Below are 55750 nucleotides of genomic sequence, written 5' to 3'. Positions count from 1 at the left end.
CGCGACGACTTCACCACCAGCCCCGCGCCCCCGGCCGCCACGACCCTGGCCGCCACCGACACGGTCGCCTCCCCGGTCAGCACCAGGACCCGCGTCTTGGGCGCGGCGGCGGCCAGCCGCTCGATGGCCGCGATCCCGTCGCCGTCGGGCAGCCGCCTGTCGAGCACGACGACATCGGGCTGGCACCTGCCGGCATCGGCCAGCGCCCCGGCGATGGTGCCCGCCTGGGCCACCACTTCGATGCCGGGAGCCCTTCCGAGCGCCAGGCCGATGGCTTCGGCGACCATCGCATGATCTTCCACGAGAACCAACCGGATCGAGGGGGCGGTCGGCATGGTGCATTGCCCCTTTGAAGTTGCTGCCGCTGGCGGTGCACGTCGTCATCGACCTCGGGGCCCTTCGTGACCCTCCGGTCCAGCAGCAGTCTCCCACGACGAACGGTTTCCTCACAGGGAGACCTCGCCACCGCCCGCAGAGCCACCCCTCACCTCCGCACCCAAACGACCACCAACCAGCACACCCAGCGCCGGCCGTTCCGCGCTTCTTCCAAGGGGCCGGGCATTTAGAAGGACCTCAGCCTGGACGGCGGCCGGCTGGCGAGCGGTCAGCGGGTCTCGGTGAGGGTCCGGGCCGGAGCGGGCGGCCGAAAGGGTGGAAAGGGTGGCGGAGTGGTCAGGTGTGGCGGATTGGTGAAGGGTATGCCGTTGGTAGGGTTGTCCGGAAATATGTAGATCTGGACGGGTGGGATTAGGTGGAGGTCGAACAAACAGCACTGCCGGGAATCGGATTGAAACACGATTTCACCACCCGTAAAGGACAACGGGTTGGCGTCGTGTCGCACCGTACCGGCCGCCGGGATCTTGTCATCTACGACAAGGACGACCCGGACGCGGTCTGCCAGATGGTCAAGCTCAACGACGAGGAGGCCGACGCCCTGGCCGAGCTCCTGGGCGCCCCTCGTATCGTGCAACGACTCAACCAGTTGCACCAGCAGGTCGAAGGCCTGGTCAGCGTGCAGCTTCCCATTCCGGCCGACTCCCCTTACGCGGGCCGTCCCATGGGAGACGCTCGCGTGCGGACCCGTACCAGCGCCTCCATCGTCGCGGTCGTCCGGGGCGGGCAAGTGTTCGCCAGCCCGGGACCTGACTTCATCTTCGGCGTCGGAGACGTCGTGGTCGTCGTGGGCAGTGAAGACAGTACGGCCGAGGTCGCCGGCATCCTGGCAGAAGGGTAGGGCCGCGGGTGCACGATACCGCGGTCATCTTTCTCGAGTTCGGTGCTGTCGTACTTGGTCTGGGGGTTCTTGGCGCGCTGGCGTTGCGCGGCGGAATCTCTCCCATCCCGCTCTACCTGATCGCCGGTCTGGCGTTCGGTACCGGCGGCGTGCTGCCGCTGGCCACCAGTGAGGAGTTCATCTCGGTCGGCGCGGAGCTGGGCGTGGTCCTGCTCCTGCTCACGCTCGGCCTCGAATACAACGCCGACGAACTGGTCACGAGCCTGACCAGCAACGCGCGGGCGGGCATCGTGGACCTGGTGCTCAACGCCGCCCCCGGCGCCATCTGCGCGTTGCTGCTGGGCTGGGGCCCGGTGGCGGCGGTCGCCATGGCCGGCGTCACCTACGCCACCTCTTCGGGGATCACCGCCAAGGTGCTGTCCGACCTGGGGTGGATCGGTAACAGGGAAACGCCGACAGTCCTGTCGCTGCTGGTGTTCGAGGACCTGACGATGGCGATCTATCTGCCGGTCCTCACCACCATGCTCGCGGGGCTGAGCCTGCTCAGCGGGGCGATCTCGGTGGGCATCGCGTTGCTGACCGTGAGCGTGGTGCTGGTGGTGGCGCTGCGGTTCGGGCGCTTCATCGAGGCGTTCGTGTCCAGCCCCAACAACGAGGTGCTGCTGCTCAAGGTGGTCGGCCTGGCCCTGCTGGTGGCGGGGCTGGCCCAGCAGCTGCAGGTCTCCGCGGCCGTCGGCGCGTTCCTGGTGGGCATCGCGCTGTCCGGCCAGCTCGCCGAGGACGCGCAGGCGCTGCTGGCGCCGCTGCGCGACCTGTTCGCGGCGGTGTTCTTCGTCTTCTTCGGCTTCCAGACCGATCCGGCGAAAATCCTGCCGGTGGCGGGCCTGGCCGCGCTGCTGGCCCTGGTCAGCATGATCACCAAGCTCCTCACCGGCGCGTACGCGGCCAGACGCGCGGGCATCGCCAAGGCCGGCCAGGCGCGGGCGGGCATCGCGCTCATCCCGCGCGGCGAGTTCAACATCGTCATCGCCGGTCTGGCGGTGGGCGCGGGCGCGCATCCCGACCTGGGCGCCCTGGCCGCGGCGTACGTGCTCATCCTGGCGGCCTTCGGCCCCCTGGCGGCCAAGCTGGTGCAGCCTCTCATCACCGCCATAGCGAAACGGGCCTAGCCCGGACCCGCTAGTTTGTTCGCATGGCTGAGCAAATGGAGAGGACTATCAGGTCCGCGGACTGGGACAGCCTGGAGATCTCCGGTGAGAACCACCACCGGGTGCTGTTCCAGGACGTGGACATGACCGAGCTGCTCGATCACGGCTCCTCCTTCGAGGAGTGCCAGTTCAGGAACGTGCGGTTCAACGTGTCGGTGCACGAGGACGCACGCTTCCTGAACTGTGAGTTCTCACGGTGCTCGTTCTTCGACGCCACGTTCAGGAACTGCAAGCTGACCGGCAGCAGGTTCTCCGCCAGCACGTACGGGCTGCTGAAGGTCGAGGGCGGCGACTGGTCCTACGTCGGGCTGCCCGGCGCGGACCTGCGCGGCAGCGCCTTGTACGGCGTGCGGCTGCGCGAGGCCGACCTGACCGGGGTCCGGCTGCAGGGCGCCGAGCTGCGGCGCTGCGACCTGTCGGGGGCGTGGCTGCGCGAGGCCGACCTCACGAAGTGCGATCTGCGGGGCAGCGATCTGAGCACGCTCGATCCGCGCGAGGTCACGCTCAAGGACGCGGTCATCGACACGTTCCAGGCGACGGTGGTGGCCTCCGCCCTGGGGTTCGACGTACGCGAATAGGACGTGCTCCGGCGCCGGCGCAGGCCAGGATGTTCTTGTGCGAAACGCCGAACTCACGCAGTCCGAGCAGGCCGTGGCCGCCGCCCTCCCCCGCGGCCACGAAGTCGAATTACGCTCCGGGGAGCAGGACCGCGACATCCGGGCGGAGGTGCTGGCGGACCTGCTGCTCGCCGAATACGCCGATCCGGCCGACAAACCGGGCCTGCGCCTGACCGGGGCGCGGATCACGGGGCTGCTGCACCTGGCGTTCGGCGAGATCGACTTCCCGGTCACCTTCCAGGACTGCGTGTTCGACCGGACCCCCGACCTGTACCAGGCCCGTACCCGTTTCCTCAGTTTCGCCGGCTCCAGCCTGCCCGGCCTGATCGCCTCCAACATCCAGGTCGAGGGCAACCTGCGGCTGACCGGCTGCCACGTCACCGGCGAGCTGCGCCTGCCCAGCGCCCGTATCAACGGCAACCTCGTACTCAACGGCGCCCACCTGGACAATCCGGACGGCGCCGCCATCAGCGCCGAGCACCTCGACGTCGGCAGCAACCTGCGCGCCCAGGACGGGTTCCGCTGCGAGGGCGAGATCCTCCTGACCGCGGCCAGGATCGGCGCGGCCGTGAACATCGACGGCGCCCGCCTGCGGGCCCCTGGCGGGCTGGCGTTCGGGGGGTCCAACATGGTCGTGCAGGTGGGCATGTTCGCCAGGGACATGGAGGTGGAAGGGGAGATCAGCCTGCGGTTCGCGCGGGTCGGCGGGCCGCTCACGCTGCGCGGCTCGCGCCTGCGCAACCCCGGCGGCCTCGCGGTGCGGGGTGGCGGGCTGAACGCCGAGAACGGCCTGTTCATGTCGCTGGTCGAGACCGAGGGCATCATCTGGCTGGAGTCGGCCACCATCGGCCGCTCGCTCAACCTGCAGGGGGCGCACCTGAGCAACCCGGGCGGCCTGGTGCTGGCGGGCGACGGCATCGTCGTGGACGGCGCCCTGCTGGCGCACGATGGGCTGTCGGCGGAGGGCGAGATAAGCCTGCTCGACGCCTCCGTCAGCGGCCCCGCGCACTTCGAGGGCGCGCGGCTGGTCAACCCCGGCGGCGCGGCGCTGTCGGCCAACGGCATCACGGTCGGCAAGGTGCTCAACCTGTGCGACGGCTTCTCCGCCCAGGGCCGGATCCGGCTGACCAACGCCCAGGTCGGCAGCATGGTGTGCTTCAACCACGCCACGCTGGAGGCGCCCGGTGACGTGGCGCTCAAATGCTGGCGGCTGGAGACGCGGGAGCTGGCGCTGCGCACCGCCGAGCCGGTACGGGGCACGGTCGAGCTGCGGCACGCGCGCATCGGGGTGCTGCGTGACAGCCCCGACGTGTGGCCGGACGAGCTGCGCATGGACGGGCTGTCGTACGAGGTGATCGACCCCATGCTGCCGGCCGCCGAGCGGCTGGACTGGTTGTGCCGCGACCCCGACGGCTACCTGCCGAACGCCTACGAGCAGCTCGCCGCGATGTACCGGAGGCTGGGCAGCGACGTCGACGCCCGCGACACGCTCCTGGCCAGCCAGCGGCAGCGCCGCGCCGGCCTGCCGTGGTACGCCCGCTCCTGGGGCCACCTCCAGGACGTCACCGTCGGGTACGGCTTCCGCCCACTGCGCGCGGCCGGCTGGCTGCTGGCGCTGCTGGCCCTGGGCACCCTGGTGTTCTCCCTGGTCACGCCGCCGCCGTTGAAGCAAGGGGAGGCGCCGGAGTTCAGCCCGGTGGTGTACACGCTGGACCTGCTGCTGCCGATCATCGAGTTCGGTCAGGAGAGGGCGTTCAACCCGGGAGGGGCGACGCAGTGGCTGGCGTACGGACTGATCGTGGCGGGCTGGGTGCTGGCCACGACCATCGCCACCGGCCTGACCCGCTCCCTGCGCCGCACCTGAACGAGGTCGCCGCGCCCTCCGGACGACAGCCGTCAGGCGGTCAGCGCTCGCAGGGCGCCGGGGTGGCGGCCGGCCAGGCGGTCGAGGGCGTCGGCGGTGCCGGGGTCGGCGGGGAGGTAGACGACGATGCGCTGCTCGCCCCCGGCCACGTCGAGCGGCTCCCTGGTCAGCCGCAGCTCCCCCGCCTCCGGGTGCGCCATGCGCTGCACCGGCGCCATCAGGGGCGGCACCGGCGGGCCGGACAGGCGGCCGGTGAAGCTCTCGCCTGCCGCGAAGGAGAGCTCCTCGATCAGCTCGCCCGCGTAGGGGTCGTCGGTCCCTGCCTCGTACTTGAGCGCGGCGGCCTGCTCGTCGGCGACCTTGTCCCAGTCGGGGAAGGCGATCCTGGCCCGCACGTCGGCGAACACGTAGCGGTTCAGGTTGGGCTCCTCCCCCTCCAGCAGCCCGATGGGGCCGAAGAGGCGCTCGAACCCCATGGTGTGCGCGATCACCTCGCCGAGCCGGTTGACCAGCGCGGCGGGCGCCGGTTCGAGCTGGTCGAGCAGCGCGCGCACGGTGGGCCGCACGGTGCGCGAGGGCGCGAACCCGGCGGACGGGCACAGGTCGATGCCGCCGTTGCTCAGCTTGGCCAGATGGCGCAGGTGCATGCGCTCCTCGGGCGCCAGGCGCAGGGCCTCGGCGAGCGACACGAGCACCTGGATCGACGGATTGCGGTCACGGCCCTGCTCCAGCCGGGTCAGGTATTCGACGCTCACCCCGGCCACGGTGGCCAGCTCCGACCTGCGCAGGCCGGGCGTGCGCCGCCGGCTGCCGTCGGGCAGGCCGACGTCGGCGGGCTTGAGTGCCTCGCGGCGGGCGCGCAGGTAGGCGCCCAACTCGTTGTCGCTCACCGTCCCGAGTGTACGGGCCGCGCCAGGACCTTATCGTGGCCCTCCCAAGGCCAGTCTCCGCCCGGCCTTCCTATCGCGGCCGAGGCCCGGCAGGTTGGCATCCATGACGAACATGAGATTGGCAGTGATCACAGCCAGCGTCCGCGAAGGACGGTACGGCCCCGCCATCACCCGGTGGTTCACGGAGCAGGCCACCATGCACGGCGCGTTCGACCTGGACGTCATCGACCTGGCGGACACGCCCCTGCCGACCGCGTTGCCCTCCGGGCTGACGGCGTTGCTCGACGTGGACGGGCGCTCCGAGGAGCAGCGGCGGCTGGCCGGGCGGCTGGCGGAGGCGGACGCGTTCGTGGTGGTGACGCCCGAGTACAACCACAGCTTCCCCGCCTCGCTCAAGCACGCCATCGACTGGCACGCGACGCAGTGGCAGGCCAAGCCGGTGGCGTTCGTCTCCTACGGCGGCTACGGCGGCGGGGTGCGCGCGATCGAGCACCTGCGGCCGGTGTTCGCCGAGCTGCACGCGGTGACGATCCGCAACTGGATCAGCTTCGACCAGCACTGGACCCGGTTCGACGCCGACGGCCGGCTGCTGGAGGACGCGACGGGTCCCGAGGCGGCGGCCAAGGCGCTGCTGGACCAGCTCGGCTGGTGGAGCGGCGCCTTGGCGGCGGCCAGGCTCACGACTCCCTACCAGGCTTGAGGGGTGAGCTGATGCGTTACCGTCTGCTGGGCCGTACCGGGCTGAGGGTCTCCGAGCTGTTCCTGGGCACGATGGGCTACGGCGAGGCGTCGCCGGAGGTGCGGCGCGTCCTCGACCTGTACGCCGAGGCCGGGGGCAACGTGGTGGACACCGCCTCCATGTACGGCGAGAGCGAGAGCGTGGTCGGCGAGCTCCTCCAGGGCCGCCGTGACCGTTTCGTCCTGGGCACGAAGTACACCCCCACCCGCGACCGCACCGACCTGAACGCGGCGGGCAACCACCGCAAGAACCTCACCCTGTCGCTGGAGCAGAGCCTGCGCCGGTTGCGTACCGACTACATCGACCTGTTCTGGGTGCACGTCTGGGACCGGCACACGCCGATCGAGGAGACGATGCGGGCGCTGGACGACGCGGTGCGCTCGGGGAAGGTGCTCTACGTGGGCCTGTCCGACGCGCCCGCGTGGGTGGCGAGCCGGGCCAACACGCTGGCCGAGTGGCGGGAGTGGACGCCGTTCGCGGGGTTGCAGGTGCCCTACAGCCTGCTCCAGCGGGACGTGGAGCGGGAGCTGCTGCCGATGGCGCGGGCGCTCGGGATGAGCGTGGCGGCGTGGAGCGTGCTCGGGCACGGCGTGCTCGCCGGGCCCGGGGCGAGGCGGGTGCGGGCCGACTCGCTCGGCGAGCGGGAGCGCGCGATGGTGCTGGCCCTGGCGGAGGTGGCCGGCGAGCTGGGCGCCACGGCCGCGCAGGTCGCGATCGCGTGGGCGCTGCGAGGCGGCGTGCACCCCCTCGTCGGTGCGAGCACCACCGGGCAGCTCAAGGAGAACCTGGCGGCCACGGATCTGGAGCTGCCCGAGGAGGCGGTGCGGCGGCTGGAGTCGGCCGTGGAGTTCGAGCTGGGCTTCCCGCGTGACTTCGTCGACGCGGTGGACGCCAGCCCGGACATCTACGGCGACGACCTGCCCCGCCTCGACGGCCGCTGAGGGTCCCGGCCGAGCGGCCCCGGCAAAGGTGTGCCCAACAGGGCAGGCCAGACAGGGCGGACCAGACAGCGCGGACCAGACGTCGCGGGCCAGACATCGCGGGTTCAGGCGAGAGGGCTCAGCACAGCGCCATGGCCGTCTGCCACAGCCCCGGCAGCGCCGCCAGGACCCGGTCCCCGCGGCGCCGCCGCTCGGTGAACGTCTCGGCCCCCAGGTCCGCCAGCAGTTCGCGGAAGCCGCTCTCGTAACCGCGATGGCCTGCCATCGCACGCTTGCTCAGGCACCGGGCGTAGGTGGCGACCATCCAGAAGACGGCCTCCCTGTGCAGCCCCTGGGCGATGAGCTCCCTGCTCCCGTCGATGGCGGACGGCCGGGCCACGGCGCTGATGTCGGAGTCGAACCGGTAGGAGGGCACCGTCTCCGTGGCGGCCGCGTCGAACGCCTTCTCCAGCGCGGCCAGGTGCCGTTCGACCCGGGCGACGGTGAGGTCGCCGCAGCCGAGCAGGTCGAGCAGGCCCTCGTGGAACTCCAGCCGCCCGTGCACGGCGAGCACCTCGCGGACGTCGGCGTACCGGCGGCGGACCGTGGGGTTGCGCAGGGCGGCCACCAGCAGCACGTGCGTCATCACCCCCGTGCCGAACAACCACGAGGTGACCTGGTCGGGCAGCGGCGCGGTCTCGTCCATGCCGTTGATCCAGCCGCGCACCCGGTCCATGGCGTTGGTGCAGCGGGCCAGGATCCAGGGCCGTTCCGCGAAGTCGCGGGCGACCACCCGCTGAAGTTCGGTCAGCCGCCCCGACGGGTCGGCGAGCACGCAGGGGAGGTGGAAGCTGCCGGCCAGGTGGTAGTCGCTCAGCACCTCGTGGGTGGAGCCGAACCCGGTCATGGAGGAGACCTCCAGCAGCACCTCTTTATAGCGAAATTTCCCGATATGGCCGAGCTGGGCGGCGGGCTCCGCGACGATCATGACGTCCACGTCCGACGCCGGGGACAGCTCGGCACCCGAGTCGGCCCACAACGCCGACCCGGTCAGGAACGCCCCGCCGAACCCCGGCAGCGCGGTGCCCTCCTCGCGCACCCACTGCCGCGCGACCCGCCTGGCCTGCTCAATCCGCATCCGCTTCTCCCCGATCCGGGCGGCGACGCCCGGTCCTCAACAGGACGAAAGCCCCCACTACGACAAGCACCGCCAGCCCGCCCCAGATCCACGCCGGCACACCCGGCGCCGCCGCCTGGGCCTCACCGGCCGCCGCGGAAGGCTCCGCGGCGAGCGTGGCCACATCGACCGCCCCGCCGGTGGGCGAGGGCGCCGGAGATGATCCTTTCACGCTGAACGGAATCTCGCCCTCGATCGGGTGCCCGTCGGAGGAGACGACACGCCAGGCGATCACGTACGCGCCTGGCGCGAGCGGCTGGGGCACCTCGGCGGCGACCAGGGGCCCGTCGAGCTCGGGCTTGCCCAGCGCGACCTCTTTCCCGGCCGTGTCGTGGAGCACGACGAACGGGAACTTGACGCCCGCGCTGTATTCGAGCTCGACCTCCTTGAGCGAGGAGAGCTCGGCGTTCTTCGCAGGCGAGCTGCGCTTGAGCGCGTCATGGGCAAAGGCCGGCGAAGCGGGAAATGTCAGGAAAAGGGCGCAGGAGAGCGCGGCCAGCGCCGTCGTACGAAGGTGTCGCGGCAGGAATCTCATGATGGGTCTCCAGAATGATCTTCCGGACGACCGCGCCCAGGGCGCCGGCGTCCGGAGACAGGCAAGGGCGGCGGAGGCGGCGTCAGTGACGCGCCATCGCCGGCGGCCCTCTCCTGCTGATCGTGCCGGGGACGGTCCTGCCTGAGCGCGGGGGCGGACCGGGCGTCGCGGGCCGCCGGAGCGGCGGTTCCACTCCGGCGACCGGCCCCATGGGGAGGAGCAGCCGTGGCACGGGGGTGGCGTACAGGCGGATCATCAACCACAACGCGCACTCACCGCGATGCAGCCACCACGCCGTCAGCACCGCCACCGTGAGGTGGACCAGCACCATCCCGGAGGCCGGATGCCCGTGCGCGGGCCCGGCCCCCTCGCCGGGGGCCAGGCGCTCGAAGAGCTGGTGCAACACCGTCTGGGTGCTCACGGTCGCGGCCAGCACGGCCATGAGGCCGCGCTCCCGCCCGTCGATCAGGTACGCCAGCCCGAACGCGGCCAGCACCCCGGCCAGAAAGACCGGGAAGGGCACCAGCCCGCCGCCCGCCAGCGCGTGCCCACCGGCCGAAACCGCGCCGCAGACCGTCGCGAACACGACGGCCCTTGACAGACGCAGCACCGATGAGGCAGCGGACACAGCAGACATCTTTCCACACAGTTCGCGGGCTTCCGGAGGTTCGGAACGCGTGTGTGGGGGCAGCGGACTCTGATGGACATCGTCATGAGCACTGGCGAGGACCTTGAGCAGCTGGTCCGCCGGGAGCTGACGAACGCCGGCTTCATCATCGAGCCGACGCCCATGTCCGCCGACGGCGGGCTGGGCGTGTGGCACGATCCCACGCGCGGGGTGGTCATCACCTGGGGCGCCTCGGCCGAGCGGCTGGTCAAATACTCGACCATCCGCGACGCGGTCCAGCTCGCGCTCCGCACGATCCTGGCCGACGCCGGGCATCAGGTCAGGGAGGACTTCAACGGCTTGGAACTGGTCGTCACGTCCTGACCTGGCGCAGCGGCCGGCCCACCTCGTGCAGGTGGCGCAGCGCCTGCCCCCATGACTCCAGCAGGCCGCATTCGACGTAGTCGACGCCGAGCGAGGCGCAGTAGTCCCGCACGATGGGCTGTGCCCTGCGCAGGTTCGCGGTGGGCATGCTGGGGAACAGGTGGTGCTCGATCTGGAAGTTCAGGCCGCCGAGCGCGGTGTTGACGAAGTGCCCGCCGCGCACGTTGCGGGAGGTCAGGACCTGGCGGCGCAGGTAGTCCAGCTCGTCCTCGGAGGTCAGCACGGGCATGCCCTTGTGGTTCGGGGCGAAGGTGCAGCCGAGGTAGATGCCGTAGCAGGCCTGGTGCACGACGAGGAACAGCAGCGCCTTGGGCAGCGGCAGCACCAGGAACACCGCCCCCATATACGCCAGCACGTGCGCCGACAGCAGCAGGCCCTCGGTCTTCCTGCCCTTGAGCGACGTCCTGCGCAGCGCCCGGAAGCTGGACACCTTCAGGTTCAGCCCTTCGAGCGTGAGCATGGGGAAGAACAGGAACGCCTGCCAGCGCCCGATGAAGCGGGGAATCCCCCGGCTGACCTCGACCTGCCGCTCCGACCAGAGCAGGACGTCGGGAGCGACGTCAGGGTCGTGCTCCTCGTGGTTGGGGTTGGCGTGGTGACGGGTGTGCTTGTCCATCCACCAGCCGTAGCTGAGCCCGACGGCCAGGTTGCCCGCGAACAGCCCGGCGATCCTGCTGGTGCGCCGCGACCGGAAGATCTGCCCGTGCGCCAGGTCGTGGGCCAGCAGCGTGACCTGCGCGAAGGCCACCGCCAGCAGCACCGCGACAGGCAGTTGCCACCAGGAGTCCCCGATGGCGGCGAACAACGCCCAGGTGCCCGCGAACAGGGCGGCCACCAGGCCGATCCTGACGACGTAGTAGCCGGGCCGCTTGTCGAGCAGCCCCTCCTGGGCGATGCGCCGCGACAGCTTCGCGAAGTCACTCCCCCGCTGTACCGAGGCCGGGTGGGAGGTCTCTGCCACAGTCACATTCGTCTCCGATGCCGAGGGGCGAATTTCCTACGCTCATCAGCATCGCGAGAATCGGCCGTCGCCCGGACCCCCGCTGTCACCCGGCTTCTTGGTAGTGCCAGCCCCACCCCCCCGTGGACGCCCCCGCCGCCTGGTGATCGGGCCGCCATCGCACTCAGCGTGGCACTGGAGGACCTCACCTGGTGGGGAATGGCGGGCGGCGGGGGCGCCGGCTCAGGTCCGTTCGGCGGCGGTCTCCCCGTAGACGTGCAGGTCGGGGCGGAAGGCGGCCAGGTACGCCGCCCGGTCGCGGAAGCTCGAGGCCAGCGCGTCGCCGTAGTCGATGAGCTGGCGGTGGACGTCCTTGCGGGGCTCGTAGCGGGCCTGGAGCAGCCGGTCCAGCAGTCCGGGGTCGCCATCGGCGGCGCAGATGACGTCGGCCAGGATCTCGGCGTCGTGCATCGTGTAGCTCATGCCCATGCCGGTCATCGGGTGGCAGGCGAACGCGGCCGAGCCGAGCAGCGCGGCGTTCCCCTTGTGGTAGGCCTCCACCCGCAGCGAGGAGACCTTGATCCGCTGCCAGGTGGCGCCCTGCAGGGAGTTGAAGGCGTCGGAGCTGTCGGTGACGAACTTCTTCAGCTCGTCGATCAGCGTCGGGATGCCGTCCTGGAAGACCTCCCTGTCGTCCTCGGGGGGCAGGCCGACGAACACCCTGGCCTGGTCCCTGTTGATCGGGTAGAGGTAGGTGAGCCAGCCGTCGGAGCTGAAGTAGAGCCGGTTGAGCCGGGCGATGCTGGCGCTCAGCGGCACGGTGGCCACCCGCATGAGCAGCCTTTCGTACGGCATGGTGCGTTGTTCGATGCCGAGTGCCTGGCGGATCGCCGACTTGGTGCCGTCGGCGCCGATGACGACGCCGGCCTTCAGCCGCCGCCCGTCGGAGAGCGTCAGCTCCTCCACCTGTCCATCTGCTTCCCCGTCCCCCATGGCGATGTCGGCGATGCTGGCGTCGAACCAGAACTCGACGCCCTCCATCCCGCAGGAGGTGTAGATGAGCTCGACCAGTTCCCGGTAGGGACGGATGACGAAGCCGCCGTCGGGGAAGCGGCATTCCTGGATGGGGTCGCCGTCGTGGTAGTAGCGGATGGTGTCGCGCCTGAGGCCATGGCGTCCGACGAGGTCCGCCAGTCCGTGACGGGCCAGCACCCGCAGCCCAGGGGGCTTGAGGAAGTCGGCGCCCGCACTGGGGACTGACGCTCCCTGCTCGATGACGACGACGTGACGGCCGCGGCGGCCCAGGAGTAAGGCCAGGAAACATCCGCCGAGCCCGGCGCCGACGATGGCTACGTCGCAGGATGTGGTTGCCATGACGAGAGCCCTTTCGAAAGGTTGAACTAGTTCGTAGGCCCGCGGGTGCCGGCGAGCGGACCGGGTTCGGCCGCCCGCTGCCGCGGGATGTGGTCCGTGGGGGGTGTGCGGGTCTCGACTGGCAGCAGCGCGTCGGCCTCGGCTGCCACGGTGGCGAGGGTCATGCGCAGCTCGAGCAGCATCCGGCGCGGTACTTTGATCATCACGTCACCCGGGTCCGGCCGTAGCCGGGTGATCTTGGTCAGGGCCAGTGCTCCGATCAGCACCGAGATGGCCACGCACATCGCGAGCGCTCCGGCCAGGCCCGCGAAGGGCCCGGTCATGAACGGGTGGTCGATCACGACCGACACGACGGCGACGCCGACCGCCCCGCCGACCATGCGGGCCATGGTGGCCGCGCCGACGGCGGAGGCGTACTGGTGGGGGCGGGCGGCCAGGGTGGTGGCGACGGAGGTGCCGGGAGCGAGCGCGCCGACCCCGACTCCGACCACGACACTGGCGATCAGGCCCCACACGGTGGGTCCCGCTTGGGTGAGGACGAGCACGCAGGCGCCGCCGCAGAGCAGGGAGCCGGCGTAGATGAGGCCGTACGCGCCGACCCGCTTCACGATGCGCCCGGCCAGGAAGCTCGTGACGACGACGGCCACCGACGTGGGGGTCAGCCACATCGCCACTTCGAGCATGGGGTAGCCGAGGTGCAGCAGATACAGCGGCTGCACGGTCAGCAGCCCGTACGACAGCGCGCCGAAGCCCCAGGTGGCCAGCCAGCCCCAGACGAATCTGGGCCGCCGCCACAGGGCCAGGTCGATGGCCGGCAGGCGGTGGTGCCTGGCCTGCGCGAGCGCGCCGCCCAGCAGGGCCAGCGCCGCCAGGGCCAGCCACACCACGTCCATGCCCCAGGCCATGGCCTTGGAGATGGCCAGCACGATCACCGCGATCCCGGCGGCCAGCAGCCAGGCGCCGAGCACGTCCGGCACGCCCTTGGCGGGGGCGCGCTTGCCCGAGGGCAGCCCGACACAGGCGATCAGCAGCGCTATCCCGATGACCACGTCGGGGACGAACAGCGAGCGCCAGCCGACGGTGGCGGCCAGCCAGCCGCCGCCCGCCTGCATGAGCAGGCAGCCGAGCCCGGAGGCGGAGCTCCACATCGCGATGGCGCCGCGCCGCTGCGACTCCGGCAACTCCCCGAGCAGCAGCCCGAGGCTGGCCGGGATCATCGCCGCGGCACCCGCGCCCTGGACCGCGCGTGCGGCCAGCACGTACGACCAGGGTTCGACGGTGACGGTGGCGATGCCGCCGAGCACGAACACCACGAGCCCGACCGCCAGCACGCGGCGGCGGCCGAACAGGTCGGCCCAGCGGCCCGCGGTGGCCAGCAGGGCCGCGATGGGGATGAACGCCGCGCTGGTCAGCCAGACCAGGTCACCCAGCGGCATGCCGGCGCCGGCGGGCGTGTAGCGCATCACTCCCACTGCCAGGGTGGTGGCCGTGGTGTCGGCCATCACCGTCAACATGACACCGGCACCGACCAGGCGCAGCATCACTCCGTGACGCCGGCCCGCGCCGGTCGTCCTGACGACCGCTGGTGACGAACGCACGTGGTCCCTCCAAGTAAAGCGTCGGTCCGTTCCCGCCCCGGGCACGCTCCGGCTGTGCGCGCGGCGGTGGTCGAGGGGTTCAGGCGCCGTACCGGCCGGGCGAGAGCAGGCCGTCCGGGTCGAGCGCCGTCTTGAGCCGGTGCAACATGCCGAGGCCGGCGGTGCTGGTCTCCGACCAGACGTCGGCGGCGGCGTGATCGATGTCGGATCGGTAGATGGCGCAGCCGTTCCCGCGCAGCAGGCAGTTGCCGTCGTTGCGGAGCTGGTGCGCGCGGTGGGCCGCGTCGGGTGTGCCGCGGTCGAAGAAGATCTGGATGACGCCGTTGGCCAGGTGCTTGCCGACGAGGTTCCACTCGACCATCAGGGCGGTGCTGTGGGCGTCCACGGCCGTCTGGAGGGCGGCCAGGAGCTGGTCGGTCTTGCGGGCGTGCATCGGCATCAGCGGCAGCAGCGCCAGGAACCCCATCGCGCCCTCGTCGATCTGGGCGCAGGAGGTCACGCCGAGCGCGTTGTGCACGCCGCGGCAGGTGGGGATGCCCTGCGCCATGAGCGCCCTGGAGTAGAGCGGGTCGTCGGGGCCGACCTCGGCCGCGTCCATCACGCGCAGCGCCTCGGCGCCCTCGACCTCGATGAGGGCCTTGCGCAGCAGTTCCTCGGCCAGTTCCACGGTGGCGTCGCTGCCCATGAGCGGGCCGAGGATGGTGAACAGGCTCGGGTCGACGCCGGCCGGCAACATCCAGTCCCCACCGCTGGGGGCCAGTGAAAGCTCGCGTACGCGCAGCAGCCCGTCGGCCGGGTTGCCGCCGCGCAGGAAGCCGCTGACCGCGCCGAGCGCCACGCCGACCTGGTCGCGCGGCATCCGGCCGTGCACGAGCCCGATGGTCTGCGGCCGCGGCACCAGCGACACCGCCATGGCGGTGACGATGCCCAGGTTGTGCTGGACGAACGCGGGCGTCAGGTCGGGTCCGGCGACCCGGCCGTGGTAGCGGCCCGCCGGGTCGAGCCCGCCGGTGGTGACCACGCTGCCGTCGGCCAGCACGGCTTCGAGCCCGGCCAGGTCGTGGACGCGGGAGCGGATGCAGCCGTCGCCGCGGTCGAGGGCGTTGCCGACCACGGAGGTGTCGGCGCACGAGGCGGTGACGTTGAGCATCCACGGGGTGTCCCGCAGCACGGCGGCGAGCTGGCGCTGGGTGACGCCCGGCTCGATGACGGCGAACCCGGCCTCCAGGTCGAGGCTGCGTACGCGGTTCATGCCGCCGAGGTCGACGACCAGGTTGTCGTCGGTGATCGGCATGGCCGAGCCCATGCCCCAGTTCCTGCCGGTGCTGATCGGGTACAGGCGGAGCTTGGCGGCCATGGCCTGCCGTACGAGTGCGCGTACCTCGTCGAGGGTGCGCGGCGTTTCGATGCCCGCCACGGTGCGCGGCTGGTGGCCCCCGACATCACGCGACCTCAGCTCCGGTCGCGATAGGTCCTGCATGGCTCTCCTCATTCGGTGCGATTCGCTCTTCCGGCTCCGTCGGTCAGGGGAGCCGCTGGGGGGACACGTCACACGGTGTGCTGGAGCAGGTCGTCGATGGAGCCGATGGCCTGGTTGGACATCTCCCTGATGCCGAGCAGCCGCTGCTCGACGAACTCGTCGGCCTCCTCCGGCTCCGCGAGCGGGGCCGTGCCGGGGAAGTCGAGCGTGCCGCGCGGCGCGGTCTGCGCGGGGACGTCGTGAATGCCGTACGGGTGGCGCCGGGCCTGCCCGGAGTGGGAGTCGGTGCGCTCGTGCCTGGAGCGGGCGGGCAGGTGCGGGGGGGTTCGCATGACGGGAGCTCTCCTACCGGATTCGGATGGGGTTTTCCGGGCGACCGCTCGCCGTTGAGCGGATCGAGATCAGCGCGCGCCCTCCTCTAGGTCGCGGTGCGCGACCCGGGGAGTGACGGCCGCGGGGGTCGCCCGCGGCACGCCGTGGTTGATGACGCTCGCGGCGATGCGGCGCTCCGCCAGCCCCATGTGGGGGCGGCCGGCACCGGCGGGGCTCGGCCGTGCGGCGGCCGAACCTCGGATCATGGAACTGGCGTGCACCCATCGGCGCGACTCCGCCAGGACCTCGCGCCGTGCGCGGGCGAGGTCCGCGTGCCGCGCGTAGTGCTCGCAGACGGCCCGGGCCAGCACTCGAGCCATGACGAGGTGTTCTTCGCAGGCCCTGGCGACCTTCGCCTCCAGGCCGGCGACCTGGGCGAGGAGCAGTTGCAGGTGCGGCAGGGCCGAGCCGCGCTCGAAGCCGGCGAGCTCGGCCAGCCGCTCGGGCCAGCGCAGCCGCCGCTCGATCGAGGCGCACACGTCCGCCACCAGTTTCGCGGCGGACCCGTCGTCCGGCTCGCGGCCGTCGAGCTGCACCGCCCGCTGGGCGGTCGGCTCGAAGTCCGTGAGCCTGCGCAGCCCGCTCTGCAGCAGGCGTACGCGGTTGTGCAGGCACGCGGCGCTCCAGCCCAGCACCAGCAGGCGGTCGGTGTCCGCCTCGCAGTGCCAGCCGACCAGCGCCACCTCGCGGGCCATGCGGTGGTGGATCACCCAAGACTCCGGCTCGGCCACCGGCACCGGGGTGTCGATCCACACTTGCAGGCCGCCGGGAGGCAACTCGGCGACGCCGATGTCCATGCCGCCGGGCGCGACCCTGGTGCAGATCCGCTGAACGACCCGCTGTTGCGCGGCTGTCTCCGGTGCCATGGGCACCGGTCCTGGCAGCACGCGCTCCGGGGCCACTCTCGCCCTCGGTTCGATGCTCATCTGGGCCACCTCCCGACCCGCGAGGTCTGTCGGTTCGTAAATTGACACTTAATAGTGCCGGTCCGATCGTCGTAAGACGGGGGATTTCTGTCAACTGTCACTTTACGCATCTAGCATGATTGCCAGGCGGCCACGGCGGGCAGGGCCGTGAACCCGCGACTTCCCGCAGGTAAATACCGTGTTACGGACAGTCGATGATCTAAAGTCCGAACGGTGCGGCGGATGGTGGACGACAGCCGAGGAGCGAGCCCGTGCACGTGCACAGAGCCGTGGTCGCGGCCATGTCGGTGGCCGCGGGACTGCCTTCGCCCCCCGGTCCGGCGCAGGCCGGCGCCGGTTACTGCGTGTTGCCGGATCACTCCCAGCAGTCCACGCGGAACGGGGCTTACCTGATCGATACTGCTTCCTCACTAGACTGGATTCATCCCAATCCGCCGCCCGTTTCGCGGGAGCCGACGCCCTCGGAGCGCCTCGACTTTGCCGGGTTCCCGAACGTGTCGGCGCTCGACGTGAGCGGCCCCGCACAGAAGGTGATCGTCACTTTCACCACGAACGTCGACAAGGTGGTCACCCTCACCAACGAAGAGGCGGTCTCGGAGGACGGCGGGCTCACCTTCGGCCCCTCGGGCGCGACGCCACTGCGTGAGTCCCCGATCGAGCTGCTCGACGGCCGCTTCTTCGCCACGGAGTACTACCCGGCCAGGACCGGGCCGCACACGGCGACGCTCGGGGTGCTCCTCTCCTCGGCGCTGGAGGACGGGGAGAGCTGGCTGCGCTCGGTGGCGACCCTGTTCACCCCCGGCGATCTGCTGCCCGGCGGGGCCGCGCACGGGGCGCCGGTCCAGCTCGCCGACGGGACGATCCTGATCACGGTGTACGCGCGCTACGCCGGGACGGGGGCGTACCAGGCCGAGGTGTACGCCAGCGCCGACGGCGGCGTCACCTTCGAGCGGCGCGGAGTGATCGCCGAGCCCGAGCCCGGGTTCGCCTACAACGAGAGCGCGATCGCGCAGGCGATGGACGGCACCCTGGTGGCGGTGGTGCGGCGCGACGGAGGGCAGTACTCGACGCTGCACCAGAGCCGCTCGGCCGACGGCGGGCGCACCTGGTCGCCGGTGCGCGAGCTGCGCTTCGCGGGGCAGGACTGCGTGGTGCGCGGGGTGGCGCCGCGGCTGCTGCTGACCCCGGGCGGGGCGCTCGTGCTGAGCTCGGGGCGGCCCGACAACTGGCTGACCGTCTCGCCCGACGGGCTCGGGGAGGAGTGGCTGGAGCCGCGGGTGACCTACCACAACCGCGACGGCGTGTGGGACACGCACGGCTCGTCCGGCTACACGGGCCTGGCCGCCGTCGGGGCGCACCGGCTGATCCAGGTGTTCGACAACTGCAAGCTGCCGGGGGTGCGGCCGGACGGGATGCTCGACGAGACGGCGTGCCCGGCGCACGGGCGGTTCGCGAACGGCGGCTGGTACGCGGTCAAGCGCCTGCTGTTCGACGTCGCCACCCCCGGCACCCGGCTGGAGCCCGCCCGCACCTCCACCACGATGCGGTGGTCGAGCCGATACCGGCCCAGGACCGGCCCGGATGGCGCCCAGGACGGCAGCACCGGCTACTGGTCGAGCGCCGTCGCCAAGGGCCGGGGCCGCTACGTGCTGCACCTGGGCCGGGCGCACCCGCTCAGCCGGATCGGGCTCAGCCTGCGCCCCGGCCATCCGGCGGGGGCGCGGGTGTACCTCTCCATGGACGGGCGTTCCTGGGGTGAGCCGGTGCTCACGATCAAGGACAGGACCGACCACGCCCTGCGCTACGACCCCATCGGCCGCACCGCCAGGCACGTCAAGATCGTGGTCGATCCCTCGGCGGACTGCGAGCGGGAAATCGGCCGCAGATGCAGCATGCTGAACGAGGTCGAGCTCTATTCCTGAATCCCCGGCGACTGGAAACGATAAAGTTTTCCGCCGGTCGGGGACTACGGTCAGATCCGGGAAATCGGCAGGCGCCCGCAGGGGCCGTGCGGACGGTCCCCGCGGGCGCCTCTCCTTTGCGGCGCGGGCGTCACCGCCCGGGCGGCATCTCCTCGCCGCGGCCGAACTTCCTGTCCTCGTCGCCGGCCGCGCTCTCCTCGTCGATCTCCACCCGCTCCTTGCGGACCTGGCCTTCGACGGTCTCCTCGTGCTGCACGGCCTGCTTGTGTACGTGGACGCGCTCGACGGGCTTGGTCTCCTTGCCGACGACCGCACGCTCCTCGTGCAGGATCATCTGCCGCTCTTCCTCGCCTATCTCGTGCGCTCCTGTCATGTCGCCGTCACGGATCGGCTCGCGCTCGATGACGACTTCCTCGTGCGAGAGCGGGACGCTTTCCCGTACGCTCTCGGTCTCGACGTACTTGTGCAGGCGTACGCGGCCGGTCTCCCTGCTCTCCTTTCCGATGTGGAGCTGCTCCTCCGACCGGGTCATGTCGATGTCACCCTCGTCGGCGAGCCCACCGCGCGCGTCCCCGGCCAGGCCGGCCCGCTGTCCCGGCCGTCCCTCCGTCACCGGGCCCCGCGTACGCGTCTCGCCGGCGCGCTGCCGCGGTATGTCCGTCGGCTGCATGCCGTAGTAGCGGTAGAGGTCGGCCTCCTCGTTCAGGGACAGGCGGCCGTCCACGTCGATGTTGGGCGCTTCCTTGATCATCTCCTTGTCGAAGGGGACCCGGATCTCCTCACCCGAGCGGCGGGCGTTGGCCAGAGGCACGAAGGTCTGCTTCATCCCGAAGAACCCCGTGCGTACGGTCACCCACTCCGGCTCGCCCGTACGATCGTTGAGGTAGACCTGCCCCACCTTTCCGATCGACTGTCCGTCCGACCCCACCACATGGCAGTCGAGCAGGTTACGGATCTCTGTTTGCATAGCCACGACGATCCCCCCGTTGCGTTCGTCCTGGTTCAAAAGGGACAAATACCCTAAATCGCCATATCCCCACACACGGGTTGGGAAGGTTTCGCCCTAATTCACGGAACGATCTCTTCACCCCGATGGGGTGCCGGTGGCTCCCTGGGCCTCGTGCACGGCCTTCATGTGCTTGCGCAACGACGGCACCGCCGCGGCGGCCAGCGCCTTGACCGCCTGCGAGGTGCCGCCGGAGATCTCCTTCTTGGTGGCGGCCAGCGCCTGCCTGTGCGCCTTGGCCATGCCGGCCAGGAAGTCCTGGTCGAAGTCCTGGCCCGTCACGTTCTGCAACCGGATCAACTCGTCGCGCTGATCGACGTTCATGGAGGTCGGGAGCTGGACGCCCAGTTGCTGGGCCGTCCGGGTGACCTGGGTGTCGAGTTTGGTGTGGTCCTTGACGAGCATCTGGCCGAGGGACTTGATCTGCTTGGTGGTGCCCTTGCCCTGCGCCAGCCGTCCCGCCTCGACCTCGGCCAGGTTGCCCTGGTGGATGGTCCGCATCCAGGCCCTGTCCTGTTCGGAGGGCTGCGTGTCGGTCCGCTCGGCCACCGCGGCGGTCTTCGGCGCCACGTCATCGGAACAACCCGGCAGGACTGCCAGGGCGGCTATGGCCAGGGACAGGGTCAGACTGGTGCGCATGAGGTTTCCTATGACATGGTGACACGATTCCGATACAGAGCGTAACCATCAGGGGAATCGCTCCCCGGCATTCCCGCCGGTACGGGCGCGGCGATGAGGCGGCTACGCGGGCCCGCGATACCCCGGCGGAGGCCCGTCGCCCTCGTATCCGTCCACCGGACGATCGGTGAGGAACGCCCGCAGCGCCTTGAACTGAGCGGTGGCGTCGGCGGCGTAGGTGAGGCGGGAGTTCGGGAGCGCGCGCCGGTAGCCGGCGGCCTCCGACCAGCTCTGGGCGTCGCAGGCGCCCTTCACGATCAGCACGGGCACGCTCACCCCGGCCAGCTCCCGCCGGAGCGCCGCCGGGGCGGACCGCCCGGCCAGCGCGACGTATCCGCCGTAGCCGCCCGGCACGGCCTCGGCACCGGCACGGGCCGCTACGGAGCCCGTGGTCGCGGCGCCCTTGCCACCGGAAGAGGCCGAGTGCGGGCATGACGGTGGGGTGCGGCGGCGGAGCAGGGCGAGGTGGGTGCTCAGCTCCGCCTCGCCCGCGAACGCGTGTGCCGTCGCCGGATCCACCTGCAGCAGGGTGGAGACGGCGAGCGTGCGCGGATCGGGCACCCCGCCTGACCCGGTCAGGAGCGCGGCGACGCCGGGGCGGACCGGGGAGAGGCCGGCCGGGGAGGACAGGACCGCCCTGGCCACCCGGTCCGGATGGTCGGCCAGGTACGCGGCGGCGAGTTGCGCCCCTTGATCCCGGGCGACGAGGTTCAGCCGCTCAGCGTGTACGGCGAGCCGGATCGCCTCCAGATCGGCCACGTCCCTGGCCAGCCCGTACCCCCGGGGATCGGCCAGCCGCGCCGACCGGCCTGCGCCGAGCTGGTCGTAGACGTAGACCTGGAAGCCGTCGGCCGCCAGCCGGCCGTAGAGGGCAGAGTCCCCCGCCAGGTCCCCCACTCCCGGCCCGCCGTGCAGGAACACCACCGGCTCCGGCCGCGTGACCCGCTTGGGCGAGACCCGCACGTACGCCAGCTCCGACCCCGTCGGCAGCCGCCACTCCCGCTGCCCGGCCACCGGGGCGGGGGCGGAAGGGGCGGGCGGCGGGCGGAGGGTGGCCGCGGAGACCTGCCAGACGACCGCCGCCTCCACGCCGAGCACGATCAGGGCCCGTAACCAGCGCCCCCACACCACCCGGGGCCGCGGCACGCACAACAGCAGCCCGAGGAAGAACACCGACGCGAACACCGCCAGCCCCGTCACCGTGAACACCACCGGCCGCGCCCCCACCATCGCGGTCCCGGCCAAGGCGGCCAGCCCCAGGACGGGCGACAGGGCCAGCACCCCGATGCCTGTCACCGCCCGCCCGGCAAGCCTGGCGAAAGAAGCCACGGAGGGGACGTTAGCGCACGCCCCCTCCGGTGGCCGGGGAATCGGGGTCAGGGCAGGGAGCGGCCCAGGCGCAGACGGATGCGGTCGCCCCGCCGTACGGACTCGCGTACCGTCCAGACGCGCTCGTCGATGACCGTGCCCCTGGCCGTCATGTAGCCGCCCAGCCTGAGCACCGGGCGGCCCGTGTCATCGCTCAGCAGTTGCGCCCTGGACTCGGAGTCGTCGCCGAACAGCACGAGGAAGTCGTCCGCGCCGGCCGGGGCGTCGAGGATCAGACCGGGATAGAGATGGGAGTAGGGGATCTCGATAACATGCTCGCTCACGGGTCAACGTCTACCCCCATATCGCGCTTTCAGCTCAAGCCGGGGCGGGATAGCGCTTTCCGGGTGTATGGGGTGAAATGTCAGCAACCCCTGTCTGCAAGCATGTCTACAAGCTGGAGTGTCACGTGCCACTGTTCGACCTGCCCCTCGATCAACTCCGGAGCTACCTCCCCGACCGCGAGGAGCCCGCCGACTTCGACGCCTTCTGGTCGGCCACCCTGGCCGAGGCGCGGGAGTTCGGCCTGGACGCCGAGTACGTCCCCTACGACCTGCCCTTCAGCGGCGTGAACGTCTTCGACGTGTCGTTCGCCGGTTGGGGCGGGCACCGCATCAACGGCTGGTTCCTGGTGCCGCGTGGCGTGGAGGGGCCGGTTCCGTGCGTGGTGCACTACATCGGTTACAGCGGCGGGCGCGGGTTCCCGAAGGATCACCTGATGTGGCCGGCCGCGGGATACGCGGTGTTCGTGATGGAGACGCGCGGCCACGGCGGCGCGAACGTCGGCAGCCCCGGCACCACCGGCGACCCTCACGGCAGCGCGGGCCCGCAGGCGCCCGGCATGATGACCCGCGGCATCCTCGACCCCGCCGACTACTACTACCGGCGGGTGTTCACCGACGCCGTCAGGGCGGTCGACGCGGCGGCGGCGCATCCCGCGGTGGACGCCTCCAGGATCGTGGTGTCGGGCGGCAGCCAGGGCGGCGGGATCGCCCAGGCGGCGGCCGCGCTGCACCCGGAGGTGAAGGCGGCGCTCATCGACGTGCCGTTCCTGTCGCACTTCCGGCGGGCGGTGGAGATCACCGGGCGCGACCCGTACCAGGAGCTGGTGCGGTTTCTCGCGACCCGTCGTGACAGCGCCGAGCAGGTGTTCCGTACGCTGGCGTATTTCGACGGCCTCAACTTCGCGGCCCGTGGCCGGGTGCCCGCGTTGTACTCGGTCGCGCTGATGGACGACATCTGCCCGCCGTCCACGGTGTTCGCCGCCTACAACCACTGGCAGGGCCCCAAGGAGATCACCGTGTGGCCGTGGAACGGGCACGAGGGCGGCGGTGGCTACCAGTCGGAGGAGCAGCTCCGCTACCTGGACAAGCTCCTCGGCGACGGCTGAGAGGTGAGTGGCCGCCGTGCCGGACCCCCGATCGGGTCCGGCACGACGGCGGCCGACTCAGGCGGTCTGCTCGGTGACCAGGAAGGACACGCTCCCCTGGTCATCGGCTCCGGCGTCCAGGGACTTGTCCTCCAGCACGGTCGCCGCCACGGGATCGAGGTAGACCCGCGCCCCCTCGGCCTCCACCACCGCGTCCGCGGGTTCGGGAGCGGTGGCAAGAGTAAGGGTGAGCGAGCTGGCGCCCTCTCCCTGAGACGAGATGCGAATCCCGCTCTGGGAAGGCTCGGGCGCAGCCGCGGTCAGGTCACGAATCGCCTGGGCTGCGTTGGCAGTCAGGGTGAGCACTACGGCTCCTCCTCACAATCGACGTTCAGGAGTTGCCTGCCCTTCCCTCAACAAGAGGGCCTAACCCTTCTTGACTGTTTCTTTGCGAAGTATTCCTGGAAGATCCCGTGGAGAATGGGCCTCATGGACTTCGCTGCGGAGCGGGCGGCCATGGTCGCGGCACTCAGGGTGCGCCAGCCGATCGGCGAGCCCGTGGCGGCGGCCATGCTCGCCGTGCCGCGCCACCTCTTCGTGCCCAGCGTCGCGCCCGAGGAGGCCTACCGCGACCAGCCCATCGTCACCAAGCGCGACGCCGAGGGATGGCCGATCAGCTCCTCCTCGCAGCCGGCGATCATGGCGACCATGCTCGACCAGCTCGGCGTGCGGCCGGGGCACCGGGTGCTGGAGATCGGTGCGGGCACCGGCTACAACGCGGCGCTGCTGGCACACCTCACCGGGCCCGGCGGCCGGGTGGTCAGCGTGGACATCGACGAGGACATCGTCGCGGGGGCCAGGGAGCACTTGGCCGCAGCCGGAGTGGCAGGGGTCGAGGTGATCTGCCTGGACGGCGCCGGAGGCCATCCGGGCCTGGCCCCGTACGACCGGCTGATCGCCACCGTGGGCGTCTGGGACCTCGCGCCCGCCTGGTTGGAGCAACTGAGGGGTGATGGGCGGCTGGTGGCGCCTCTGGACCTGCGCGGGGTGCAGGTGTCGGCGGCCATGGAGCGGGCCGGGGATCACTGGGTCAGCCGGACGGTGACGCCGTGCGGGTTCATGCGGATGCGCGGGCCGTTCGCGGGCACCGAGGTGCTCAAGGAGTTGCGGCGGGATCCCGACCTAGTGATGACGCTGCCGGAGCCGCGCGAGATCGGCGACGTGGCGGCGGCGCTGGACGCCCCGCCCGCCGAGGTCGCGGTCAGGACGGCGGCGGACGCGACGCCGTTCGCGGCCATCATGGGGATGTCGTTGTGGCTGGCGCTGCGCGAACCGCGTCTGTGCACCGTGACGGGCAAGCTGGGGCGCGGCTTCGGCGCCACCGTCGGCCTGGCCGAGGGTGACAGCATCGCCCTGCTCCTCATGGAGGACTCCCTGGTCGCGCACGGGCACGGGCCCGAGGGCGCCGTACTGGCGGAGGAACTGGCCGCGCACGTCGAAGCCTGGGACGAGGCGGGCCGGCCACAGACCGATCACCTGCGCATCGAGGCCTACCAGGGGCCCGTCCCCAGCGGGCCCATGGTCATCGAGAAGCGCCACACCACCCTGGTGCTCGGCTTCGGGTGAACCGGCGCGCTAGCGGTCCTCCTGCCGTGGGGAGCCGGCGTCGTCGGACCCGCAGGAGCCGGCGTTGGCGCCGGCCACCTTCCACTGCGATCCCGGGAACGGGCTCATGAAGTGCGTCAGCAGGTCCACCGCGTAATCCGGCACCTGGCCCCCTGGGTCCAGGAAGGAGACCATCTGAGGCCCGTCGGCGCCGCGCAGCGTGATCGAGTTGGTCCCGCCGCCGGCCGCGAAGCCGGGTTTGGCGTCGACGGTCACGCAGGCGATGCTCATCCCGGCCGCCTTGACCTCCTGTGCGGCCCCGATGCGCCGCATCCGCTGGTCGTAGCGGCGTAGCGCGAGCGAGGTGGCGGGCCCGATCCTGACCGACTCGTGGAAGACGTCCTTGCCGATCTCCCTGCTGAGCTTGACGTCCATCCGCACGTCGGGACGGAGGTGCACGCCCTTGGCGGCGATCTTGACGGTGCCGTAGTTTCCCTCGAAGCCGGGGGCGACGTACCCGAGGGCAGGGGGCGCCTTCATGCCGAACGGGACCTTGCCGGGTCTGACCCGCAGCCACGACATGCGCTGGATGGACAGCGAGAGGTCGTCGACGGAGCTCTTCCCGAGCCCGAACTTCCCGCCGACGTGGTAGGTGAGGAACCCGGTCGTGTACGGGACCTCTTTGCTCACCGCGATCCCCTGGGCCGCGACCCCGTCCATCCTGAGCCCGGCCCGCAGCGAGATGCGTCCCGTGGGGACCGGCTTGGAGACCAGGTCGAGCGACTGGTCCGGGTTCATCCGGATCGTGGTGTCGGCGGCCAGGTCCTTGACCGCGAACGACACGTCCCCGAGCCGTCCCGACGGGTCCACCAGGCCGCCCTCCACGCCGAGGTAGCCGTCGAGCGTGTTGACGCCGCCGAGCGCCTTGTACGTCACGGCCGGCACGCTGAGCCCGGCGCCCGAGGCGTCGGCGTCCACGCCGAAGACCGCGGGCACGTCGGAGAAGCGCAGCTCGCCGGTGCCCTTCCCGGCCAGGGTGACCTTGGCGGTGAGCTTCTTGACGGCTGCGGAGTTGGACACGCGGATGCGGGTCTTGGCCCCGTACGTGCCCTGGACGGCCACCGAGGCGGGCACCGGGTCGATGGCGACGTGGCCGCGCAGCCCGGCCGCCTCCGCCCGCACATCGAGGGCGCCGAGCGTGGCGGGCGGGTCGATCTTGTACGCCGCCTGCACCGCGTTGCCCTGCCCCACCGCGAACGGCCCCAGCGAGAGGCTGGTGATCTTGGCGGGCAGCCCGGTCAGGGTGGCCCTGGCCTTGATGGGCACGGGTGACAGGACGCTGCTGGCCAGGTACACGCCGAGGCTGCGCTGCTTGGGGCTGAACCCGGAGAAGGCGAACGTCTTGCCGGTCAGGTCGACCGTCACCTGGTCGGGCAGGCCGCTCACGTCCAGGTATCCCTGCAGGCCGTAGCACCCGCGCTGCGGTGTGCAGAAGGGACCCTGCGCGCATCCCGGCGTCCCGGCGGCGCAGGCGCCGTCCACGAGCGACACGCCGCCCGTCATGGCCGGCGCGGCCCGCATGCGGTCGAGCGCCGCGGTCTTGCCGAGCCAGGCGCGGGCGCGCACGTCCAGGCGGGAGCCGGAGTAGGTGAGCTTGCCGTCGGCCGAGGACACGGCCAGCTTGCCGGGCACGGGGCCGAGCGTGCCGATCATGCCGAACCGGGTGTCGCCCTGGGTGACGTCGGCGTCCACGGCGAGGATCTGCTTGGCCGAGCGGAAGTCGGCGTTGAACCCCTGGGCCGCCGGGGTGAACTCGACCCGCGACAGCCCGTTGACCAGCACGCTGGCGTCCAGGTCGCCGGTGGCCTGGTTGTAGTGCGCGGCCAGGTGCGGCCCGCTGGGCGCCTTGGCGCCGTCGTGGTTGGTGAAGGCCAGCGCGGCCGACCCCACCTTCCCCGACAGGCCACGGAAGCGGTACGAGGTGGCGTTCCACGAGGCGTCGAACCTGGCCGGGACGCGGGTGACCTGCGCGGCGGCCCTGACGTACCGGTCGCCCAGCTTGGTCCTGGCCAGCGCCGTCACCTTGTCGACCGGCCCGTCGGAGGTCCAGGTCAGTGTCCTGGCCTTGGTGTCGGCGACCAGTTCCGCCCGCTTGCGCACGCCTTCGACGGTGGCGGTGATGTCCTCGCCACCGGCCTTGGTGACGTGCGCTTTATTGGCATAAATCCGCACCTGCTGGAGCTTCGAGGAGGTGGCGACCTTGACCGTCGAACGCTCGCCCAGCTCCCACGACGCCTTCACGTCGTCGTGCACCCCGAGGACGGTGCCGTCGATGGTGGGGCCCGACCTGAGGTTGGCGTAGGCGGCGCGGAACTTCTCGATCACGCCGCTGGCCTGGTAGACGGCCTTCCTGGCGGCCGGGTCGAGCGTCACGTCCACCTTGGCCGGCGTGTTGGAGATCTCCAGGCGGGCCACGTGGGTGCCGTCGATGCTGGCCGCGCCCACGAACGAGCGGCTGCTGGAGTCCACCTCCAGGTGGGCGTGCGGCGCGGCCCCGTAGGTGACGTCGAACCCGGACAACCCCGACAGCAGCCCCGACACCCCGACGGCGGCGCCGTCCTTGATCATCGTGACGTGGCCGCCGCGCGGGGTGGAGATGGCGCCCCCGTTGCGCTGCAGCACCACGGCGAACTTGCCGATGGAGGAGCTGGTCGAATGGGTGATGCGGTGCGTGACCAGGTCGTTGACCAGGCGCACTTTGGCGGGCAGCTCGCTCAGCTCCGCCTTGAGCACGGTCTTGGCGGCGGCCTTGTCGTAGTACAGCAGGCTCGCGGCTCCGGCGTGCGACCTGCCGGAACCGGCGGCGACGGAGAGGGTCTGCTTGTTCTTCCCCGCGGTGTAACGGGCGATGAAGGACGGCGGCACGTGCTGGAGCTCGGCCTGGGTGACCCGTACCAGGCGTCCGTTGCGGTAGTCGAAGTCGTCCACGCGGGCGCGGGCGATGGAGGCTGGGCTGGAGAAGCGGATCTCGCCGTTCGACAGGCGCACCTGGGCGCGGGAGGGCATGCGGTCCAGTACGGCCTGGGTGAAGCGGCCGCCGGTCACGGCCAGCGCCTCCAGCTTGGCGGGCCCGGAGGCGGAGACGTCCATCGTGGGCGTGTCGAGGGTGGCGTTCACGGTGAGCTTCTCGGTGGCCGGGGTCTGGCGCAGGCTCACCGCGCTGCGCCCGGTCAGCGCGGCGACCATGGCCGCCGACGCCCCCGGCTCCTTGCGTTCGACGACGGCCTTGACCCGTTTGCCGGCCGTGTCCATGGTGAACGTGCCGGTGTCGGAGGCCGACAACGACGTTCCGCGGCGCAGCCCGTCGAACCCGACCGAGGCCTTGCCGTCGTACTCCGCCCAGACCTGCGCCTTGAGGTTCTCACCCCCGCCGATCCGCCTGACGGAGAACCTGACCCCGACAGAGCCCTCGCCGGGGTTCAGGGTGGGCAGCAGGTCGGCGGCCAGGTCGGGCCTGGAGTCGCCGGTCACGTCGGCCGCCACCGGCACGCCGACCGGCTGCCGGATCGAGCAGGAGACCCGCACCTCGGCGCTCTCGACGCAGAGCCGGTAGGTCAGCCCGGGCACGGCCTGCCCGAGCCCCTCGAACGTCTTGACGATCGCGGCCAGCGGCTTGCTCAGGTTCAGCGTCTCGGCCTGGGTCGTGTCAGGCAGCACCGCGTCCGCGCGGGGCGCCTGTCTGCCGAGGCCCTGCTTGTCCTGGATGGCGGCGGCGTCCGTGACGACCCCGTTGACCAGCCCTGGTCCAGCCGGTGTGGTCACCTCGGGCGCGCTCGGGCCGACCGGTTCCTCCCCGGCGGGCTGGAGGGCGATCGAGGGCCGCTGCGGGACGTTCACGACGGCCGCGGGCGGCTCCTGGACGGCGGGCACAGGCTGAACCTTGGTGGTTCTCACTGGTGCCTGTGCCGGGACTGCCTGCGCGGCGGCGGGCAGGGCCACGAGGACCGTACCCGCGATGGACGTCGAAACGAGCACGCGCAGGAGGGCGTGCGGCATGTAGCGTTCTCCCCCGGACCTGTCTAATTCATCCCATCAGAAACATAAGTCACGAGACGACCATAGTTCCTCACTGGGAGTCAAACGGCATCCGACGTGGGGCTCCAATTTTCTGCCGGACGCGCGCCGGGCAGGGGGAGTCATCGCCGGCAGGCACGCTGGTTCAGGCGTCGACGACCCGGACGACGATCTTGCCTCGTACGCCGCCCGCCTCCAGTGCCCGGTGCGCCCCGGCGATGTCCGACAGCGGGAACACCTTGTCCACCACCGGCCGGATGGCGCCCGTGTCCACGTACCCGGCGAGGTCGCCGAAGAGCCGGTGGGTGGGGTTGCCGCTGAAGAAGCGCACGCGCCGGGGGCCGAAGACGGCGGAGGCCGCGATGTAGGCCAGGGACGGCACGGGACGGCGCACGTCGAAGGCGATCGCCACCATGCGGCCGCGCGGCGTCAGGAGGCGCCGGTAGGCGGGGTGCTCGGTGCCGGCGGTGTCGAGGACCACGTCGAAGCGGCCCAGGTCCGCCGGGCCCGTGGTGGCGTAGTCGTGGGCCTCGTGCGCGCCCAGGTCGCGGACGAAGTCCAGGTTCCCCGCCCCGGCCAGGGCGGTGACGTGGGCGCCGAGCGCCCTGCCGAGCTGGACCGCGATGCTGCCGACACCGCCGGCGGCTCCCCGTACGAGCAGGCGCTCCCCCGCCCTGAGCCGGGCCTTGTCGCGCAGGGCCGTGATCGCCGTCGTGCCCACGGCGAGGGCGGCGGCCTCGACCAGGTCGATCCCGGCCGGGGCGAGGGCCAGGCTCCGGGGCCGGACGACCACGTACTCGGCGGCGCTGCCGAACGTGCGCCCCAGCACCCCCCACACCCGGTCGCCCACCTTGGGACCTGACACGTCCGAGCCGAGGGCGACGACCTCGCCGGCGAAGTCGATGCCCAGGCGCTTCGGGAAACCGCGCTCCGCCAGGTCCGTCACCAGCCGGACCCGCCCCGCCCTGCCGTGCAGCTCGCCGCCGTTCACGCTCACCGCGTGCACGCGCACCAGCACCTCGCCTGGACCGGGGGCCGGCTTGGGCACCGCGCCGACGTACAGCACCTCCGGGGGGCCGTACCGGTCGTAGAGGGCCGCGCGCATCTCGTTCGATGTCTTCATGTCAGTGACGCTAGCGCGCTAAGTGGATGGGGCAGTCCACTTAAGCTAATGTGAGAAACATGCCTGCTCAACCCTCTCGTATAGACGCCGAACCCCTGGAGAGCGAGCCCGCCGCGCTGCGGGCGGACGCGCGGCAGAACCGCGACCGGATCCTCGACGCCGCGCGGGAGGCGTTCGCCACGCGCGGGCTCGACGTGCCGATGGCGGCGATCGCGCGGCGGGCGGGCGTCGGCGTGGCCACGCTCTACCGGCGCTTCCCCTCACGGGAGTCGCTGGTCACGGAGGTCTTCTCCGACCAGATGCAGACGTGCGCGTCGGTCGTGGACGACGCGTTGCTCGACCCGGACCCGTGGCACGCCTTCCGCGTGACGATCGAGAAGGTGTGCGAGATGCAGGTCGCCGACCAGGGGTTCACGGCGGCGTTCCTGACGGCCTTCCCGGACGCGATCGACTACGAGCGCGTGCGGGAGTGCGCCGAGCTCGGGCTCGCCGAGGTGGTGCGGCGGGCCAAGGAGGCCGGGCGGCTGCGCGCCGACTTCGACCTGGCCGACGTGATACTGCTGCTCAAGGCCAACCAGGGCATCGCCGCCGAGCCGGGCGAGGTGGCGCGGGCCGGGTCGCGGCGGCTGGTGGCCTACCTGCTGGAATCCTTCCGCGCCGAGCACGCCGGCCCGCTGCCGCCCGCCCCGCCGCTCAAGCTCGACCACGTGTACGGGCCCGCGGGTGCTATGCGGCGAGGCCCGTCTGATGCAAGGTGAGGGGGAACCCTCAAAGTTGCCAGAGCCCAACCGAGAGGAGCCACCATGCAAGCGAACGTCGGTGACATGCTGGTCGTCCACGGTCACGTCGTCGGCCAGGCCAACAGGAAGGCCGAGATCGTCGAGATCCGGGGCGCGGGAGGTTCGCCCCCCTACCTCGTGCGCTTCGACGACGGCCACGAGCAGCTCGTCTACCCGGGGCCCGACGCCGTGATCGAGCCGTCCGGGCAGTAACAGTCACTCCACCAGCGACCGGAGCGCTCCGGCAATGTCGTCGCCCTCGCCCGCCACGGTCTGTTTGCCGTCCCGGTCGCGGGCGATGGCGACGATCCGGTCCTGCCTGCCGGTGGTCAGGGTGATGGTGTGCCCCTTGCGCAGCAACTCCTCGGCGACCGGGGCGCGCTGCCCGGGCGCGGGCCGGTCGAGCAGCCGCTCGGCCGGGACCAGGGCGGCGACCGGGGTGCGGTGGCGGGTCAGCAGCACGGGGCCCTCGTCGTACGGGCCGGCGACCTGGCGTACGAGGTCGCCCAGCTTGGAGCGGGCCGTGGACAGCGGCACCACGGGCAGGCCGCTCAGCATGCCGGGCACCTCCGACAGCGGCACCAGCGCGGCCCGCTCCCAGCGCTCGCGGGTGATCAGCGTGGTGGTGCCGCTCCTGGCGGCGCGCACGAGGGAGCCCCAGCGGCCGCGCGCGTCCTCCACGCTGACGGCGGCGCCGAAGCGCGCCTCCAGCTCTTCGTACGAAGGCTTGATCATCGGTGAATCGTAAGCCGCCTTACCGAATTTTCGCAAGCCGCCTTACACTTTCGCCGCGGCCTTGATCGCCTCGACGAGCATGTCCAGCTCGGCCTCGAACACCTCCGCGGCGGAGACGGCCCGCAGGTGCCGCTCGGCGGCGTGCAGCCTGGGGTACTCAACCGTGCCCTCGGCCAGGGCCAGCAGGCTCGCGGTGCGGTGCCGGTCCACCGGGTCGCCGTACAGCTCGCGGTGCAGCCTGCCCAGGACGAGGTCGATGAAGATCAGGTAGTGCCTGGCGGCCTGGCGCTCGCCGAGCCCGGCGTCGGCGAGGATCGCGAGGATGGTCTCGACCAGGTTCAGGGCGCCGGGGCCGTGGTTGGCGCGGGTCATCAGCACCTCCACCATGCCCGGGTAGGCGGCGAGCTGCTGTCGCATCGCCTCCGCCAGCACCCGCAGGCGCCTCTCCCAGGGGCCCTCGCCGATGCCCGGCGGGACCACGTCCTGCTCGGCGATCGCGTTCATCACCAGGTCCACCAGGGCGTCCTTGTCGGCCACGTGTCGGTAGATGGCCATCCGGGAGGCGCCGAGGTCGGTGGCCAGGCGGCGGATGGTCAGCGCCTCCAGGCCCTCCTTGCGGGCGATCTCGAGGGCCGCGGCGACGATCTGTGCCTGGCTGAGGCTGCCCCAGGCGCGGCGGCCTGCTGGGGCTGGCTTGGGGTGTTCAGCGGATGGAGCCACGGGAAAACCGTACTGGACCGACTTGCGGACTGCTGTCCACAAGATTTAGGGTGACCTAACTTTGTGGGCTGGGGTCGGGAGGTTCCTGGTGTGGATCGTCGCTGGGCTGACGGCGTTGTGCGTCGCGTTGTGGCGCAGGTTCGGCAAGCCGGATCGTGCGGGCCGTGAGGAGGGAGCCGCGGCAGGCCGGCGGTCCGGGGTCGTGGTGGCGGCGTTGCTGGTGGGCGCGCTGACCGCCAGCCTGTCGCAGACGATCGTGATCGCGGCGCTGCCCGTGCTGGAGGCCGAGCTGGGCGTCTCGACGACGGCGGTGACGTGGGTGCTGACGGCGTTCATGTTGTCCAGCGCCGTGGCCACGCCGATCGCGGGGCGGCTCGGCGACCTGTTCGGCTATCGCCGGGTGCTGGTGGCCTGCCTGGGCTGCTTCACGGCCGGGACGCTGGTGTGCGCGCTGGCGGCCGGCGCCCATTCCCTCGGCTGGCTGGTGGCGGGGCGGGCGCTGCAAGGGGTCGTGGGAGGCGTGTTCCCGTTGGCGTTCGGCGTCGTCAGGACCGCGGTGCCGCCCGCCCGGCTCCCGGGGATCGTCGCCCTGCTCAGCGCCATGTTCGGGATCGGCGGCGCGACCGGGATGGTGGTCGCGGGGCCGGTGGCGGGCGGCGCGGGCACGGCCTGGCTGTTCTGGGGCGCGCTCGTGCTCGCGGTCGCCGCCCTGGCGGGCTCCTCCGTCCTGCCCGCCGGCCGGGAGCGGGTCGCCGGCCCTCGGCTGGACCCGCGGCTGCTGGCCGGGCGCGCGCTCGTCACCACGAACCTGGCCACCTTCGTCATCAGCGCCGCCATGTTCGGCGTCATCTCGCTCGTCCCCCGGTTCGTGCAGACCTCCCCGTCCGCCGGGTACGGGTTCGGCTCCTCCGTCACCGAGGCCGGCCTGATCATGATTCCGGTCGCGCTGGCCATGCTGGCCGCCACGCCGCTGGCGCCCCGGCTGGGCCGGCGGCTGGGCACGCGCACGCCGTTGCAGGCCGGGGCCGTCTGCGCGGCCGTGTCGTTCCTGGCGCTGGCCGCCGCCCACGACCGCCTGTGGCACGTGTACGCGGTCGGCCTGCTGCTCGGGGCCGGGTACGGGCTGGCGTTCGCCTCCATCGGCAACCTGGTCGTCGAGGCCGTGGAGCCGCACCTGACGGGCGTGGCGACCGGGGTGAACACCATCGTGCGCACGCTCGGAGGCGCGGCCGGCGCCCAGATCGCCGCCGCCATCCTGGCCTCCGGCGCGGCTCCCGTACCGGCCGAGCCGGATTACGTCACGGCACTGGTCACCTTCGCCGTCCTCGCCGTCGCCGCACTGGCCGCCGCCACCGCCGTGCCGGCCGCCGCCGCTAGGCTGACCCGGTGAAGGCGGTGGTGCTCGACGCGATGGGCGTCCTCTACCGGCACGGCAACGTCCAGGGCCGGGTGCTGATCCCGTACCTGCGCGACCGCGGGTGCCGGGCGCCCGAGCGGGAGATCCGCGCCGCCTACCACGCGGCCACGCTGGGCCGGATGAGCACCGGCGCGTTCTGGGCGGCGCTCGGGTTGCCCGCGAGCGACGAGGACTACTGCCTGCGGCACACGCTCACCGAAGGCACCCGCGAGGCGCTCGCGAAGCCGGCCGGCGACGGGCTGGGCCTCTCCCCCGCGGAGGTGGTGTTCGTGGACGATCGGCCGGTCGACCTGGCGCCCGCCCGCGCGCTCGGGATGCGGACGATCCTGTTCCGTAGCGACGACACCGGCGCACACCCAGACGGCGGGCGGCCGGACCACGTCGTCGGGAGCATGCCGGGGCTGGTCGCCGCTCTCCGAATGTGAAAACGGGTCGAAAGCGGCGGTGTGGTCGGCTACCGTGCCCCCGGTGCGTGTTTTTCTGGAGACCGAGCGGCTGATTCTGCGCCGCTTCGCCGAGTCCGACGAGGACGAGCTGTTCACCCTGCACAACGACCCCGAGGTCATGCGCTACCTCAACGGCGGCCGGCCGACGCCGCGTCAGGTGATCGTCGAGCGGACGCTGCCCGCGTTCATCCACGGCGGGTTCCTCGCGGCGAACGAGAAGCCCGGGGGCCGCTTCCTCGGCTGGTTCCATCTGCGGCCGGCCAAGGACGGTGCGGACGACGAGCCCGAGCTGGGCTACCGGCTGCACAAGGCGGCCTGGGGCAGGGGGTTCGCGACCGAGGGCTCGCGCGCGCTGATCGGCAAGGCGTTCACGGATATGGGCGCGCGGCGCGTGTTCGCCCAGACGATGGCGGTCAACCTCGGGTCGCGCCGGGTCATGGAGAAGTGCGGGCTGCGGTTCGTCCGCACCTTCCATCTGGACTGGTCCGACCCCATCGAGGGCTACGAGCAGGGCGAGGTGGAGTACGAGCTGCTGCGCCCCGAGTGGGAGGCCGCGCGGCGGGGCTGAGATACCTGGTGCACTGGTCTGACCAGTCGCTAGGGTGCCTGGTATGGGATATGACGCGCTGTTCCGCCTGGACGGGCGGCGGGCCGTGGTGATCGGCGCGGGGAGCGGGATCGGCAGGGAGTCGGCGCTCGCGCTGGCCGCTCACGGGGCCTGCGTGGTGTGCGCGGATCGTGACCTCGGCACCGCGCGGGCGACCGCCGCCGAATGCGGCGGGGACGCCCGGCTGGTCGACGTGCTCGACGCCGGAGCCGTGCGCGAGCTCGCCGCGGAGGCGCCGGCCGACGTGCTGGTGTTCACGGCGGCCACGAACGTCCGCAAGCGGCTGCTCGACTACTCCGACGAGGAGTTCGACCGGGTGGTGGGGCTGAACCTGCGGGCCTCGTTCGACATGGTGCGGGCGTTCGGGGCGGGCATGGTCGAGCGGGGGCGCGGCTCGATCATCGGGTTCGCCTCCATCCGCGCCTCGGTCACCGAGCCAGGGCAGGGCGTCTACTCGGCCACGAAGGCTGGGCTCGTGCAGTTGCTGCGCACGGCGGCGGCCGAGTTCGGGCCGCACGGGGTGCGGGTGAACGCGATCGCGCCCGGCGTGGTGGAGACGCCGCTGACCAGGCAGATCAAGGACGACCCCGCCTGGTACGCCGCCTACGCCGCCAAGAGCGCGCTGGGCCGCTGGGCGGCGGCCGAGGAGATGGCCGGCGCGGTGGTCTACCTGGCGGGCGACGCGGCCAGTTTCGTGACCGGCTCCGTCCTGTACGTGGACGGCGGCTGGACCGCCGTGGACGGCCGCTTCGACCCGCCCAACTGAACCGGGCGTCAGGGCCGGATGATGGCCATCTTCGTGACCGTGAGCTCCTCGATGGCGAAGCGGGGGCCCTCGCGGCCGATGCCCGAGTCCTTGACGCCCCCGTAGGGCATGTTGTCCGCCCTGAACCCCGGCACGTCGTTGACCACCACGCCGCCGGCCTCGATCCGTTCGATCGCGGCGAACGCCGTGGCCAGCGAGCGGGTGAACACGGCGGCGTGCAGGCCGTACCGGGAGTTGTTGACCGCGGCGAAGGCGGCGTCGAGGTCCGGCACCGGGCGTACGCACACGACGGGCCCGAAGATCTCCTCGTCCCAGGCGGCGGCCCCGTCCGGCACCCCGGCCAGGACCGTGGGCGCGATGGAGCGGCCGTCGCGGTGCCCGCCCGTGACCACCTCGGCCCCGGACGCGGCGATCCACTCCAGGACGCGGTCGGTGGCGGCCGGGTCGATGAGCGGGGCGACGCGGGTGCCGGGCAGGCGCGGGTCCCCGACCGTGACGCTCTTGACGCGGTCGGCCAGCAGGGACAGGAACCGCTCCTGTACGGGCTCCTCGGCCAGCACCCGCTGCACGGCGATGCACGCCTGGCCGGAGGCGTAGTAGCCGCCGCGCACGACCGCGTCGGCGGCGGCCTCCAGGTCGGCGTCGGCCGCCACCACGAGCGCCGCGTTCGACCCGAGCTCCAGCAGCACCTTCGTGGGGGCGGCGGCGCGGGCGATGGCGTGCCCGGCGGCGGCCGAGCCGGTGAAGGAGACCGCGCCGATCCGCCGGTCCTCCACCAGCGTCCTGCCCACCTCCACGTCGCCGGTGACGAGTTGCACGGCGGCGGGGGGCAGCGCGTCCCGCAGGAGGTGGACCAGCCAGAGCGTGGCCAGCGGGGTCGCCGGGGCGGGTTTGACGATCACCGGGCAGCCCGCGGCGACCGCAGGGGCGATCTTGTGGGCGGCGAGGAGGAGCGGGTAGTTGAAGCCGGTGATCCCGGCGACGACGCCGATGGGCCTGCGGGTCCAGAAGCCGATCAGGCCCTCTCCCGAGGGCAGCAGGTCGAGCGGCACGGTCTCGCCGTGCAGCCGGGCGACCTCCTCGGCGGCCGTGGCCAGCGTGACGAGCGTCCTGGCCACCTCCACCTGGCAGTCCACCAGGGGTTTGCCGGTCTCCATGACCAGGAGCCGCTCGAACTCCGCCCGCCTGTCCGCCACGGCGTCGTGCGCCCGCATGAGGGCGGCGCGGCGGGCGTGCGACGGGAGCGCCGCCATGGCGGGGGCGGCCTTCAGCGCCTCGTCCACGGCGTGCGCGGCGTGCTCGGGCCTGCCCAGCGGGGCCCTGGCCACCAGGGAGCCGTCGTAGGGGAAGATCACGTCGGAGGTGTCCGCCGTCTCCGTCCATCCGGCGCCGATGGGCAACCCGCCGGGCCACTCTCGCGTCATGGTCGCCTCCCCTGGGCGCTCGGGAACACATCGAGGTACGCGGGCGCGCCCTCGCGGCCGATGGCGGACAGGATGGCGTAGGCGATGGCCCGGCTGAACGCGTCGGCCGCCGCCGCCAGGACGTCCCGGAAGACGTCGGCGCCGGGGGCCGGGCGGGCGCAGGTGGCCAGGCCGAAGATGGTGTCGCCGTCGGTCATGGTGTGGGCCGGCCTGACCGCCCTGGCCAGGCCGTCGTGGGCGACCGCCGCCAGCTTGCCGCACTGGGCCTTGGTGAGGGTGAGGTCGGTGGCCACGACGCCGATCGTGGTGTTGAACGCCGGTGTCAGGTCCGGCTCCCAGGCTTGCGCCTCTGACCTGGCCGGGGGCCGGAGGTGGTCGAACTCGCCGGGCAGGCCGTACCGGGTGCCGGCCAGGGTGGCGTCACGCGGGTCGAGGACCGATCCGGCGGCGTTGACGACGGTGAGGGCGGCCACGGTCGTGCCGTCGTCCAGCACGACGCTGGCCGTCCCCACGCCGCCGGCCAGCCCACCCGCCACCGCCCCGGTGCCCGCGCCGATGGACCCGCTCGTCATTCCGCCCCCGGACGGCGGGAGGGCGGTCGCCTGACCGTCCGGGATCGCGATCCCTTCGAGGGGCGGGCGGTCGCGATCGGTCAGCCCCGCCCCCTCGCCCCAGGGGATCTCGGACCAGGCCAGCGGGAGAACCGCCCCGCCCTCCTGGGAAGGGGTGACGGCGTCGTAGGCGGCGGCGCCCAGGGCCGCGTCAGGGACGGCCCGGAAGGCGCCGCCACGGCCCAGGTCGAAGATGACCGCCGCCGGCACGATCGGCACCACCCCGCCCTCGACCGGATAGCCCACGCCCTCGTCCGCCAGGCGGGTCATCACCCCGCAGGCCGCCGACAACCCGTACGCGCTCCCGCCCGACAACACCACGGCGTGCACCCGCTCCACCAGGTTCCGCGGATCCAGCAGCTCCGTCTCGCGGGTCCCCGGCGCGGCACCTCGCACGTCCACCCCCGCCACGGCCCCCTCCGCCGGCGCGAGCACCACGGTCGTCCCCGTACGGAATCCGGCCCCGACCCGCTGCGCGTGCCCCACCCGCAGTCCCGCCACGTCCACCAAAGAGTTGGAGGCCCCCGCCCGCATCAGTAGTCTCCGCTCAGGAACCGCCGCGCGGCCTCCGCGAACACCCGGGTGCACCGCACGATCTCCTCGACCTCCACGAACTCGTCCGCCTGGTGTGCTATCCACTTACCCCCCGGCCCGTAGACCACCGAGGGGATCCCGCCCCAGTGCGTCAGCACGGTCCCGTCGGTCGTGCCGGGCACCCCGCCGTACACCGGCTCCTGCCCCGTCACCGTCCGGTGCGCGGCGGCGAGCGCGGCGACCACCGGGTCGCTCACGGGCACGTCCACGGGCGGCCGGTCCACCAGCATCGACACCTCGGCGGCGATGCCGTCGCGGGAGGCGAGCGCGGCCACCCGGTCGGCGATCTCCTTGTGCTCGACGCCGGGGATCGTGCGCACGTCCACGAAGACCGAGGCGGTCGCCGGGATCACGTTGACCTGCTCCTCGGAGCCGGCCCGCAGCACGGTCGGCGTCACGTACACCTCCCCGAGGTGCTCGTGCGCCGGGTGCCCGGCCTGCAGTTCGTCCTGGAGCGAGCGCAGCCCGACCAGCAGGGATCCGGCGGCCTGGATGGGGTTGCGGCCGTGTTGCGGCATCGCCCCGTGCGCCATCTTGCCGGTGAGGTCCACGCGCAGCCGCAGCGCGCCCTTGGCCACCGCGCAGATCTCGCCCGCCTCCGGCTCGGCCACGATCGCGCCGTCCACGTCCGCCGTCAGGCCCGAGGAGACGAAGTGGTGGGCGCCGATCATGAGGCCCTCCTCGTCGGCCAGCGCGCACACCTTGATCCGGCCGGGGAAGGGGCCGGCGAGTTGCAGGGCGCGGGTGGCGTACAGGGTGGCGGCCAGGCCGGACTTCATGTCGGCGCTGCCCCGGCCCCACAGTTTGCCGTCGCGGATCTCCCCGCCGAACGGGTCCACGGTCCAGGACGACAGATCGCCCTCGGTGACCACGTCCGTGTGCCCCTCGAACATCAGCGTCGGCCCGTCTCCGCCGCCGCCCTCGACCACGGCCACCACGTTGGGCCTGCCGGGCGCGGCCTCGTACACCTCGGGCCGCCAGCCCCACTCGCGCATCCGCGCCTCGACGAGGTCGGCGGCCGGCTGCTCGTTGCGGCCGCGCGCCGGGTCGTTGGTGCTGGGGACGCGCACGAGCGCCCGCGTGAACTCCACCACTCCATCGGCATCGACGTCGATCATGCAAACCCCTCCAGAGTCGGTACGGCCTCCAGCAACGCCCTCGTGTACGGATGCGCGGGCGAGTCCCAGACGTCGTCCACGGGCCCGTTCTCCACGATCTCTCCCTGGCTCATGACGGCGACCGTCTCGCACACGTGCCGCACCACGGACAGGTCGTGCGAGACGAACACGAGCGTGAGCCCCAGTTCGTCCACGAGGTCGGCCAGCAGATTGAGTATCTGCCCGCGTACGGAGACGTCCAGCGCGCTCACCGGCTCGTCGGCGACCAGCACCTTCGGCCGGGGCGCGAGCGCGCGGGCGATGGCGATGCGCTGCCGTTGCCCGCCGGAGAACTGGTGCGGGTAGCGGCCGGCGGCGTCGGGGGGCAGCCCGACCGCCTCCAGCAGCTCCGCCACCCGGTCCCCCGCGGGCAGGCCGAGCGCGGTGAGCGGCTCGGCGACGAGGTCGCGCACGCGCATGCGGGGGTCGAGCGAGCTCATCGGGTCCTGGAAGACGATCTGCAGGTTCTCGCGCAGGAAGCGCAGCGCGCGTTCGGGTCTGCCCGTGATCTCCTGGCCGTCGAAGCGGATGGAGCCGCTGGTGGGCTGGTCGAGGGCGCAGAGCAGGCGCAGCAGCGTGGACTTGCCCGAGCCGGACTCGCCGACGATGCCGTAGCGTTCACCGCGCCGCACGGTCAGCGAGACGTCCCGGAGGGCGTGCACGACGGCGCCGGGCTTGGTGAGCGAGGTCCTGGGGCGGCGGTAGTCCCGGTTCAGGCCCCGCACGTCAATCAGCGGGGTGCCAGCATGCGAAGGCATGTCCGTCTCCTGTCAGCTCAGGAACCGTCTCGCAGGTGGGCGTGGCGTGCGGGCAGCGGTTGCGGAACACGCAGCCGCCGGGGAACCGCCCGGCCGGGGGCACGCTGCCCTTGATGGCGGGCAGGCGGGTGCCGCGCGGGGTGAGCTTGGAGGCGGCCAGCAGGCCCTGCGTGTAGCGGTGGCGGGGGTGGGTGAAGACCTCGCGGATGGTTCCCGACTCGACGACGCGGCCGCCGTACATGACCAGGACCCGTTCGCAGACGGAGGCGACGACGGCGAGGTCGTGGGTGATGAACAGCAGCGCGGGCGCGACCTCGGCGATCAGTTCGAGCATCTGCTTCTGCACGGTGACGTCGAGCGCGGTGGTGGGCTCGTCGCAGATGAGCAGCCCCGGCTCGTTGGCCAGCGCGATGGCGAGCATGACGCGCTGGCGCTGGCCGCCGGAGAGCTGGTGCGGGAAGGCGCGGGCGACCTGGGCGGGGCCGGGCAGGCGCACGCGTTCGAGCAGTTCCACGGCCCGTGCGCGGGCCTGGCCGGAGGGGCGGCCGTGCAGGGTCATGACCTCGGCGACCTGGGCGCCGATCCGCATGACGGGGTTGAGCGCGGTCATGGGCTCCTGGAAGACCATGGACATCTCGCGCCCGCGCAGATCCTTCACGCGGCCTTCCGGCACCCCGACGAGATCCCTGTCGCCCAGCCTGGCGCGCCCGGAGGCGGTGACGCCCTCGGGGAGCAGGCCCATGAGCGACAGCGCGGTCAGCGACTTGCCCGAGCCCGACTCGCCGATCAGGCCGACCCGCTCGCCGGGCGCGATCGCGAACGACACCTCGTGGACCAGCTCGACCGCGTCCGCCCGCACGGTCAGCCCCTCAACGCTGAGCACGGACTCTCCTGAGCTTGGGGTCGAGAAAGTCGCGCAGGCCGTCGCCGAGGAGGTTGAAGCCGAGCACGGCGACGGCGATCGCGAGGCCCGGCCAGAGTGCCAGGCGGGGGGTGGAGAACAGCAGCTCCTGCGACTCCTGCAACATGCGGCCCCATGACGGGGTGGGCGGGCGGGTGCCGAAGCCGAGGAACGACAGCGCCGCCTCGGCCAGGATGGCGATCGCGAACGACACCGACGCCTGCACGATCAGCATCGAGGCGATGTTCGGCAGCACGTGGCGTACGGCGATGGCCCCGCCCCGCCGCCCGGCGGCCCTGGCGGCCAGGATGTAGTCGGTCACCATGACCTGGAGCGTGGCGGCGCGGGCCACGCGGGCGAACGCGGGCACGGTGGCCACCCCGATCGCGATCATCGCGGTGAGCGTGCCCGCCCCGTAGACGGCGCCGAGCATGACGGCCAGCAGCAGCGCGGGGAAGGCGAACACGAGGTCGTTGACCCGCATGATCAGCTCCGACAACCAGCCGCGCGGCGTCATCCCGGCGATCACGCCGAGCGGGGTGCCGAGCACGGCGGCGATGCCGACCGCGACGATGCCGACGTACAGGGTGGTGCGGGCGCCGACCATGAGCTGGCTGAAGGTGTCGCGGCCGAACTTGTCGGCCCCCAGCGGGTAGCCGCCGCCGGGCTCGCGCAGCTTGCGGGCGGCGTCCACGAGCGTCGGGTCGTGCGGGGTCCAGAAGAACGACAGCACGGCCGTGAGCACGACGAGCGCGACGAGCGTGCCGCCGACGAGGAGCCCGGCGTTCATCCGGCCTCTCATCGCAGCCTCGGGTCGAGCAGGTGGTAGGTCACGTCCACCACGAAGTTGATCAGCAGTACGGCCGCCACCAGCACCATCACCACGCCTTGGACGAGCAGCAGGTCGCGCCCCGCCACGCCGTTGAGCAGCAGGTCGCCGAGCCCGGGGATGACGAAGACGCGCTCGACCACGACCGCGCCGATCAGCAGCGTGGCCAGTTGCAGGCCGAGCACGGTGACGACGGGGATCGAGGCGTTGCGCAGCCCGTGCCGCCACAGCGCGCCGGTGCTGCCGCGGCCCTTGGCGCGGGCGGTGCGCAGGTAGTCCTCGCGCATGACGTCGAGCACGGCGCTGCGCACGTACCGGGTGAGCACCGCCCCCTGGACGAGGCCGAGGGAGAGCCACGGCAGCAGCAGGCCGCGCAGCCACTCCACCGGGTTCTCCGCGATCGGCACGTACCCGCCGGACGGCAGCGCCTGGGCCTGCACGGCGAACACGAAGACCAGCAGGATGCCCGCCAGGAACGCGGGGACCGCGATGCCGATCTGGCTGACCGCGCTGATCAACGCGCCCAGGGGGTTGCGGTGGTGCACGGCGGCGAACGTCCCGAGCGGCACCGCCAGCACCAGAGCCAGGACCATGCCGCCGAGCACGAGCACGGCCGTCACGCCGAGCCGGTCGCCGATCTGCGGGCCGATGGGGGCGGTGGTCACGTAGGAGGTGCCGAAGTCGCCCTGGACGAGGCCCCCTGCCCAGTCGAGGAACTGCGTGACGGGCGGCCGGTCGGTGCCGAACTGGCTGCGCAGCTCGGCCACCGCGTCGGGGGTGGCGTTGACGCCCAGCGCGATCTCGGCCGGGTCGCCCGGCAGCACCGCCATGAACGCGAACACCGCGACCGCGGCCACGGCGATGCTCGCGAGCAGCACCGCCAGCCGCTTGATGAGGTAGAGGATCACTGCTTGGCGAGCGCGGTGAAGTCGAAGGACTCCGCGATGGCGTTCTTCGGCAGGCCGGTGACGCCCTTCTTCGCCACGATCAGGTTCGGGAAGAGGAAGAGCCAGTCGGCCGCGGCGTCGTCGGACAGGAGCTTGGCGGCCTGCTTGAGGTCGTCGGTCTGCTGCTGCTCGGTGCCTTCGTCGGCGGTGGCGAGCAGCTTGCCGAACTCCGGATTGTCATAACGGAAGTAATACGACTTATCGGCAAATATGCCCATGTCCCGTGGTTCGACGTGGTTGATGATGGACAGGTCGTAGTCGCCCTTGGTGAACACCTGGTCCAGCCAGCGGGCGGGGAACTCCAGCGGCTCGATCTCGGCCGTGATCCCCACCTGGGCGAGTTGCGACTTGACGACCTGGGCGCTGCTGACCGCGTACGGGAGGTTGGGGATGCGCATCTTGACGGTGTACGTCTTGCCGCCGAGCAGCTGCTTGGCCTTGGCCGGGTCGTAGGGGTAGTCGGCGGTGCGGTCCTCGTACCAGGGGTCGGTGGGCGGCACCATCGAGCCGATGAGCTGCCCGTGACCGGCCCAGGCGGTGTCGAGCAGCGCCTTGTGGTCGATGGCGTGCCGGACGGCCTGCCTGACGCTCTTGTCGTCGAAGGGCGGGCGGCCGTTGTTCATCGACAGCACGACCTCGCCGTTCGTGGTGCCCTCGACCGTCTCGAAGCGGCCCGGGTCGGCGAACTGCTGGAGCGACTCGGGGGCCTGCACGCTGGAGATGACGTCGATGCCGCCGGTCAGCAGCGCGTTGTTCATCGCCGTGGCGTCCTTGAAGTATTTCAGCGTGATCGCCGACAGCGGCGGCTTGGCGCCCCAGTAGGAGGGGTTGGCGTTGAGCTGGATGGAGTCGCCGCGCCGCCAGGAGCCCAGCACGTAAGGGCCGGTGCCGACGGGCTTGTTGGCCAGGTCGGCGACGCCGGTGCGGCTGAACATGGCGCCGAGCCTGGTGGCCATCGAGTAGAGGAAGCCGTTGCCGGGGCGCTTGAGGGTGACGACGACGGTGGAGTCGTCCTTCTTCTCCGTCTTCTCGATGACGTCGAGCTGCGACTTGATCTTGAGCTTCCAGTCGCTCTTGACACGATCGAGGGAGAACACCACGTCGTCGGCCGTGAACGGCGCGCCGTTGGTGAACTTCGCGTTCTTGCGCAGGGTGAAGGTGTAGGTCTTGCGGTCTTCCGAGACGTCCCACTTCTCGGCCAGCAGCGGCACGATCTCGCCGTCCTGGCCGAGCTTGACCAGGCCCTCGTAGACGTTGACGAGCAGCGCCTGCGGGATGGCGGCGCCCTCGGCGGAGGTGAAGTCGAGGTTCGCGGGCTCGGCGACGAATCCGACGGACAGCGACTGGGCCTTGGGGGTGCCGCCGGTCCCGGCACTGCCTCCGTCACCTCCGCCGCAGGCGGCCGTGACCAGCAGGAGAGCGCCCGCGGCGACCCAGATGCCGATTCGCCTCATGTCTTACAGCCTCCTGGCTTGTGCACTGGTCGGACCAGTAGGCTACGCACATTGCCAGTCGGCCACGGCTCGGGTCAAGGGGGCTTGCATGGGTGGTCCGCGCTTCGAGCCGGTGCGTGCCGTGCGCGCTTACGAGCGGGTCGTGGAACAGGTCGAGGAGGCCATCGAGAGCGGCGCTCTCTCACCGGGCGGGCGGCTGCCGAGTGAGCGCGAGCTGATGACGCAGTTCTCCGTCAGCCGCTCCACCGTACGCGAGGCGCTGCGGGTGTTGCAGGCGCGTGGCCTGGTGCGTTCCCGGCACGGCGATCCCCACGGGGCGGAGGTGCTGCCGTTCTCGCCCGCCGCGCTGCACAAGTCGATGACCACGCTGGCCCGGGTGGAGGAGTTGTCGCTGGCGGAGCTGGTGCAGTTCAGGATGGTGCTGGACGCGGCGGCCATCCTGCTGGCGGCGCGGTTGCGTACCGAGGAGCAACTCGCCGAGATGTCCGCGGCGGTGGCTCGCATGCGGGCGGCGGCGGAGCGCGACGAGGCCGCCTTCGGGGCGGCCGACGTGGACTTCCACGACGCGGTGGTGCGCGCGAGCGGTAACAAGCTCATCCAGATCTGCACCGACGTGGTGCGTTCGATCGTGCTCAAGCTGATCTCCGAACGGATCGCCGGGGCCCCGGACCGGGAGGCGCTGATGCGGCGCAGCATCCGGCACCACGAGGAGGTCGTCGCCGCCATACGCGCCGGAGACGGGCCCCTTGCGGCGCGATTGTCGAGAAAAGCGATGTACGACTATTACGCGGGGTATGTGCCGGAAAGCGAGCGAGGTGCCTTGCGGGCGCTGCTGGAGTGACCTGGCCCACAGGGTGTTATGTTGCCGAGGTGGCGCGCGTGGACGGGGATGGGCTTGGCAGACGGACTGACTGAAGCCTTTCTACGCGAGCCGCGCCGATACACCAGCCACCAGGTCGCCGAGATGGCGGGGGTGCCCGTCTATCGCGCGCGGCGGTTCTGGCGTGCCCTGGGGTTCGCGAACGTGCCGGATGACGCGGTGGAGTTCACCGACTCCGACGTCGAGGCCCTCAAAACGCTGCTCGGCATGGTGACCTCGGGCGTCTACGACGAGGAGCACGTGCTGCTCCTCGCCCGCTCACTGGGCCACGCCACGACCAGGCTGGCCGAGTCGCACGCGGAGCTGGGCGTGGAGGCGCTCGACCAGGCAGGGGTGCCGCTGGCCGAACGTCCCCGGGCCTGGCGCCGGCGGGCCGAGCGGGTGGTGCCCGACCTGGCGCGGCTGCTCGTCTACGCCTGGCAGCGCCAGCTCGCCGCCGCGGCCGGGCGCATCGCCGTCCAGGACATGAGCACGGTACGCCTGTCCGTCGGGTTCGCCGACCTGGTCGCCTTCACCCGGCTGAGCAGGCAGATCACGGGCGCCGAGCTGGCGCGGCTGATCGACAGGTTCGAGGGGCGCTCGGCCGACATCGTGACCTCCTCCGGCGGGCGGGTGGTCAAGACGCTGGGCGACTCGGTGTTGTTCGTGGCCGACAAGGCGCACGTGGCGGCGGAGATCGCGCTGCGGCTGGTGGAGACGCACGCGCGCGGCAAGGACATGCCGGAGCTGCGGGTGGGGCTGGCGTCCGGGCCGGTGACCTGGCGTATGGGCGATGTGTTCGGCACCACGGTCAACCTGGCCAGCCGGTTGACCGCGCTGTCCCTGCCGGGGACGATCCTGGCCGATCCGCAGCTCGCCGAGGAACTGGAGGGGGACCGGGCGTTCCGGCTGCGGGAGGTCAACCGGCTGTCGGTGCGGGGGCTGGGAGAGCTGGCGCCGTTCACGGTCATGCGGACAGAAAGCGCCTGACGCGCCCGCGCACGACCGGGCTCAGCGCCCGCGCGCCCGACCGGGCTCGACGTCCCCGCTCGACGCCCCCGCTCGACGCCCGCGCACGACGGGGGTCGGCGCTTGAGGTCTGGGCAACCTGGCGCGGGGGCCGATGCGTCACTACCGTCAGCTAGCTCTCACGAGAGGCGCGGACAAGGTGGCGGATAGGGCGATATTTCAGGACTTCGTGGTGGCGAGGTCGGATCGGCTGTTACGCACCGCGTACCTGCTGACCCGCGACTGGGGAGTCGCGGAGGACCTGCTGCAGGAGTCGCTGGCCAAGGCGTGGTTCGCCTGGCCGGGCATCGACGAGCCGGAGGCGTACGTGCGCAAGGTGCTGGTGACCACCTACATCTCGTGGTGGCGGCGGCGCTGGCGCGGGGAACTGCCCAGCGAGAACCTGCCGGAGGTGGTGGCGCACGACCACGGGGGCGCCGAGCGCCAGGAGGTGTGGCAGGCCGTGGGGCGGCTGCCCGCCAGGCAGCGCGCGGTCGTCGTGCTGCGTTTCTACGAGGACCTGCCGGTGAGCGAGGTGGCCAGGCTGCTGGGCTGCCAGGAGGGCACGGTCAAGAGCCAGACCGCCAAGGCGCTGGCCAAGCTGCGAGTGGACGAGTCGATCGTGAAGGAGCCGCACCGATGAGCGTGCATGACCTGCGTGAGGTCCTGCGGGAGCGGGCCGAGGCGCCGTCGCCGGCGAACCCGTACCGACATGATCAGGTTCACTCGCGTATTCGCAGGACCCGGCTGCGGCGGCGGGCGACGGCGGGGGCGACGGCGCTCGCCGCGGTCGTGGTGGCCGTCTCCGTGGTTCAGGGCGTCGGCGAGCCCGCGCCGCGCGAGACGACGGCGGCGGCCTGGCCGGGCTCAGGGCTGCCCGAGCGGTTCAGCTCTCCGGACGGCACCGAGTACCGGCGCGTCGCCACGGCCACCGTCAAGCCGAATGGAGCTCAGACGTCGATCACGGTCCCGGTCACCGGCAGGCCCCTCGAAGCGGCCATGTTGTGCGACCGCCAGGTCATCCTCCCGGACGTGCTGGTGAACGGTCACCGCATCAGCACACCAGGATTCGGCTGCGGCGGGGACAGCGTGAGCCTGCGGCCCCTGGACGTGCAGAAGGACGCCAAGGAGATCACGGTCACGTTCGACACGACCGGCTCCGGCTGCGTCCTGAAGGCCGAGCACGGGCCGTGCGTGCCCGACAAGCCCAGGACCGCCGACTGGGAGCTGGCCGTCTACGAGTGGACCCCGCCGGCCCGGCCGGTCTTCCCCCGGCCCGCCACCCTGCCCGACCAGGTGCGGGGCTGGAGGCAGGCCGCCCTGACCACGGGCACGTTGCCGAAGAACTCCTCCCTCACGATGGAGGTCGTCGGCAACGGCGGCGACTTCAGCATCCAGCAGAACTGCACGGGCGACCTGTCCACGCGGATGTGGTTCAAGTACTGGGTCGGCGGGTCGGAGCTTCCCTCCACCATGGGGTGCGGCACCGAGCCCAAGACGAGGAACACGTTCACGGCCGCCAAGGGCGAGAAGGTCACCGTCACCGTGCGGATGGGGCTCTGGGGCGAGTCCACCAACCGGCCGGTGGACTGGGCGGTCGGACTGTACAGAGAGTGAGGCCTTACGGTAGATCGGGGTGAAAGGGAGGTGGCCGTCATGGAGCGGGCCGCGATCGAGGGCAGGCTGGTGGATGAGGACGCGCGGCTCATGCTCGCCTCCCGCTACGGGCACTTCACCTCGATGCAGGTCAGGGACCGCCGGGTGCGCGGGCTCGGGCTGCACCTCGATCGGCTCGACGAGGCCGGCAGGGAGTTGTTCGGGGCCGGGATCGACCGGGCGGCGGTGCTCGCATCGATCAGGGCCGTGCTGGGCGACGACGTGCGGGACGCGAGCGTACGCGTCTACGTGCTGGACGCCGATCCCCCGCGCGTCGTCGCCGGTTCCGGCCCGCCCCACGGGCCGCTGCCCGGGCCGCTGAGCGTCAAGTCGGTCGTCTACCAGCGTTACCTGCCGCACATCAAGCAGGCCGTCGGGTTCCAGCAGGCCCACATCGGGCGGGTGGCCGCGCGGGAGGGGTTCGGCGAGGCGCTGCTCACCACCGAGGACGGCCTGATCAGCGAGGGCGCGATCACGAACCTGGGCGGCTTCGCCGACGGGCGCCTGGTCTGGCCGGACGCGCCGATGTTGCACGGCACCACGATGCGGATGTTGCAGCGCATGGACGTGCCGCAGGAGCGACGGCCGCTCAAGGTGGCCGATCTGAGCGGGTTCGACCTGGTCTTCCTCTGCAACTCCTGGGGCGTGACACCGGTCGGGCAGGTGGACGGAGTGCCGCTGCGGCAGGACGGCGAGCTGCTGGAGCGGCTGATCGGCCACTACGAGGGCATCGCACGAGACCCGCTGGATTGATCCGGGGATCGGGGGCGTTGCACCTGTACGTGACCGCGTACTCGATTCTCGACCGTTCACTCGTCCGCCGGGGCTCGACCCCGGCCGCCGCGCTGCGCGAGACCGTCAGGTTCGCGCGGCAGGCCGAGGAGCTCGGATACCACCGGTTCTGGGTGTCGGAGCACCACAGCGTGCCCGGTGTGGCGGGCTCGGCCCCGACCGTGCTGGCGGCGGCGGTGGCCGCCGCGACCTCGCGGATCCGGGTGGGGACCGGCGGTGTGATGCTGCCCAATCACCGGCCGCTGGTGGTGGCCGAGCAGTTCGGGGTGCTGGAGTCGCTGTATCCGGGCCGCGTGGACATGGGGCTGGGGCGGTCCGTGGGGTTCACCGGCGGCATCCGCAGGGCGCTCGGGCACGGCAAGGACGACGCGGACCTGTTCGGGGAGCAGGTCGAGGAGTTGCTCGGCTACTTCACCGGCGCGCAGGGCGCGCATCCGGGGGTGCACGCGCTGCCCGCGGAGGGGTTGCGGCCGCAGGTGTTCGTGCTGGCCATGGGGTCGGGGGCGGACCTCGCGGCGGCGGCCGGGCTGCCGATGGTGATCGGGTCCGGCTCGCGGATGGTGGACGCCGTGGCGCGCTACCGGGCGTGGTTCCGGCCCTCGGCGTGGGCGGCGCGGCCGTACGTGATGGTGGCGGCGAACGTCGCGGTCGGCGCGACCCGCGAGGAGGCGGCGCTGCTGCAACTGCCCGAGGCGTGGGCCACGGCGCGCTCGCGCACCAGCGGCGCCTTCCCGCCGCTCCTGCCCCCGGAGGAGATCGCCGGGCTGGAGATGGAGGCGCGGGAGCGGGCGTACCTGGAGGAATCGCTCAAGGGGCAGATCAACGGCACGGAACGTGAGGTCGCGGTGGCGCTCGGCTCGCTGACCGAGGCGAGCGGGGCCGACGAGGTGCTGGTCACGATGAACACCTACGACCTGGAACAACGGCTGGACTCCTACCGGCGGCTCGCCGGCGTGTTCACGAGTTAGGATCTCCCGAACATCGTCCCGCCCGGATGAAGGTGCCGCCATGATCCGCCAGCACGCCATCGGTGACCTCCTGCGACGCTCGGCCGCCCGCCACCCCGCCAAGACCGCCATCGTGTACGGCGACCTGCGCCAGAGCTACGCCGACCTGGACCTGGCGGTGAACAGGACGGCCAACGCGCTGGCCGCCAGAGGTGTCGGCAAGGGCGACCGGTTCGCCCTGTTCAGCCACAACAACCACGCCTTCGTGGTGGCGTACTTCGCGCTGGCGCGGCTGGGGGCGATCTCCGTGCCGGTCAACTTCATGCTGGGGGCCGAGGAGGTGGCCTACATCCTGGAGCATTCCGGCGCGACCGGGATGCTGGCGGAGGAGGCGCTGCTGCCGGTGGCGGCCGCCGCGGTCACCGATCGGGTGGCGGTGCGCGGCGTGATCGGCGCGGCGGCGGACGGCTGGGAGCCGTTCAGCACGTGGTACGCCCACGACGACGCCTCGGAGCCCCGGGTGGACGTCGGCGACGACGACCCGATCCAGCTCATGTACACCAGCGGCACCGAGTCCCGCCCCAAGGGCGCCACGTTGTCGAGCCGGAGCCTGATCGCCCAGTACGTCACGTGCGTCGTGGACGGCCAGATGAGCCACGACGACATCGAGGTGCACGCCCTGCCCCTCTACCACTGCGCCCAGCTGCACTGCTTCCTGACGCCGGGCATCTACCTGGGCGCCACCAACATCATCCTGCCCGGGGCGAGCCCCGCGATCATCCTGGCCACGATCGAGGGCGAGCGCGCCACGAAGCTGTTCTGCCCGCCCACGGTCTGGATCTCGCTGCTGCGCCACCCCGGCTTCGACCGCAGGGACCTGTCGTCGCTGCGCAAGGGCTACTACGGCGCCTCGATCATGCCCGTCGAGGTGCTGAAGGAGATCGCCAACCGCCTGCCCGACGTGCGGCTGTTCAACTTCTACGGCCAGACCGAGATGGCGCCCGTCGCCACGATCCTCGGCCCCGAGGAGCAGCTCACCCGGCTCGGCTCGGCCGGACGGCCCGCGCTGCACGTCGAGACCAGGATCGTCGACGACCGCGACGAGCCCGTGCCGCCCGGCGTCGTCGGCGAGATCGTGCACCGCAGCCCGCACGCCATGCTCGGCTACTGGAACGACCCGGACAAGACCGCCGAGGCGTTCCGCGGCGGCTGGTTCCACAGCGGCGACCTGGGCGTCATGGATGAGGACGGCTACCTGTCGGTGGTGGACAGGAAGAAGGACGTGATCAAGTCGGGCGGCGAGAACGTGGCGAGCCGCGAGGTCGAGGAGGCCATCTACCAGCATCCGGAGGTCGCGGAGGCGGCGGTGTTCGGGGTGCGGGACGAGAAGTGGATCGAGGCGGTGACGGCCGCGGTGGTGCTGCGCCAGGGGGCGGGGGTGACGGCCGAGGAGCTGATCGCGTTCCTGCGGGGGCGGCTGGCGCCGTTCAAGACGCCCAAGCGGGTGGTGTTCGTGGACGCGCTGCCGAAGAACGCCTCGGGCAAGGTGCTCAAGAGAGAGCTGCGGGACACCATGTCATCAGCGTGACCAGGCGTTATCCACATCGATAACGGGCATCCCCTTTCGGCGACGACTTCACATGAAGCCCCGGGACGGCTCATCCGTCCCGACCGAGAGAGGCCGCATGCCCAGCCTGCCCGAGCTCATGCACCGTACGTTCTTCCGTACGCTGTCCCTGCTGTCGCCGGAGGGCCAGGGGATGATCCTTCGCCGCTACTTCGACTGGCGGCATCGGGTGCCCGACCCGTGGAAACTCGCCACGGACAGCTATGAGCAGCGGAAATACCGGTCCACGCTCAAGCATCTGCCGCTCAGGCCGTACCGGCGGATCATCGAGGTCGGCTGCAGCGAAGGGGTGTTCACGCACGCGCTCGCGGCCGCCTACCCCGACGCGGAGATCATCGGGGTGGACGTGTCCGAGCGGGCGCTGGCGCGGGCGCGGGCGCGCGTGCCGGAAGATGAGCGGGTACGTTTCGTGCGCGCCGACATCCTCACTCATCGGCCCGGGCGGCGCTTCGACCTGGTGTTCTGCTCGGAGACCCTCTACTACCTGGGCCGCCACGACCGCCTGCGCCGCGCCTGCGCGCAGCTCAGCGAACTGCTCGTGCCCGACGGCGTGCTGGTGGCCGTGCATCCCTGGCCGGAGGCGACCCGGTTGCACGGGTACCTGGATGCGCACGGGTCGCTGGCGCGGCTGAGCGAACAGGTCTACACGGAGCCGCCCCGGCCGTTCGCCATCACCGTCTGGGGTACGAAACCCACCTAGTGTTTGCCCAGGAGGTCGGCGGCGATCTGGCGGACCACCACGCGCTGGATCTTGCCGGTCGCCGTCTTGGGCAGTTCGCCGAGGACGAGCACCTCGCGCGGGCGTTTGAACGAGGCCAGCCCGTCCCGGCAGAACCCGATCAGCTCGCCCGCGTCCACCGCGCGCCCGGCGGCGGGCACCACGCAGGCCACCGGCTTCTCCAGCCCCTCGCCGTCGATGTAGGCCACGACCGCGCACTCCCCGACCGACTCGTGCTGGAGCAGTCTGGCCTCGACCTCCATCGGCGACACCCAGATCCCGCCCGCCTTGATCATGTCGTTGGAGCGGCCGAGGCACCGGTAGACGCCGTCCTCCTCGCGGACATAGGTGTCGCCCGTCCGCAGCCACTCGCCCTGGAACACCTGGCGGGTGGCGGCGGTGCGGCACCAGTAGCCGGTGGCGATGGAGTCGCCGCGGACGTACAGGTGGCCGGGGTCGCCGTCGCCGACGGGGGCGCCGCGGTCGTCGAGCAGCCTGGCCTCGTAGCCGGGTACGACGGTGCCTGAGCTGCCTGGGCGTACCTCGCCTGGGCGGTTGGAGATGAAGATGTGCAACGCCTCGGTGGAGCCGAGCCCGTCGATGATGTCCACGCCGAACCGGCCGGTGAAGCGGCGGTGGATCTCGGCGGGCAGCGCCTCACCTGCCGAGACGCCCAGCCGTACGGAGGAGAAGGCGTCTCCTGGCGTGTCGGAGGCGAGCAGCGCGGCGAAGAACGTGGGCCCGGCGAAGAACAACGTGGGCCGCTCCTCCCTCACCCGGGCCGCCACGCCCGCCGGGGTGGGGCGGGCCGGGTCGAGGATGGCGGTCGCGCCCGCGGCCAGGGGGAAGAACATCGAGTTGCCGATCCCGTACGCGAAGAACAGCCGCGCCACCGACAGGCACCGGTCTTCCTGGCGGATGCCGAGCACCTGGCGGCCGTAGGTCTCGTAGACGTCCCTGATCGCGCCGTGCCGGTGCATGGCCGCCTTGGGCGCTCCGGTGGTGCCGGAGGTGTAGAGCCACAGGGCGGGTGAGTCGCGCCAGCTCTCGTACGGGGGCGCGGCCGGCTTCCCCGACGCCAGCAACCCGGCCCACTCGTACGTGACCGCGGTCCGCTGCTCATCCTGGCCGGAAGCCGGCCCGCCCGGCGTCGCCGTCTCAGGCCGTTCGTGTTCCGGGGTCTTGGCCGGGCCCGTCCGGATCAGCACCTCCACCTCGGGCGCGCTGCTCAGGGCCTCGCTGACGACCAGGTCGAACTCGGGCGTGGCCACGACCACCCGCGCCCGGCAGTCCCTGAAGAGCGCGCCGAGTTCGGCCCCGTTGTACATGGTCGACACCGGCACCGCGACCGCGCCCATCCGCATCACGGCCAGGATCGTGATCGCGGTCTCCGGCCGGTCGGACATGACGAGCAGGACCCGCTCCTCGGGCCGGACGCCGAGCGCGCGTAAGCCGGTGGCCAGCTCGGCGACCTGCGCGGCGAGCTGGGCGTAGGTGAGCGTCCCGGCGGGGCCGGTGATCGCCAGGTGGTCACCGCGGCCCGCCTCGACCTGGCGGTCGGTGAGGAAGACGCTGGCGTTGAACGACTCGGAGGTCATGGCCGTACCCCATCCGCGGGCGGGCGATCGTAGCCAAATCTTCTACACAGATTCGCTAGCCCGTCAATGACTTGTAGCATCAGAGATGCACGTACTCGTACGCGAACGGCTGGCCGTTGATGCCGTTGCGCGGGGGCGCCACCCAGGCGGCGATCTTCCCCGGCTCGTACACGGGCCGCATCAGCGCCAGGACGTGCGTCTTGTCCTCCGCCGTCGGCAACCAGCGGTCGCGTCCCGCCTCCCAGACCGCCTCGTCGAGCACCCGCCCGTCCGGGGCGACGTGGTGCCCGGCGAACGTGCCGACCTTGCGGTTGAAGCCGACGTGCGGCAGGTAGAGGGTGGGGTCGAGGCCGTGGGCGGTGAGGATGCGGTTCCACCGGTTGACGCCGGTGAGGCAGTCGGCGGCGTACTCGCCGCGCAGGTCGGCGTTGAGCGCCGTCAGGGCGGGCAGCCGCAGGTCGCTCACCTGCCCCCGCTCGACGTGCGGCACGACGGCGACCGCCTCGGTGAGCAGGTGATCGTCCCCGCGCCGCTCCTCCTGCCAGCGCCCCTTGAGCCCGGCGGTGAAGTAGTTGGCCACGTTCGTGGAGGTCTCTCCCCCGAACAGGTCGAGGCTCACGCTGTAATGGAAGTTGATGTACTTCTGGATGACATCCAGCGGGATAGCACCATATTTCGCGATGTCGTCGCTGTCGTGATCGCGCATGAGCTGCGCCGCCCGCTCCACCACCCGGTCCACGCCCGTGGTGCCCACGAACATGTGGTGGGCCTCCTCCTTGAGCATGAACTCGCAGGTACGGCTGAGCGGGTCGAACGCCGACTCCTTCAGCGTGCCCAGCTGGTACTTGCCGTCACGGTCGGTGAAGTACGTGAACATGAAGAACGACAACCAGTCGGGGGTCTCCTCGTTGAAGGCGCCCAGGATGCGCGGTGAGTCCTCGCTGCCCGAGTTGCGCAGCAGCAGCGCCTCGGCCTCATCCCTGCCTGAGCGGCCGAAGTAGGCGTGCAGCAGGTAGACCATGGCCCACAGGTGGCGGCCCTCCTCGACGTTCACCTGGAAGAGGTTGCGCAGGTCGTACAGGGAAGGGGCGGTCAGCCCGAGCCGTCGCTGCTGCTCGACGCTGGCCGGTTCGGTGTCGCCCTGGATGACGATGAGGCGCTGCAGGTCGGCGCGGTACTCGCCGGGCACCTGCTGCCAGACCGGCCGCCCCTTGTGCTGGCCGAAGGCGATGCGCCGGTCGGTGTCGCGCTCGGCCAGGAAGATGCCCCAGCGGTAGTCGGGCAGCGCCACATGGTCGAAGTGCGCCCATCCCTCGCGGCCCACCGCCACGGCGGTGCGGAGATAGACGTCCTGCGTGGGCAGTGCCGGGCCCATCTCGGACCACCACTGCAGGAAGCGCGGCTGCCACGACTCCAGAGCCCGCCGCAGCCGCCGGTCGTCGGCGAGGTTGACGTTGTTGGGGATGCGTTCGGAGTAGTCGATCGCCATCTTCGGGCTCGCTTCCGGACGTGAACGCGGCGCCGCCCTTTTGCTACGGAGGCCGGCGCCTCCTCTGGTCATCCCCTAAGTTCAACAACCTACGCATGCCACGTCAAGCATCTGTAGAACTTTCCGGACGGCGATCAAGCGCTTGCGTCCACTTCACGGCCACGGCCGCCACCTGGATGAGCTCGGCCCGCAACCGCCGCGGATCCGACTCCGCGAACGCCTCCAGCACCTCCTCCTCCAGAACGTGTCGCCAGGTCAGCGCCCCGAGATCGGCCGCCTTGTCCGTCGACCGCCTGGCCACCTCCGACTCGGCCCCCGCATGCTCGCCCCCGGTGCCGTCAGGCAGCACCTGCATCCCGAACCGCACATCCTGCGCCACCCGCTCGGCCGCCACCTCAGCCAGCACCCGCCCCAACGAACCGGGCACACCCGCGTCTCCGTCCTGTGTCATGATCCCAAGTCTGACGCAGCCCCCACCCTGCTCGGGCTACGGCGAGCCGGGCCGGGCCCGCTACTGCGGGGGCGCACGGATGCCGAACACGGAACGAGACCCGACACACGGACGACGACCGGACGGCCCGAAACAAACGGGCGGGCGACACGCGGGGGCGTCGGGCGCGGGCGAGGCCAGCGGACAGGCAGCACACGCGGGGCGCAGCACACCGCGGACGCAGCACACACTGCGGGCAGGGCGGACGGCACGCCGGGCGGGCAGTGGGCCGGGCGGGCAGTGGGCCGGGCGGGCAGTGGGCCGGGCGCAGCACGCATCGCGCTCGGCACGGGCATCGCGGGCGGCACGCAGGGCGGGCGCAGCAGGCGGCGGGCACGCCACGCGCCGCGG

General features: G+C 71.7%; 55 protein-coding genes (1 of these 55 cut by a window edge). 24 read left to right on the top strand and 31 right to left on the bottom strand.

The genetic code is table 11. The features are described from left to right. Positions 1-335 carry the 5' portion of a response regulator gene (locus tag ACFPZ3_RS38525; RefSeq protein WP_379519287.1) on the bottom strand. 310 nt of this gene lie to the left of the window's left edge, so the window shows 335 of its 645 coding nt (coding positions 1-335); the start codon lies at positions 333-335; its stop codon lies beyond the left edge, outside the window. A gap of 416 nt (positions 336-751) precedes the next feature. Between ACFPZ3_RS38525 and ACFPZ3_RS38520 the strand changes: the two genes are divergently transcribed. The 4 genes from ACFPZ3_RS38520 (at position 752) to ACFPZ3_RS38505 (ending at position 4923) form a co-directional block, all read left to right on the top strand. Continuing rightward, on the top strand, positions 752-1234 hold the full coding sequence (locus tag ACFPZ3_RS38520) for a cation:proton antiporter regulatory subunit (RefSeq protein ID WP_379519286.1): 483 nt from the start codon (positions 752-754) through the stop codon (positions 1232-1234). An 83-nt stretch (positions 1235-1317) separates the two neighbouring features. Beyond that, positions 1318-2403, top strand: a complete 1086-nt coding sequence (locus ACFPZ3_RS38515) for a cation:proton antiporter (RefSeq protein WP_465263582.1) — start codon at positions 1318-1320, stop codon at positions 2401-2403. 23 nt (positions 2404-2426) lie between these two features. After that, on the top strand, positions 2427-3020 hold the full coding sequence (locus ACFPZ3_RS38510; RefSeq protein WP_379519284.1) for a pentapeptide repeat-containing protein: 594 nt from the start codon (positions 2427-2429) through the stop codon (positions 3018-3020). A gap of 37 nt (positions 3021-3057) precedes the next feature. After that, positions 3058-4923 (top strand): hypothetical protein, encoded by a 1866-nt coding sequence (locus tag ACFPZ3_RS38505; RefSeq protein ID WP_379519283.1) that lies wholly within the window; start codon positions 3058-3060, stop codon positions 4921-4923. A gap of 32 nt (positions 4924-4955) precedes the next feature. Here ACFPZ3_RS38505 and ACFPZ3_RS38500 read toward each other — a convergent pair whose 3' ends face one another. Further along, entirely contained in the window at positions 4956-5813 is an 858-nt protein-coding gene (locus tag ACFPZ3_RS38500) for a helix-turn-helix domain-containing protein (RefSeq protein ID WP_379519282.1), read from the bottom strand. Positions 5814-5937: 124 nt separating this feature from the next. On the opposite strand from ACFPZ3_RS38500, the gene ACFPZ3_RS38495 reads away from it, so the two are divergent. Both ACFPZ3_RS38495 and ACFPZ3_RS38490 read left to right on the top strand, forming a co-directional pair. Beyond that, the gene (locus ACFPZ3_RS38495) at positions 5938-6513 is read left to right on the top strand and encodes an NADPH-dependent FMN reductase (protein WP_379519281.1); all 576 of its coding nucleotides are present in this window, start codon (positions 5938-5940) and stop codon (positions 6511-6513) included. Positions 6514-6524: 11 nt separating this feature from the next. After that, positions 6525-7493: an aldo/keto reductase gene (locus ACFPZ3_RS38490; protein ID WP_379519280.1), complete on the top strand. Its 969-nt coding sequence runs from the start codon at positions 6525-6527 to the stop codon at positions 7491-7493. Positions 7494-7611: 118 nt separating this feature from the next. On the opposite strand, the gene ACFPZ3_RS38485 is transcribed toward ACFPZ3_RS38490, so the two are convergent. The 3 genes from ACFPZ3_RS38485 to ACFPZ3_RS38475 form a co-directional block, all read right to left on the bottom strand. Next, complete coding sequence (locus ACFPZ3_RS38485) at positions 7612-8610, bottom strand: hypothetical protein (RefSeq protein ID WP_379519279.1); 999 nt, start codon at positions 8608-8610, stop codon at positions 7612-7614. Next, the gene (locus ACFPZ3_RS38480) at positions 8600-9184 is read right to left on the bottom strand and encodes a copper resistance CopC family protein (protein WP_379519278.1); all 585 of its coding nucleotides are present in this window, start codon (positions 9182-9184) and stop codon (positions 8600-8602) included. The genes ACFPZ3_RS38485 and ACFPZ3_RS38480 overlap by 11 nt, the downstream gene beginning before the upstream one ends. Positions 9185-9266: 82 nt before the next feature. Further along, positions 9267-9812: a hypothetical protein gene (locus tag ACFPZ3_RS38475; protein ID WP_379519277.1), complete on the bottom strand. Its 546-nt coding sequence runs from the start codon at positions 9810-9812 to the stop codon at positions 9267-9269. Positions 9813-9896: 84 nt separating this feature from the next. Between ACFPZ3_RS38475 and ACFPZ3_RS38470 the strand changes: the two genes are divergently transcribed. Next, the gene (locus tag ACFPZ3_RS38470) at positions 9897-10175 is read left to right on the top strand and encodes a hypothetical protein (RefSeq protein ID WP_379519276.1); all 279 of its coding nucleotides are present in this window, start codon (positions 9897-9899) and stop codon (positions 10173-10175) included. On the opposite strand, the gene ACFPZ3_RS38465 is transcribed toward ACFPZ3_RS38470, so the two are convergent. From ACFPZ3_RS38465 to ACFPZ3_RS38440, 6 genes are all read right to left on the bottom strand, one after another. Next, complete coding sequence (locus tag ACFPZ3_RS38465; protein WP_379519275.1) at positions 10165-11202, bottom strand: fatty acid desaturase family protein; 1038 nt, start codon at positions 11200-11202, stop codon at positions 10165-10167. The two genes, ACFPZ3_RS38470 and ACFPZ3_RS38465, sit on opposite strands and share 11 nt — an antisense overlap. Before the next feature lie 216 nt (positions 11203-11418). After that, entirely contained in the window at positions 11419-12549 is a 1131-nt protein-coding gene (locus ACFPZ3_RS38460; protein ID WP_379519274.1) for an FAD-dependent monooxygenase, read from the bottom strand. A gap of 26 nt (positions 12550-12575) precedes the next feature. Further along, on the bottom strand, positions 12576-14147 hold the full coding sequence (locus tag ACFPZ3_RS38455; protein ID WP_379519273.1) for an MFS transporter: 1572 nt from the start codon (positions 14145-14147) through the stop codon (positions 12576-12578). Positions 14148-14226: 79 nt separating this feature from the next. Next, positions 14227-15627 (bottom strand): FAD-binding oxidoreductase, encoded by a 1401-nt coding sequence (locus ACFPZ3_RS38450; protein ID WP_379519272.1) that lies wholly within the window; start codon positions 15625-15627, stop codon positions 14227-14229. A 68-nt stretch (positions 15628-15695) separates the two neighbouring features. Then, positions 15696-15959, bottom strand: a complete 264-nt coding sequence (locus ACFPZ3_RS38445; RefSeq protein ID WP_379519271.1) for a hypothetical protein — start codon at positions 15957-15959, stop codon at positions 15696-15698. A 69-nt stretch (positions 15960-16028) separates the two neighbouring features. Further along, on the bottom strand, positions 16029-16925 hold the full coding sequence (locus ACFPZ3_RS38440) for a hypothetical protein (protein ID WP_379519270.1): 897 nt from the start codon (positions 16923-16925) through the stop codon (positions 16029-16031). Positions 16926-17176: 251 nt separating this feature from the next. On the opposite strand from ACFPZ3_RS38440, the gene ACFPZ3_RS38435 reads away from it, so the two are divergent. After that, a complete protein-coding gene (locus ACFPZ3_RS38435) occupies positions 17177-18847 on the top strand; it encodes an exo-alpha-sialidase (protein WP_379519269.1) in 1671 nt (556 codons plus the stop codon). A gap of 130 nt (positions 18848-18977) precedes the next feature. Here the strand turns inward: ACFPZ3_RS38435 and ACFPZ3_RS38430 are convergent, their stop codons facing one another. From ACFPZ3_RS38430 to ACFPZ3_RS38415, 4 genes are all read right to left on the bottom strand, one after another. Then, positions 18978-19814 (bottom strand): DUF2382 domain-containing protein, encoded by an 837-nt coding sequence (locus ACFPZ3_RS38430; protein ID WP_379519268.1) that lies wholly within the window; start codon positions 19812-19814, stop codon positions 18978-18980. A 117-nt stretch (positions 19815-19931) separates the two neighbouring features. Then, a complete protein-coding gene (locus ACFPZ3_RS38425) occupies positions 19932-20492 on the bottom strand; it encodes a DUF4142 domain-containing protein (protein ID WP_379519267.1) in 561 nt (186 codons plus the stop codon). Between the two features lie 102 nt (positions 20493-20594). Then, a complete protein-coding gene (locus ACFPZ3_RS38420) occupies positions 20595-21860 on the bottom strand; it encodes an alpha/beta fold hydrolase (protein ID WP_379519266.1) in 1266 nt (421 codons plus the stop codon). A 47-nt stretch (positions 21861-21907) separates the two neighbouring features. After that, positions 21908-22183: a hypothetical protein gene (locus ACFPZ3_RS38415; RefSeq protein WP_379519265.1), complete on the bottom strand. Its 276-nt coding sequence runs from the start codon at positions 22181-22183 to the stop codon at positions 21908-21910. Between the two features lie 125 nt (positions 22184-22308). Here ACFPZ3_RS38415 and ACFPZ3_RS38410 point away from each other — a divergent pair, with 125 nt between their 5' ends. Next, complete coding sequence (locus ACFPZ3_RS38410; RefSeq protein ID WP_379519264.1) at positions 22309-23289, top strand: acetylxylan esterase; 981 nt, start codon at positions 22309-22311, stop codon at positions 23287-23289. A gap of 57 nt (positions 23290-23346) precedes the next feature. Here the strand turns inward: ACFPZ3_RS38410 and ACFPZ3_RS38405 are convergent, their stop codons facing one another. Next, the gene (locus ACFPZ3_RS38405; RefSeq protein WP_379519263.1) at positions 23347-23634 is read right to left on the bottom strand and encodes a HesB/IscA family protein; all 288 of its coding nucleotides are present in this window, start codon (positions 23632-23634) and stop codon (positions 23347-23349) included. Between the two features lie 123 nt (positions 23635-23757). Here ACFPZ3_RS38405 and fxlM point away from each other — a divergent pair, with 123 nt between their 5' ends. After that, the gene (fxlM, locus tag ACFPZ3_RS38400) at positions 23758-24894 is read left to right on the top strand and encodes a methyltransferase, FxLD system (protein WP_379519262.1); all 1137 of its coding nucleotides are present in this window, start codon (positions 23758-23760) and stop codon (positions 24892-24894) included. A 9-nt stretch (positions 24895-24903) separates the two neighbouring features. On the opposite strand, the gene ACFPZ3_RS38395 is transcribed toward fxlM, so the two are convergent. Together ACFPZ3_RS38395 and ACFPZ3_RS38390 are read right to left on the bottom strand one after the other, a co-directional pair. Then, positions 24904-28929, bottom strand: coding sequence for a hypothetical protein (locus ACFPZ3_RS38395; protein WP_379519261.1), 4026 nt, complete (start codon positions 28927-28929; stop codon positions 24904-24906). 163 nt (positions 28930-29092) lie between these two features. Continuing rightward, positions 29093-30052 carry an NAD(P)-dependent alcohol dehydrogenase gene (locus ACFPZ3_RS38390; RefSeq protein ID WP_379519449.1) on the bottom strand — a complete coding sequence of 320 codons (960 nt, stop codon included), beginning with the start codon at positions 30050-30052 and terminating at the stop codon, positions 29093-29095. 77 nt (positions 30053-30129) lie between these two features. On the opposite strand from ACFPZ3_RS38390, the gene ACFPZ3_RS38385 reads away from it, so the two are divergent. Next, positions 30130-30828 (top strand): TetR/AcrR family transcriptional regulator, encoded by a 699-nt coding sequence (locus ACFPZ3_RS38385; protein WP_379519260.1) that lies wholly within the window; start codon positions 30130-30132, stop codon positions 30826-30828. 45 nt (positions 30829-30873) lie between these two features. After that, on the top strand, positions 30874-31062 hold the full coding sequence (locus ACFPZ3_RS38380) for a DUF1918 domain-containing protein (protein ID WP_379519259.1): 189 nt from the start codon (positions 30874-30876) through the stop codon (positions 31060-31062). 3 nt (positions 31063-31065) lie between these two features. On the opposite strand, the gene ACFPZ3_RS38375 is transcribed toward ACFPZ3_RS38380, so the two are convergent. Both ACFPZ3_RS38375 and ACFPZ3_RS38370 read right to left on the bottom strand, forming a co-directional pair. Continuing rightward, on the bottom strand, positions 31066-31584 hold the full coding sequence (locus ACFPZ3_RS38375; protein WP_379519258.1) for a type II toxin-antitoxin system prevent-host-death family antitoxin: 519 nt from the start codon (positions 31582-31584) through the stop codon (positions 31066-31068). 42 nt (positions 31585-31626) lie between these two features. Beyond that, on the bottom strand, positions 31627-32304 hold the full coding sequence (locus ACFPZ3_RS38370; RefSeq protein WP_379519257.1) for a TetR/AcrR family transcriptional regulator: 678 nt from the start codon (positions 32302-32304) through the stop codon (positions 31627-31629). 88 nt (positions 32305-32392) lie between these two features. On the opposite strand from ACFPZ3_RS38370, the gene ACFPZ3_RS38365 reads away from it, so the two are divergent. The 4 genes from ACFPZ3_RS38365 to ACFPZ3_RS38350 are packed head-to-tail and all read left to right on the top strand — an operon-like array spanning position 32393 to position 35540. Continuing rightward, positions 32393-33694, top strand: coding sequence for an MFS transporter (locus tag ACFPZ3_RS38365; protein WP_379519256.1), 1302 nt, complete (start codon positions 32393-32395; stop codon positions 33692-33694). Beyond that, a complete protein-coding gene (locus ACFPZ3_RS38360) occupies positions 33691-34146 on the top strand; it encodes an HAD family hydrolase (RefSeq protein WP_379519255.1) in 456 nt (151 codons plus the stop codon). The genes ACFPZ3_RS38365 and ACFPZ3_RS38360 overlap by 4 nt, the downstream gene beginning before the upstream one ends. A 43-nt stretch (positions 34147-34189) precedes the next feature. Continuing rightward, positions 34190-34735, top strand: coding sequence for a GNAT family N-acetyltransferase (locus ACFPZ3_RS38355; protein ID WP_379519254.1), 546 nt, complete (start codon positions 34190-34192; stop codon positions 34733-34735). A 43-nt stretch (positions 34736-34778) separates the two neighbouring features. Next, positions 34779-35540, top strand: coding sequence for an SDR family NAD(P)-dependent oxidoreductase (locus tag ACFPZ3_RS38350; RefSeq protein WP_379519253.1), 762 nt, complete (start codon positions 34779-34781; stop codon positions 35538-35540). Between the two features lie 8 nt (positions 35541-35548). Here ACFPZ3_RS38350 and ACFPZ3_RS38345 read toward each other — a convergent pair whose 3' ends face one another. From ACFPZ3_RS38345 to ACFPZ3_RS38310, 8 genes are read right to left on the bottom strand one after another with little or no spacing between them, the layout of a single operon-like run. After that, the gene (locus ACFPZ3_RS38345) at positions 35549-36964 is read right to left on the bottom strand and encodes an aldehyde dehydrogenase family protein (RefSeq protein ID WP_379519252.1); all 1416 of its coding nucleotides are present in this window, start codon (positions 36962-36964) and stop codon (positions 35549-35551) included. Continuing rightward, a complete protein-coding gene (locus ACFPZ3_RS38340; RefSeq protein ID WP_379519251.1) occupies positions 36961-38109 on the bottom strand; it encodes a P1 family peptidase in 1149 nt (382 codons plus the stop codon). Before ACFPZ3_RS38340 ends, ACFPZ3_RS38345 begins: the two co-directional genes overlap by 4 nt. Further along, positions 38109-39287: a M20 family metallopeptidase gene (locus ACFPZ3_RS38335; RefSeq protein ID WP_379519250.1), complete on the bottom strand. Its 1179-nt coding sequence runs from the start codon at positions 39285-39287 to the stop codon at positions 38109-38111. Before ACFPZ3_RS38335 ends, ACFPZ3_RS38340 begins: the two co-directional genes overlap by 1 nt. Then, positions 39284-40084 (bottom strand): ATP-binding cassette domain-containing protein, encoded by an 801-nt coding sequence (locus ACFPZ3_RS38330; protein WP_379519249.1) that lies wholly within the window; start codon positions 40082-40084, stop codon positions 39284-39286. Before ACFPZ3_RS38330 ends, ACFPZ3_RS38335 begins: the two co-directional genes overlap by 4 nt. Next, a complete protein-coding gene (locus ACFPZ3_RS38325) occupies positions 40053-40967 on the bottom strand; it encodes an ABC transporter ATP-binding protein (protein ID WP_379519248.1) in 915 nt (304 codons plus the stop codon). Before ACFPZ3_RS38325 ends, ACFPZ3_RS38330 begins: the two co-directional genes overlap by 32 nt. Continuing rightward, positions 40954-41775 (bottom strand): ABC transporter permease, encoded by an 822-nt coding sequence (locus ACFPZ3_RS38320; RefSeq protein ID WP_379519247.1) that lies wholly within the window; start codon positions 41773-41775, stop codon positions 40954-40956. Before ACFPZ3_RS38320 ends, ACFPZ3_RS38325 begins: the two co-directional genes overlap by 14 nt. 8 nt (positions 41776-41783) lie before the next feature. Beyond that, positions 41784-42722, bottom strand: a complete 939-nt coding sequence (locus tag ACFPZ3_RS38315) for an ABC transporter permease (protein WP_379519246.1) — start codon at positions 42720-42722, stop codon at positions 41784-41786. Beyond that, positions 42719-44215, bottom strand: a complete 1497-nt coding sequence (locus ACFPZ3_RS38310; protein ID WP_379519245.1) for an ABC transporter substrate-binding protein — start codon at positions 44213-44215, stop codon at positions 42719-42721. The genes ACFPZ3_RS38315 and ACFPZ3_RS38310 overlap by 4 nt, the downstream gene beginning before the upstream one ends. A gap of 88 nt (positions 44216-44303) precedes the next feature. Between ACFPZ3_RS38310 and ACFPZ3_RS38305 the strand changes: the two genes are divergently transcribed. The 8 genes from ACFPZ3_RS38305 (at position 44304) to ACFPZ3_RS38270 (ending at position 51804) form a co-directional block, all read left to right on the top strand. Next, positions 44304-45056 carry a FadR/GntR family transcriptional regulator gene (locus ACFPZ3_RS38305; protein ID WP_379519244.1) on the top strand — a complete coding sequence of 251 codons (753 nt, stop codon included), beginning with the start codon at positions 44304-44306 and terminating at the stop codon, positions 45054-45056. A 54-nt stretch (positions 45057-45110) separates the two neighbouring features. Continuing rightward, positions 45111-46064 carry an adenylate/guanylate cyclase domain-containing protein gene (locus ACFPZ3_RS38300; RefSeq protein ID WP_379519243.1) on the top strand — a complete coding sequence of 318 codons (954 nt, stop codon included), beginning with the start codon at positions 45111-45113 and terminating at the stop codon, positions 46062-46064. A gap of 133 nt (positions 46065-46197) precedes the next feature. Beyond that, positions 46198-46725 carry a SigE family RNA polymerase sigma factor gene (locus tag ACFPZ3_RS38295; protein ID WP_379519242.1) on the top strand — a complete coding sequence of 176 codons (528 nt, stop codon included), beginning with the start codon at positions 46198-46200 and terminating at the stop codon, positions 46723-46725. Beyond that, entirely contained in the window at positions 46722-47699 is a 978-nt protein-coding gene (locus tag ACFPZ3_RS38290) for a hypothetical protein (RefSeq protein WP_379519241.1), read from the top strand. Before ACFPZ3_RS38295 ends, ACFPZ3_RS38290 begins: the two co-directional genes overlap by 4 nt. Before the next feature lie 39 nt (positions 47700-47738). Continuing rightward, positions 47739-48491 carry an aminotransferase class IV gene (locus tag ACFPZ3_RS38285; protein ID WP_379519240.1) on the top strand — a complete coding sequence of 251 codons (753 nt, stop codon included), beginning with the start codon at positions 47739-47741 and terminating at the stop codon, positions 48489-48491. A gap of 17 nt (positions 48492-48508) precedes the next feature. Further along, on the top strand, positions 48509-49498 hold the full coding sequence (locus ACFPZ3_RS38280; protein WP_379519239.1) for an MsnO8 family LLM class oxidoreductase: 990 nt from the start codon (positions 48509-48511) through the stop codon (positions 49496-49498). Positions 49499-49538: 40 nt separating this feature from the next. Beyond that, positions 49539-51065 (top strand): acyl-CoA synthetase, encoded by a 1527-nt coding sequence (locus ACFPZ3_RS38275; protein ID WP_379519238.1) that lies wholly within the window; start codon positions 49539-49541, stop codon positions 51063-51065. Between the two features lie 97 nt (positions 51066-51162). Continuing rightward, complete coding sequence (locus ACFPZ3_RS38270) at positions 51163-51804, top strand: class I SAM-dependent methyltransferase (protein WP_379519237.1); 642 nt, start codon at positions 51163-51165, stop codon at positions 51802-51804. Here ACFPZ3_RS38270 and ACFPZ3_RS38265 read toward each other — a convergent pair. The 3 genes from ACFPZ3_RS38265 to ACFPZ3_RS38255 form a co-directional block, all read right to left on the bottom strand. Then, on the bottom strand, positions 51801-53420 hold the full coding sequence (locus ACFPZ3_RS38265; RefSeq protein WP_379519236.1) for a benzoate-CoA ligase family protein: 1620 nt from the start codon (positions 53418-53420) through the stop codon (positions 51801-51803). The genes ACFPZ3_RS38270 and ACFPZ3_RS38265 overlap by 4 nt on opposite strands. Before the next feature lie 79 nt (positions 53421-53499). Next, entirely contained in the window at positions 53500-54909 is a 1410-nt protein-coding gene (gene boxB / locus ACFPZ3_RS38260; protein WP_379519235.1) for a benzoyl-CoA 2,3-epoxidase subunit BoxB, read from the bottom strand. 103 nt (positions 54910-55012) lie between these two features. Then, positions 55013-55360 (bottom strand): hypothetical protein, encoded by a 348-nt coding sequence (locus ACFPZ3_RS38255; RefSeq protein ID WP_379519234.1) that lies wholly within the window; start codon positions 55358-55360, stop codon positions 55013-55015. Positions 55361-55750: the final 390 nt, after the last annotated feature.

Source organism: Nonomuraea insulae (assembly GCF_042656245.1).
The sequence above is the reverse complement of the archived record's forward strand: the minus strand, read 5'-3'. Positions and strand labels throughout refer to the sequence as shown.

What these genes read in the sequence shown, in the direction of transcription:
- ACFPZ3_RS38510 (WP_379519284.1), top strand. Translation starts at nt 2,427, where the DNA reads ATGGCTGAGCAAATGGAGAGGACTATCAGGTCCGCGGACTGGGACAGC.
- ACFPZ3_RS38490 (WP_379519280.1), top strand. Translation starts at nt 6,525, where the DNA reads ATGCGTTACCGTCTGCTGGGCCGTACCGGGCTGAGGGTCTCCGAGCTG.
- ACFPZ3_RS38485 (WP_379519279.1), bottom strand. Translation starts at nt 8,610, where the DNA reads ATGCGGATTGAGCAGGCCAGGCGGGTCGCGCGGCAGTGGGTGCGCGAG.
- ACFPZ3_RS38480 (WP_379519278.1), bottom strand. Translation starts at nt 9,184, where the DNA reads ATGAGATTCCTGCCGCGACACCTTCGTACGACGGCGCTGGCCGCGCTC.
- ACFPZ3_RS38470 (WP_379519276.1), top strand. Translation starts at nt 9,897, where the DNA reads ATGAGCACTGGCGAGGACCTTGAGCAGCTGGTCCGCCGGGAGCTGACG.
- ACFPZ3_RS38460 (WP_379519274.1), bottom strand. Translation starts at nt 12,549, where the DNA reads ATGGCAACCACATCCTGCGACGTAGCCATCGTCGGCGCCGGGCTCGGC.
- ACFPZ3_RS38450 (WP_379519272.1), bottom strand. Translation starts at nt 15,627, where the DNA reads ATGCAGGACCTATCGCGACCGGAGCTGAGGTCGCGTGATGTCGGGGGC.
- ACFPZ3_RS38445 (WP_379519271.1), bottom strand. Translation starts at nt 15,959, where the DNA reads ATGCGAACCCCCCCGCACCTGCCCGCCCGCTCCAGGCACGAGCGCACC.
- ACFPZ3_RS38440 (WP_379519270.1), bottom strand. Translation starts at nt 16,925, where the DNA reads ATGAGCATCGAACCGAGGGCGAGAGTGGCCCCGGAGCGCGTGCTGCCA.
- ACFPZ3_RS38430 (WP_379519268.1), bottom strand. Translation starts at nt 19,814, where the DNA reads ATGCAAACAGAGATCCGTAACCTGCTCGACTGCCATGTGGTGGGGTCG.
- ACFPZ3_RS38425 (WP_379519267.1), bottom strand. Translation starts at nt 20,492, where the DNA reads ATGCGCACCAGTCTGACCCTGTCCCTGGCCATAGCCGCCCTGGCAGTC.
- fxlM (WP_379519262.1), top strand. Translation starts at nt 23,758, where the DNA reads ATGGACTTCGCTGCGGAGCGGGCGGCCATGGTCGCGGCACTCAGGGTG.
- ACFPZ3_RS38395 (WP_379519261.1), bottom strand. Translation starts at nt 28,929, where the DNA reads ATGCCGCACGCCCTCCTGCGCGTGCTCGTTTCGACGTCCATCGCGGGT.
- ACFPZ3_RS38390 (WP_379519449.1), bottom strand. Translation starts at nt 30,052, where the DNA reads ATGCGCGCGGCCCTCTACGACCGGTACGGCCCCCCGGAGGTGCTGTAC.
- ACFPZ3_RS38385 (WP_379519260.1), top strand. Translation starts at nt 30,130, where the DNA reads ATGCCTGCTCAACCCTCTCGTATAGACGCCGAACCCCTGGAGAGCGAG.
- ACFPZ3_RS38380 (WP_379519259.1), top strand. Translation starts at nt 30,874, where the DNA reads ATGCAAGCGAACGTCGGTGACATGCTGGTCGTCCACGGTCACGTCGTC.
- ACFPZ3_RS38375 (WP_379519258.1), bottom strand. Translation starts at nt 31,584, where the DNA reads ATGATCAAGCCTTCGTACGAAGAGCTGGAGGCGCGCTTCGGCGCCGCC.
- ACFPZ3_RS38350 (WP_379519253.1), top strand. Translation starts at nt 34,779, where the DNA reads ATGGGATATGACGCGCTGTTCCGCCTGGACGGGCGGCGGGCCGTGGTG.
- ACFPZ3_RS38345 (WP_379519252.1), bottom strand. Translation starts at nt 36,964, where the DNA reads ATGACGCGAGAGTGGCCCGGCGGGTTGCCCATCGGCGCCGGATGGACG.
- ACFPZ3_RS38340 (WP_379519251.1), bottom strand. Translation starts at nt 38,109, where the DNA reads ATGCGGGCGGGGGCCTCCAACTCTTTGGTGGACGTGGCGGGACTGCGG.
- ACFPZ3_RS38335 (WP_379519250.1), bottom strand. Translation starts at nt 39,287, where the DNA reads ATGATCGACGTCGATGCCGATGGAGTGGTGGAGTTCACGCGGGCGCTC.
- ACFPZ3_RS38330 (WP_379519249.1), bottom strand. Translation starts at nt 40,084, where the DNA reads ATGCCTTCGCATGCTGGCACCCCGCTGATTGACGTGCGGGGCCTGAAC.
- ACFPZ3_RS38320 (WP_379519247.1), bottom strand. Translation starts at nt 41,775, where the DNA reads ATGAACGCCGGGCTCCTCGTCGGCGGCACGCTCGTCGCGCTCGTCGTG.
- ACFPZ3_RS38310 (WP_379519245.1), bottom strand. Translation starts at nt 44,215, where the DNA reads ATGAGGCGAATCGGCATCTGGGTCGCCGCGGGCGCTCTCCTGCTGGTC.
- ACFPZ3_RS38305 (WP_379519244.1), top strand. Translation starts at nt 44,304, where the DNA reads ATGGGTGGTCCGCGCTTCGAGCCGGTGCGTGCCGTGCGCGCTTACGAG.
- ACFPZ3_RS38295 (WP_379519242.1), top strand. Translation starts at nt 46,198, where the DNA reads ATGCGTCACTACCGTCAGCTAGCTCTCACGAGAGGCGCGGACAAGGTG.
- ACFPZ3_RS38290 (WP_379519241.1), top strand. Translation starts at nt 46,722, where the DNA reads ATGAGCGTGCATGACCTGCGTGAGGTCCTGCGGGAGCGGGCCGAGGCG.
- ACFPZ3_RS38285 (WP_379519240.1), top strand. Translation starts at nt 47,739, where the DNA reads ATGGAGCGGGCCGCGATCGAGGGCAGGCTGGTGGATGAGGACGCGCGG.
- ACFPZ3_RS38275 (WP_379519238.1), top strand. Translation starts at nt 49,539, where the DNA reads ATGATCCGCCAGCACGCCATCGGTGACCTCCTGCGACGCTCGGCCGCC.
- ACFPZ3_RS38270 (WP_379519237.1), top strand. Translation starts at nt 51,163, where the DNA reads ATGCCCAGCCTGCCCGAGCTCATGCACCGTACGTTCTTCCGTACGCTG.
- ACFPZ3_RS38265 (WP_379519236.1), bottom strand. Translation starts at nt 53,420, where the DNA reads ATGACCTCCGAGTCGTTCAACGCCAGCGTCTTCCTCACCGACCGCCAG.
- boxB (WP_379519235.1), bottom strand. Translation starts at nt 54,909, where the DNA reads ATGGCGATCGACTACTCCGAACGCATCCCCAACAACGTCAACCTCGCC.
- ACFPZ3_RS38255 (WP_379519234.1), bottom strand. Translation starts at nt 55,360, where the DNA reads ATGACACAGGACGGAGACGCGGGTGTGCCCGGTTCGTTGGGGCGGGTG.